General features: G+C 40.7%; 58 protein-coding genes, 1 tRNA gene and 1 pseudogene (1 of these 60 running past the window's edge). 25 read left to right on the forward strand and 35 right to left on the reverse strand.

The features are described 5' to 3' along the window. A pseudogene (locus C511_RS0108750) lies at positions 1–184 on the reverse strand (IS5/IS1182 family transposase); the annotation flags it as partial. A gap of 73 nt (positions 185–257) precedes the next feature. Here C511_RS0108750 and C511_RS18425 point away from each other — a divergent pair. After that, positions 258–482: a DUF1016 N-terminal domain-containing protein gene (locus tag C511_RS18425; protein WP_262482331.1), complete on the forward strand. Its 225-nt coding sequence runs from the start codon at positions 258–260 to the stop codon at positions 480–482. Between the two features lie 133 nt (positions 483–615). On the opposite strand, the gene C511_RS18560 is transcribed toward C511_RS18425, so the two are convergent. From C511_RS18560 to C511_RS0108780, 7 genes are all read right to left on the reverse strand, one after another. Next, the gene (locus C511_RS18560) at positions 616–882 is read right to left on the reverse strand and encodes a phage integrase SAM-like domain-containing protein (protein ID WP_158332563.1); all 267 of its coding nucleotides are present in this window, start codon (positions 880–882) and stop codon (positions 616–618) included. Positions 883–978: 96 nt separating this feature from the next. After that, positions 979–3,468, reverse strand: a complete 2,490-nt coding sequence (locus C511_RS0108755; RefSeq protein ID WP_027318066.1) for a glycoside hydrolase family 3 N-terminal domain-containing protein — start codon at positions 3,466–3,468, stop codon at positions 979–981. Between the two features lie 88 nt (positions 3,469–3,556). After that, positions 3,557–5,893 (reverse strand): beta-glucosidase, encoded by a 2,337-nt coding sequence (locus tag C511_RS0108760; protein ID WP_027318067.1) that lies wholly within the window; start codon positions 5,891–5,893, stop codon positions 3,557–3,559. 10 nt (positions 5,894–5,903) lie between these two features. Next, positions 5,904–7,094: an esterase gene (locus C511_RS0108765; protein ID WP_024997154.1), complete on the reverse strand. Its 1,191-nt coding sequence runs from the start codon at positions 7,092–7,094 to the stop codon at positions 5,904–5,906. Positions 7,095–7,129: 35 nt separating this feature from the next. After that, a complete protein-coding gene (locus C511_RS0108770; protein ID WP_024997153.1) occupies positions 7,130–8,695 on the reverse strand; it encodes a RagB/SusD family nutrient uptake outer membrane protein in 1,566 nt (521 codons plus the stop codon). Between the two features lie 22 nt (positions 8,696–8,717). After that, entirely contained in the window at positions 8,718–11,798 is a 3,081-nt protein-coding gene (locus C511_RS0108775; protein WP_024997152.1) for a SusC/RagA family TonB-linked outer membrane protein, read from the reverse strand. A gap of 56 nt (positions 11,799–11,854) precedes the next feature. Continuing rightward, entirely contained in the window at positions 11,855–13,504 is a 1,650-nt protein-coding gene (locus C511_RS0108780; RefSeq protein ID WP_024997151.1) for a carboxylesterase/lipase family protein, read from the reverse strand. A 223-nt stretch (positions 13,505–13,727) separates the two neighbouring features. On the opposite strand from C511_RS0108780, the gene C511_RS0108785 reads away from it, so the two are divergent. Next, positions 13,728–17,780 carry a two-component regulator propeller domain-containing protein gene (locus C511_RS0108785; RefSeq protein ID WP_027318069.1) on the forward strand — a complete coding sequence of 1,351 codons (4,053 nt, stop codon included), beginning with the start codon at positions 13,728–13,730 and terminating at the stop codon, positions 17,778–17,780. 33 nt (positions 17,781–17,813) lie between these two features. On the opposite strand, the gene ispF is transcribed toward C511_RS0108785, so the two are convergent. The 4 genes from ispF to C511_RS0108805 form a co-directional block, all read right to left on the reverse strand. After that, positions 17,814–18,290, reverse strand: a complete 477-nt coding sequence (ispF, locus tag C511_RS0108790; RefSeq protein ID WP_024997149.1) for a 2-C-methyl-D-erythritol 2,4-cyclodiphosphate synthase — start codon at positions 18,288–18,290, stop codon at positions 17,814–17,816. Between the two features lie 23 nt (positions 18,291–18,313). Then, on the reverse strand, positions 18,314–18,928 hold the full coding sequence (locus tag C511_RS0108795; protein WP_027318070.1) for a fumarylacetoacetate hydrolase family protein: 615 nt from the start codon (positions 18,926–18,928) through the stop codon (positions 18,314–18,316). 2 nt (positions 18,929–18,930) lie between these two features. Next, positions 18,931–19,584 carry a redox-sensing transcriptional repressor Rex gene (locus C511_RS0108800; RefSeq protein WP_024997148.1) on the reverse strand — a complete coding sequence of 218 codons (654 nt, stop codon included), beginning with the start codon at positions 19,582–19,584 and terminating at the stop codon, positions 18,931–18,933. A 123-nt stretch (positions 19,585–19,707) separates the two neighbouring features. Continuing rightward, positions 19,708–22,341: a DUF5686 and carboxypeptidase regulatory-like domain-containing protein gene (locus C511_RS0108805; protein WP_024997147.1), complete on the reverse strand. Its 2,634-nt coding sequence runs from the start codon at positions 22,339–22,341 to the stop codon at positions 19,708–19,710. 116 nt (positions 22,342–22,457) lie between these two features. Between C511_RS0108805 and C511_RS0108810 the strand changes: the two genes are divergently transcribed. Beyond that, positions 22,458–22,805 carry a translation initiation factor gene (locus C511_RS0108810; RefSeq protein WP_024997146.1) on the forward strand — a complete coding sequence of 116 codons (348 nt, stop codon included), beginning with the start codon at positions 22,458–22,460 and terminating at the stop codon, positions 22,803–22,805. A gap of 58 nt (positions 22,806–22,863) precedes the next feature. Here the strand turns inward: C511_RS0108810 and tsf are convergent, their stop codons facing one another. The 12 genes from tsf to C511_RS0108875 form a co-directional block, all read right to left on the reverse strand. Continuing rightward, a complete protein-coding gene (tsf, locus tag C511_RS0108815) occupies positions 22,864–23,688 on the reverse strand; it encodes a translation elongation factor Ts (protein ID WP_024997145.1) in 825 nt (274 codons plus the stop codon). A gap of 87 nt (positions 23,689–23,775) precedes the next feature. Continuing rightward, entirely contained in the window at positions 23,776–24,612 is an 837-nt protein-coding gene (gene rpsB / locus C511_RS0108820; RefSeq protein ID WP_024997144.1) for a 30S ribosomal protein S2, read from the reverse strand. A 118-nt stretch (positions 24,613–24,730) separates the two neighbouring features. Beyond that, the gene (gene rpsI / locus C511_RS0108825; RefSeq protein ID WP_024997143.1) at positions 24,731–25,117 is read right to left on the reverse strand and encodes a 30S ribosomal protein S9; all 387 of its coding nucleotides are present in this window, start codon (positions 25,115–25,117) and stop codon (positions 24,731–24,733) included. Between the two features lie 6 nt (positions 25,118–25,123). Further along, positions 25,124–25,585, reverse strand: a complete 462-nt coding sequence (gene rplM, locus C511_RS0108830) for a 50S ribosomal protein L13 (protein WP_024997142.1) — start codon at positions 25,583–25,585, stop codon at positions 25,124–25,126. A 352-nt stretch (positions 25,586–25,937) separates the two neighbouring features. After that, on the reverse strand, positions 25,938–27,341 hold the full coding sequence (gene asnS / locus C511_RS0108835) for an asparagine--tRNA ligase (protein ID WP_024997141.1): 1,404 nt from the start codon (positions 27,339–27,341) through the stop codon (positions 25,938–25,940). Positions 27,342–27,413: 72 nt separating this feature from the next. Continuing rightward, positions 27,414–28,874, reverse strand: a complete 1,461-nt coding sequence (locus tag C511_RS0108840; protein ID WP_024997140.1) for a pseudouridine synthase — start codon at positions 28,872–28,874, stop codon at positions 27,414–27,416. Positions 28,875–28,955: 81 nt separating this feature from the next. Continuing rightward, positions 28,956–30,302: an adenylosuccinate lyase gene (gene purB, locus C511_RS0108845; protein ID WP_024997139.1), complete on the reverse strand. Its 1,347-nt coding sequence runs from the start codon at positions 30,300–30,302 to the stop codon at positions 28,956–28,958. Between the two features lie 242 nt (positions 30,303–30,544). After that, positions 30,545–30,700, reverse strand: coding sequence for a hypothetical protein (locus tag C511_RS18140; protein WP_154657492.1), 156 nt, complete (start codon positions 30,698–30,700; stop codon positions 30,545–30,547). Between the two features lie 35 nt (positions 30,701–30,735). Next, entirely contained in the window at positions 30,736–31,296 is a 561-nt protein-coding gene (locus C511_RS0108860; protein ID WP_024997138.1) for a hypothetical protein, read from the reverse strand. 172 nt (positions 31,297–31,468) lie between these two features. Beyond that, complete coding sequence (locus C511_RS16550; protein WP_024997137.1) at positions 31,469–31,882, reverse strand: lipoprotein; 414 nt, start codon at positions 31,880–31,882, stop codon at positions 31,469–31,471. A 49-nt stretch (positions 31,883–31,931) separates the two neighbouring features. Next, positions 31,932–32,990, reverse strand: a complete 1,059-nt coding sequence (locus C511_RS0108870; RefSeq protein WP_024997136.1) for a TerB N-terminal domain-containing protein — start codon at positions 32,988–32,990, stop codon at positions 31,932–31,934. A 39-nt stretch (positions 32,991–33,029) separates the two neighbouring features. Next, positions 33,030–33,416 carry a helix-turn-helix domain-containing protein gene (locus tag C511_RS0108875; RefSeq protein ID WP_024997135.1) on the reverse strand — a complete coding sequence of 129 codons (387 nt, stop codon included), beginning with the start codon at positions 33,414–33,416 and terminating at the stop codon, positions 33,030–33,032. A 180-nt stretch (positions 33,417–33,596) separates the two neighbouring features. On the opposite strand from C511_RS0108875, the gene C511_RS0108880 reads away from it, so the two are divergent. From C511_RS0108880 to C511_RS0108935, 12 genes are all read left to right on the forward strand, one after another. Continuing rightward, a complete protein-coding gene (locus C511_RS0108880) occupies positions 33,597–33,827 on the forward strand; it encodes a hypothetical protein (protein WP_024997134.1) in 231 nt (76 codons plus the stop codon). A gap of 2 nt (positions 33,828–33,829) precedes the next feature. Next, entirely contained in the window at positions 33,830–34,192 is a 363-nt protein-coding gene (locus C511_RS0108885; RefSeq protein WP_024997133.1) for a helix-turn-helix transcriptional regulator, read from the forward strand. 103 nt (positions 34,193–34,295) lie between these two features. Beyond that, positions 34,296–34,595 (forward strand): hypothetical protein, encoded by a 300-nt coding sequence (locus C511_RS0108890; RefSeq protein ID WP_148297752.1) that lies wholly within the window; start codon positions 34,296–34,298, stop codon positions 34,593–34,595. 43 nt (positions 34,596–34,638) lie between these two features. Continuing rightward, positions 34,639–34,788, forward strand: coding sequence for a hypothetical protein (locus tag C511_RS0108895; RefSeq protein WP_154657493.1), 150 nt, complete (start codon positions 34,639–34,641; stop codon positions 34,786–34,788). 23 nt (positions 34,789–34,811) lie between these two features. Next, positions 34,812–35,759: a recombinase RecT gene (locus tag C511_RS0108900; protein ID WP_024997130.1), complete on the forward strand. Its 948-nt coding sequence runs from the start codon at positions 34,812–34,814 to the stop codon at positions 35,757–35,759. Between the two features lie 22 nt (positions 35,760–35,781). Beyond that, the gene (locus C511_RS0108905; RefSeq protein WP_024997129.1) at positions 35,782–36,984 is read left to right on the forward strand and encodes a hypothetical protein; all 1,203 of its coding nucleotides are present in this window, start codon (positions 35,782–35,784) and stop codon (positions 36,982–36,984) included. Position 36,985: 1 nt separating this feature from the next. Beyond that, on the forward strand, positions 36,986–37,642 hold the full coding sequence (locus C511_RS0108910) for a hypothetical protein (RefSeq protein ID WP_024997128.1): 657 nt from the start codon (positions 36,986–36,988) through the stop codon (positions 37,640–37,642). Between the two features lie 14 nt (positions 37,643–37,656). After that, a complete protein-coding gene (locus tag C511_RS0108915) occupies positions 37,657–38,088 on the forward strand; it encodes a hypothetical protein (protein ID WP_024997127.1) in 432 nt (143 codons plus the stop codon). Positions 38,089–38,261: 173 nt separating this feature from the next. After that, positions 38,262–38,406: transfer RNA gene (locus tag C511_RS17890), tRNA-OTHER, on the forward strand. Between the two features lie 39 nt (positions 38,407–38,445). After that, positions 38,446–39,069, forward strand: a complete 624-nt coding sequence (locus tag C511_RS16555; protein WP_024997126.1) for a hypothetical protein — start codon at positions 38,446–38,448, stop codon at positions 39,067–39,069. 52 nt (positions 39,070–39,121) lie between these two features. Then, the gene (locus C511_RS18565; protein WP_193352427.1) at positions 39,122–41,866 is read left to right on the forward strand and encodes an SNF2-related protein; all 2,745 of its coding nucleotides are present in this window, start codon (positions 39,122–39,124) and stop codon (positions 41,864–41,866) included. Between the two features lie 441 nt (positions 41,867–42,307). Continuing rightward, the gene (locus C511_RS0108935) at positions 42,308–42,703 is read left to right on the forward strand and encodes a hypothetical protein (RefSeq protein ID WP_024997124.1); all 396 of its coding nucleotides are present in this window, start codon (positions 42,308–42,310) and stop codon (positions 42,701–42,703) included. A gap of 159 nt (positions 42,704–42,862) precedes the next feature. Here the strand turns inward: C511_RS0108935 and C511_RS0108940 are convergent, their stop codons facing one another. Then, a complete protein-coding gene (locus tag C511_RS0108940; protein WP_024997123.1) occupies positions 42,863–43,141 on the reverse strand; it encodes a hypothetical protein in 279 nt (92 codons plus the stop codon). A gap of 139 nt (positions 43,142–43,280) precedes the next feature. On the opposite strand from C511_RS0108940, the gene C511_RS0108945 reads away from it, so the two are divergent. The 9 genes from C511_RS0108945 to C511_RS0108985 all read left to right on the forward strand — a co-directional run bounded on the left by C511_RS0108945 (position 43,281) and on the right by C511_RS0108985 (position 47,627). Then, the gene (locus C511_RS0108945) at positions 43,281–43,895 is read left to right on the forward strand and encodes an ASCH domain-containing protein (protein ID WP_024997122.1); all 615 of its coding nucleotides are present in this window, start codon (positions 43,281–43,283) and stop codon (positions 43,893–43,895) included. Positions 43,896–43,914: 19 nt separating this feature from the next. Continuing rightward, the gene (locus C511_RS0108950) at positions 43,915–44,205 is read left to right on the forward strand and encodes a hypothetical protein (RefSeq protein ID WP_024997121.1); all 291 of its coding nucleotides are present in this window, start codon (positions 43,915–43,917) and stop codon (positions 44,203–44,205) included. Next, complete coding sequence (locus C511_RS0108955; protein ID WP_024997120.1) at positions 44,202–44,690, forward strand: hypothetical protein; 489 nt, start codon at positions 44,202–44,204, stop codon at positions 44,688–44,690. The genes C511_RS0108950 and C511_RS0108955 overlap by 4 nt, the downstream gene beginning before the upstream one ends. Continuing rightward, the gene (locus tag C511_RS16565; protein WP_024997119.1) at positions 44,687–45,112 is read left to right on the forward strand and encodes a YopX family protein; all 426 of its coding nucleotides are present in this window, start codon (positions 44,687–44,689) and stop codon (positions 45,110–45,112) included. Before C511_RS0108955 ends, C511_RS16565 begins: the two co-directional genes overlap by 4 nt. Further along, positions 45,109–45,957, forward strand: coding sequence for a hypothetical protein (locus C511_RS0108965; protein WP_024997118.1), 849 nt, complete (start codon positions 45,109–45,111; stop codon positions 45,955–45,957). The genes C511_RS16565 and C511_RS0108965 overlap by 4 nt, the downstream gene beginning before the upstream one ends. Before the next feature lie 33 nt (positions 45,958–45,990). Next, positions 45,991–46,200, forward strand: a complete 210-nt coding sequence (locus C511_RS0108970; RefSeq protein WP_024997117.1) for a hypothetical protein — start codon at positions 45,991–45,993, stop codon at positions 46,198–46,200. Positions 46,201–46,259: 59 nt separating this feature from the next. Further along, positions 46,260–46,703 (forward strand): hypothetical protein, encoded by a 444-nt coding sequence (locus C511_RS0108975; protein WP_024997116.1) that lies wholly within the window; start codon positions 46,260–46,262, stop codon positions 46,701–46,703. 74 nt (positions 46,704–46,777) lie between these two features. Next, positions 46,778–47,062, forward strand: coding sequence for a hypothetical protein (locus C511_RS0108980; RefSeq protein WP_024997115.1), 285 nt, complete (start codon positions 46,778–46,780; stop codon positions 47,060–47,062). 82 nt (positions 47,063–47,144) lie between these two features. Further along, a complete protein-coding gene (locus C511_RS0108985; protein ID WP_027318072.1) occupies positions 47,145–47,627 on the forward strand; it encodes a VRR-NUC domain-containing protein in 483 nt (160 codons plus the stop codon). Between the two features lie 75 nt (positions 47,628–47,702). Here C511_RS0108985 and C511_RS16570 read toward each other — a convergent pair whose 3' ends face one another. The 4 genes from C511_RS16570 to C511_RS0109005 all read right to left on the reverse strand — a co-directional run bounded on the left by C511_RS16570 (position 47,703) and on the right by C511_RS0109005 (position 49,909). Further along, positions 47,703–48,233 (reverse strand): hypothetical protein, encoded by a 531-nt coding sequence (locus C511_RS16570; RefSeq protein WP_024997113.1) that lies wholly within the window; start codon positions 48,231–48,233, stop codon positions 47,703–47,705. Continuing rightward, positions 48,230–48,649, reverse strand: a complete 420-nt coding sequence (locus tag C511_RS0108995; protein WP_226992556.1) for a DUF5675 family protein — start codon at positions 48,647–48,649, stop codon at positions 48,230–48,232. The genes C511_RS16570 and C511_RS0108995 overlap by 4 nt, the downstream gene beginning before the upstream one ends. After that, entirely contained in the window at positions 48,646–49,119 is a 474-nt protein-coding gene (locus tag C511_RS17265; RefSeq protein ID WP_024997111.1) for a phage holin family protein, read from the reverse strand. Before C511_RS17265 ends, C511_RS0108995 begins: the two co-directional genes overlap by 4 nt. 193 nt (positions 49,120–49,312) lie before the next feature. Then, positions 49,313–49,909, reverse strand: coding sequence for a master DNA invertase Mpi family serine-type recombinase (locus tag C511_RS0109005; RefSeq protein ID WP_024997110.1), 597 nt, complete (start codon positions 49,907–49,909; stop codon positions 49,313–49,315). 75 nt (positions 49,910–49,984) lie between these two features. Here C511_RS0109005 and C511_RS0109010 point away from each other — a divergent pair, with 75 nt between their 5' ends. After that, on the forward strand, positions 49,985–50,755 hold the full coding sequence (locus tag C511_RS0109010) for an Lcl domain-containing protein (protein ID WP_024997770.1): 771 nt from the start codon (positions 49,985–49,987) through the stop codon (positions 50,753–50,755). Between the two features lie 44 nt (positions 50,756–50,799). Here C511_RS0109010 and C511_RS0109015 read toward each other — a convergent pair whose 3' ends face one another. The 6 genes from C511_RS0109015 to C511_RS17270 all read right to left on the reverse strand — a co-directional run. Beyond that, on the reverse strand, positions 50,800–51,312 hold the full coding sequence (locus C511_RS0109015; RefSeq protein ID WP_024997769.1) for a hypothetical protein: 513 nt from the start codon (positions 51,310–51,312) through the stop codon (positions 50,800–50,802). Between the two features lie 154 nt (positions 51,313–51,466). Continuing rightward, the gene (locus C511_RS0109020; protein WP_148297769.1) at positions 51,467–52,522 is read right to left on the reverse strand and encodes a hypothetical protein; all 1,056 of its coding nucleotides are present in this window, start codon (positions 52,520–52,522) and stop codon (positions 51,467–51,469) included. A gap of 10 nt (positions 52,523–52,532) precedes the next feature. Continuing rightward, entirely contained in the window at positions 52,533–53,636 is a 1,104-nt protein-coding gene (locus tag C511_RS0109025) for a hypothetical protein (RefSeq protein ID WP_024997517.1), read from the reverse strand. A 20-nt stretch (positions 53,637–53,656) separates the two neighbouring features. Then, positions 53,657–54,031 carry a hypothetical protein gene (locus C511_RS0109030; RefSeq protein ID WP_024997516.1) on the reverse strand — a complete coding sequence of 125 codons (375 nt, stop codon included), beginning with the start codon at positions 54,029–54,031 and terminating at the stop codon, positions 53,657–53,659. Further along, positions 54,028–55,179 (reverse strand): hypothetical protein, encoded by a 1,152-nt coding sequence (locus C511_RS0109035; protein WP_024997515.1) that lies wholly within the window; start codon positions 55,177–55,179, stop codon positions 54,028–54,030. Before C511_RS0109035 ends, C511_RS0109030 begins: the two co-directional genes overlap by 4 nt. 4 nt (positions 55,180–55,183) lie before the next feature. Continuing rightward, positions 55,184–57,671, reverse strand: partial view of a hypothetical protein gene (locus C511_RS17270; RefSeq protein ID WP_024997514.1) — the 3' portion only. 368 nt of this gene lie beyond the right edge of the window; only the last 2,488 of its 2,856 coding nucleotides appear in the window; its start codon lies off the right edge, out of view — the gene reads right to left on this strand; it ends in the stop codon at positions 55,184–55,186.

Consider the following 57,671-nt stretch of genomic DNA (forward strand, 5'->3'; position numbering starts at 1 on the left):
TTTTGGGATGATAAGGGCAGCGACCCGTTTCCTTGTATAGTTTCTTGAAATTATCAAGGTTAAGACTATCGACAATCGCATTGACTATGCGAACAGGAGCATTATCAGCAATATCTTCATCGATTCTTTGCGGAAAAAGAACTGTTTGGTTGGGAGTGTAAGGACGAAAATGTAACTTTGCCATAACGAAAAACTTATGCCTAAAGTTACAAAGATTTTAGGAAATAACAAAGCCCGGGCTTGCGAAAGTCTGGGCTTTGCGCATAAAAAAAAGAGGATGTGCCTGTTTTGACACACCCTCATTACCTTGGGGACACAATCTGCTATTAATAAACAAGATAGATAGCAATGATGCTGTGAAATTCTATGCCCAAGAGTGCTTGCAAAAAGGTTGGTCGAGAGATATGTTAATCAATGCCATCAATATGAATACCTATGTAGCACAATCCACAAAATTCCATCTTCCTACCGTTGAAAATTAGAGTGTTCACGATACCGTAAATCGATACAATTAACACCTGTAAATGCACAGAAAATAAACATATCCCAAATAAAAGTCCATGTAGCATGTTTGCAGTGTACCTGCATTAAGCGTTCAACCTCATCCGTCGTGAGCTATGGACGTTTAGGCATTATTTTTTCAGAAACATAATCAAAGAATGAGTCTTGTCGAATAAGTCCCTTATGTTTTGCCTTTGTAATATAGGTTCGCAAGGGAATCAAATTGTATTTGACTGTTTTTGGAGTCATTCTTAGTTCAAGTTTTAAATAGAGAAAATAGGCTTCGATAAATATAATATCCACTTTTCCGAATGGAATATTCGTCACATTGTATTTAGTTGCTAGAAAATCTTTCAGATGCCTATAGGCATATCTACATATACTTTATGTCTTATATGAAATAAGACAACCTCTCAAACCACACCACCATACATGTCGGGCTTGAGAGGTTGTCTCTATAAATACTATAACAATCCGTTATCTGTTAGGAGTCTCCCATTTCTTGGTTTCTGAACAAGTAATATTAACCAACTGGTTACCGGCTTGAACACGGAAATCTCCTTTTTCCAATACCCATTTGCCATCGTACCCCACGAAAGCAAGGTCAGAAGCCTTCACCTTGAGCGTAACGGTTTTCGTTTCACCGGGTTGTAACTCTACTTTCTCGAAAGCGCGCAAACGTCTATTGTCGGGAGTCAGTGAAGCCACCAGGTCACTGCTGAATAATAAAACACTTTCTTTTCCCAACTTGCTGCCTGTGTTCTTTACATCAACCGTAAAAGTAAGCACGTCATCGGCAGTAAACTGAGACTTGTCAACGCGGAAGTTACTGTATGCAAACGTAGTGTAACTCAATCCGTATCCAAACGCCCACTGCACGTTAACCACTGCATCATAGTTGTAGGCACCCTCCATTTGTTTCCCTATATGTTCGCTGGGTTTGTAATCATAGGTAACCAATGAATTGATCTCTTTAGGATATGTATAAGGCAATTTCCCGCTAAAGTTGGCATCACCAGCAACCAGATTAGCCAATGCGTCACCGCCATAATTTCCCGGCAACATGATGTTTACCACTGCGCCCGAAAGGGGTTCGATATCGGCAATCAAGCGGGGGCGACCTTCGTTCAGAATCAACACAACGGGTTTACCTGTCTTCGCTAGAGCCTTAACCAGATTTCGCTGATTCTCAGTAAGGAATAAATTAGTAAGGTTACCCGGCGTTTCGCAGTATGAATTTTCACCAATACAAGCAACAATATAATCCACACCGGCAGCAGCGGCTACGGCCTTCTCTATTTCGGGCTGGTTTTCTTCCCACCAGTTGCCTTTGTCATTATAAGTAACTCCCGGCTCGTAAACAACATTCTCTTGACCAAATTTATTTGTAAAGGCTTCTAAAATAGTGTTGTAACTGTCGGACAAGGCCTCAGCATTGCTACCTTGCCAAGTGTATGACCAACCTCCGTTAAGGGTACGCATGGAGTTTGCGTTGGGACCCGTCAATAAGATTTTCTTACCCTTACTCAAAGGAAGCAAGTTATTGGTATTCTTCAAAAGCACTAACGATTCTTCCGCTGCTTGTAAGGCAGCTGCAGCATGCTCTTTGCTGCCGAAAAGTGGATAATCTTTTAAGTCATAGTAGGGTTTATCAAACAATCCCAGCCGATACTTCAGACGCAGAACTCGGCGCACGGCGTCATCAATGCGACTCGTGGGAACTTCACCTTCCTGAACAAGCTCTTTTAAAAGTGTGCAAAAATGCCAGTCGTACGGGTCCATCGACATATCGATACCTGCATTGATAGCAAGTTTTATCGCCTCTTTTTTGTTGGCTGCAATGTGGTCGCGACTGTATAGGTTATTAATATCCGCCCAGTCGGTCACAATCATTCCATCCCAGTTCAGGTCTTCTTTCAGCCATTTAGTAAGTAGTTCATAGTTGGCATGGAAAGGCAGCCCGTTGTTCATGGCAGAGTTTACCATAACCGAAAGGGCACCCGCTTTTACCGCTTCAAGAAATGGAGCAAAATGCTTCTCGCGCATATCCTGCACTGTAATGGACGAAGGAGTACGGTCTTTACCGCTCACCGGCACGCCGTATCCCATGTAATGTTTCAGACAAGCAGCCACATGATTAGAACCAATCTGGTTAGGGTTTTCACCTTGGAAACCAAGAACAGACTCGCGTCCCATTTCGGCATTCAGGTAGGCATCTTCACCGTAGTTCTCCCACTGGCGAGCCCAACGAGGGTCGCGCCCCAAGTCAACCACCGGTGCGTAAGTCCACGGAATACTACCTGACTTTGTTTCATAGGCCGATATGCGAGAACCTTCACGAGTAAGCTGACGGTTGAACGCTGCTCCCATGTTAATACCTTGTGGAAAGAAGGTTCCGCCTGCCGTATAAGTTGTTCCATGTATTTGGTCAACCCCGTAAATACAAGGAATACCTATCTCTTTCATGGATTTGTCCTGAATACGCTTAATGATTTCTTGCCATTTGGCGGTGCTTTGTGCCACTCCCCCGGGCACATTCAAAATTGAGCCTACTTTATATTTCGTAATGGCACTATCCAGCTTGGCCTCGTCAATCTGGAAGCCTTTTTTCCCTTCAATATCCTGAATGCGCATGTATATTTGCATGATTACTTCCTGCGAAGGCATGCCTTTTGAAAGGTCGTATTCTTTTTCAAGCTTATATTTTTGGAGGATTTTACGTAAATCTTTTACGGTAAACTCAGCGGGGTTGATGTTGCCGAAAGGGTTGACCCGCTTGCTGATCACGTCAATAGAAAGCTCGCACATCTGTCCCACTTTCTCATCAAGACTCATTTTGCCAAGCAGCGCTTCCACCTGCTGCTCTATCTTCTCGTCTCTGGGGATAGCTGGTTTAGCAGATTTTTGCGCCATTGCCGTACATAAGGTACCAGACAAGGCCAGAAATAATAACAACTTCTTGTTCATAGTATTCACTTTAATTTATTCGGATATAAAGATAAATACATCTTGCTATATCTGCAAAATATAACAAGATGTATTTTAAAATAAATAATTATCTCTTCAAGAGATCAATCGGTTCTTTAAGCTTTAAAATATCAGTTGCCTTTGCCGAAGTTGAAGCAACATTTGCGTCAAGTACCATCTTGATGTCACGAGATGAAGAGGCTATTTGAAATTGATACACCCCGGGAGTTACTATCCAGGACGATGATTGCTCATCGAAAGAGGCCAATTCTGAAGTGCCGACAGTTAAAACCACCGTAGCAGATTCACCCGGTTTCAGATTCTTGGTTTTCATAAAAGCCTTCAATTCTTTCTCGGGTTTATTGGCATGCACGCGGTCGGGAGCTGAAGCATACAGTTGAACAACTTCTTTCCCCGAATACTTTCCTGTGTTTTTAACTGTAACAGTAATAACATATTTGTCTTTATCTTCTTTGATACGTGGATTTTCATAAGAAAAAGAGGTATACGAAAGTCCGTAACCAAACGGATACGACACCTGCTTTCCAAAAGTATCAAAATAACGGTAACCCACATAGATGTCTTCTTCGTAATTGGTATAGTCCCACAATGGTTTATTGGTTTTCTTTTTAGGGCTCATAAAGTCCATATCTCCCATGGCACCTTCTGTGGGGAAGTTTTTGGATGACGCAGCATCTTCAAACTTTACGGGGAAAGTCATGGTTAATTTACCACTTGGAGAAACCTTGCCGCTCAGCACATCGACCACGCTGTTACCACCTTCCTGACCTGCCTGCCAGGCGCATAAAATGGCATCCGGCAGATTTTTCCAGGTAGAAGTTTCAATAACTCCGCCAATGTTGAGCACCACGACAACCTTTTTCCCAGCTGAGTGAAACTCGTTGGTTATGCTTTGTATCAAAGAGAATTCTTCTTTTGTTAAATTAAAGTCCGCCACGGTGCGATCCAAGAATTCACCGGAAGTGCGTCCTATTGTAATCAGGGCTACATCTGATCCGACCGCCATTTCTTTCAACAAAGCTTTTGAAGGAACCATTTCAGTGGGACGAGGTTTAGGAAGGAAAGCACTCATCTGATTTTTTTCTTTTGGTTCATTCCTCTTATTTTCAGAAATGATGTGCTGTTCGTACTGACTCTTCAAATTTTCATTTACCTGATAGCCTGCACGGGTAAGCCCATCTAATAAAGAAACAGTATAGGCACGATTCACGTTACCGGAGCCTGTTCCGCCGGCAATAAAATCATACGAAGTACAACCAAACAGGGCAATGTTCTTTACCTGAGAAGTGAAAGGCAAAGCTTCTTTCTCATTCTTGAGTAAAACCATTCCTTCTGTAGCCGACTGGCGGGTTATGGCTGCATGGGCTTTCAAATCGGGTTTATTTGAAAATTCGTATCCTTTAAATCGGGGAGTACGTAAAATCATCTCAAGAATGCGCTTCACATTTCTGTTTAAAACAGCTTCATCTAGTTTGCCTTCTTTCACACCTTTCACAATAGCCTCATATTGCTTGTCTTGCCCCGGTTGTAGCATGTCATTTCCCGCAATCATCTGTGCCACAGCATCCTTGCCGCCAAACCAGTCGGTCATAACCATTCCCTTGAAGCCCCATTCGTCACGCAAAAGAGTGCTGAGCAGTTCTTTGCTTTCAGACGTATAAGTTCCATTTAAGTAATTATAGGAAGACATAACCGTCCACGGTTGTGATTCTTTGACTGCTATTTCGAACCCTTTCAAATAGATTTCTCTTAATGCACGAGGAGAAACGCGGGCATCATTTGCCATGCGATTTGTTTCCTGATTATTAACAGCAAAATGCTTGATAGAAGTTCCCACTCCATTACTCTGCACTCCATTCACGTAGGCGGCTGCAATTTTGCCACTTACAACAGGATCTTCTGAATAATACTCAAAGTTTCGACCACAAAGCGGGTTTCGATGCGTGTTCAGAGCAGGTGCCAACAGCACGTCCGCTCCATATTCTAACACTTCATTTCCGATAGCTTTGCCTACGCTTTCAACCAACTCCTGATTCCAAGTTGAAGCCAGCAGCGTTCCGATGGGAAAATGTGTGCAATAGTAGGTTGCAGAATCTCCCTCACGTTTGGGATTAATACGCAATCCGGCCGGACCGTCGGCCAAAACGACTGCCGGAATACCGAGACGTTCAATGGGATATGTAGTCCCTGCTGCTCCCGGAACCAAGGCTTTTGTCTCACCGATTACGGCACTATCGCCCGTGAAACCGGCCATGCCGGTTCCTATCACTAAATGCGCTTTTTCCTCTAAAGTCATGGCCGCTATTACATCTTTCAATGATGATTTACCGAGTTTTGGCTCGCGAGGAGCACAAGAAACAATCATCAATGATAGCAGGCAGACTGGTAGATACTGTTTTTTCATGGTATACTCTTTATTTAAACAATAAAGGAGAGAATTCGGTCAGATAAATCCGCCAATTTTTCCAAATATGTCCTTCATCTGTCTCATAGTACATGTATTTATAGCCTTTATCGTCCATCAACTTACGAAAATCTTCATTGGCTTTGTATAAGAAGTCAGTCTTTCCGATAGCAATCCAATAGAGAGCGGGGTTTTGAGCAAATTGAGCCTTAAGTTTACCCTCAAGATCTGCGTACACAGGAGACTTCACATTATTATCGGGCATAATGGCAGCAGAAAAAAGACCTACGTAGTTAAACATATCGGGAAATTGCTTGGATATGTGCATGGAGTGAAAGCCTCCCATTGACAAACCTGCAATGGCACGTGCCTGTTTTCTTTTAATGGTACGATAGTTCTTGTCTATAAACTTCACAACATCGGGGAAAGCCATTTCAAAAGAGCCTTCCATGGTCTTGGGTAATTGCATATTGGGGGAAACAAACCCTAAAGAAGATTCCCCGGGAGCCGCTTCCTGAGAAGCGTTTCCGTTCGTCATTACCACAATCATTGGTTTTGCTTTACCTTGGGCAATTAAATTATCGAGAATCTGAGCGGTACGTCCCAATGCAATCCAGGCTTCTTCATCTCCACCCATGCCGTGCAACAGATAAAAAACGGGGTAATTCTTTCCACTTGTTTCATAACCGGCAGGAGTGTAAACCGTGAGACGGCGATCCATTCCCAACGTGGGACTGTTATACCATACCCTGCTTACCGTACCGTGAGGAACTTTGTTCACTTTATACAAATCGGCCCGTCCGCCACCAATGATAAAAACGTTGGTCACACTCACTACGTCACGAATCATATACACATTATTCGGATCATTCATTTTTAAGCCGTCTACCAAGAAAGTATAACTATATAGTTCAGGTTTCAACGGTTGTGGGGTAGTATATTCCCATGTGCCATCCTTTTCAATCAGGTCGGCTGCTCCGGGCCCGTCGAAATCACCAAAGGGAGTCTTTATTTTTTGCGTAGGCAAGAAATCACCCGTAACTTGAACTTTGACGGCCTTAGGCGCTTTTAATCGAAAGGTAACCGTATTATTTTCATGAATTTCGGGTGAAACAATGGATGTTCCTCCCCAGAGAGCTTGTTGTGCAAAAGTAAAAGTACACACAAACAAGGCAAATGCTAAGCCAAAAGATCTTTTCATACAACTTTAATTTATTAATATAATATACAATAGAATTACCAATTTTCATTCTGAACCATATTGGGATTCAGCTCAATCTCTTTACGCGGAATGGGTAATAATTTATGTTTAGTCTTGAAACCATACGTTGAGTTTTTAAACTGGAATTCAACGCCTGAGTTAGAGAAAGTCGGAATCTCTTTTCCCTGATCTTTCATTATGGTTTCAGCATCTCCCCAGCGAACAAGATCCTGATAACGAACGCTTTCCAGACAAAGTTCCAAACGTTTTTCTTTCTTCACATCATCCAATGTTACAGAAGACAAACCCTGCAAACGGGCACGAGTACGCACTTCATTAATATATTTCAAAGCTTTATCCATACTGCCGCCCATAACATGTGCTTCTGCTGCCAGCAAGAGTACCTCCGCATAACGCATCACACGCAGATTGATGTATTGCAACGCCTGAAAATAAGAGGCATCGTATATGCAATCTTCTTTTAACGCACGATTCTTCCACATAAAGTAGCCTTCGTGTCCCACCATGTAAGCACCCGACTGCACAGATACGCCAATCTCCTTCATCTGTTGAGACGTACGCATCGTTCCTTTCAAGCGATAACCATCCGTGCCTTCTTCCTCAACAAAGGCATTATACAAAGATGCGCGGGGATTCATAAATCCATAAGTTCCTGTTGCAATGTAAGTGGAAGCAGGTGCGCTCATTGTCAGTTTATCGGTACGCCAACCTTGCATAATAAAAGTCATTGTCATCTGATTCCAGGCCTGTTCTGTATCATTTCGTTTCTGCACCTCCAGCATTGATTCGCTGCATCCATTGGCTGCAACATGGAGTAACATATCGTATTCGCCACTGTAAAGTGCATATTTTCCCGATTCGATTACTTTATCGAGTATAGCAACCGCCTCACTATATTTGCCTTGGAAGAGATAAGCCTTACCGAGCATAGCTTGCGCAACTTCTTTGGTAACGCGAATGCCCGTCTCACTATCATTCACATTGGCTTTTGAAGGCAATGCTCCGGAATTGATGGCATCATTTAAATCTTTTTCAATAAAAGTCCAGGTATCTTCGGGGCTACTATTAGCCAAACGGTATTCACTAGGTTGGAGCAAATGGTCAACGATAGGAGCTGTTCCATAGAGTGTTACCAATTCAAAATGTGACCATGCTCTGAAAAATCGGGCTTCTGCGATAGCTCGTTTCTTTGCATCGGTATCTGAATCCAGTAAATCAATGATAAGATTGGCTTTGTAAATAACGCCGTACATACCCGAATACAGGCTTTGAACCATTCCATGATCCGTATCAAAAGTATATTCGTTAAGCTGTTCCATACTTGAATTATCACCACGTGATCCGCCTCCGCACCAAACATCATCGGCTAACAGATTTTTCGTATAAAACCAATTATAATAGTTGCTACCCCAACTGGTATACAACGAAGCCAGAGCCTGAGAAGCATCTTCATCTGTTTTATAAAACTCGTCCTGACCTCCCAAATTACCGTGTTTCGCTATATCCAAGCGATCTTCACATGCCGTATTAAATAGCGACAAGAAACCTGCTACCAACAGGGAAATATATTTTGTTTTCATTATCTGTATCTTTTTATATTAATTAAAATTCAATATTAAAGCCCAATACGACCTTTTTGGAACTTGGATAAGAGCCTTTGTCAATACCCATACCTGAAGTAGAGTTGGCTGCCGCTTCAGGATCAAATCCAGGATATTTGGTAAAAGTGAAGAAGTCATCGAGAGAAGCATAAATGCGGAAATTGTTCATGAAAGCTTTCTTCATCCAATTTTTAGGGAATGTATAGCCTAATTGAATTTGCTTGATTTTAAAGAATGAACCGTCGTACACTAAGGCATCCGATATTTGGTATTTATCCATATTTTCGGCACCGGCACGAGGTACAGTTCCGGTCTTATTATCTGCCGTCCATCTGTTATCATAGAATACTTCTTTTAGTTTGTTAGAGGCTGCATAATCCGGTCGGTTAATACAATTGAAAATGTCATTTCCCTGTGAACCGGTTCCGAAAATGGTAAGATCAAAGCCTTTCCATGCAGCAGTTAAGGTAATACCATAGGTAAAATCAGGAATCGCATCGCCTATATAATCCAAATCACCATCATTCAAGTCACCACTTTCGTCCAGGTCATAGAATGTAGGATTACCCGTTTCGGGGTCAACTCCTTTGAACTTATATCCTCTGAAGTAATACACCGGATAGCCTTCTTCAAAATAAGTGATGGTACTCGTATGGAAATTAACTCCCGAGAGGCGGGTGATAGAAGGATCTATGTAGGTCACTTTATTTTTCAGAGTGGCTAAGTTACCACGAATTCCGTAACTAAAATCGCCGATCCGATCTCTCCATCCCAACTCTAATTCCCATCCTTTATTACTTACATCTCCAGCATTCATAGGAGAAGTTGTACCACCAATAATTAAAGAAGGAGTAGTTCCGGAAACCAATAAGTCTTTGGTCTTTTTATCAAAGTAGTCCAAGCTGAATGTCAACCGGTCTTTCAGAAAGCGGGCATCAAAACCTATGTTTATTTGTTCTGAGGTTTCCCATTTTAAGTCATCATTTCCCATGGTTGAAGGTGCAGCTCCTCTCACATACGTATTGCCTAATACAAAAGGATATATGGAGCCGGACGCCATATCCGTACTGTAGGGATACCCGCTTAACGCAGCCAAACTACCATTTTGCCCCCAACTGAGACGAACTTTCAGGTTGTTCACATAACTTTTCAAGGGAGTAAAGAATGGTTCTTCAGACATGGTCCATCCTACAGAAGCAGCAGGGAAGTATCCCCATCTGTTAGTTGAAGGAAGTTGTGAAAGGTCAGCAGCATCTGCACGAAGAGAAGCCTGAAGCATATACCTGCCTGCAAATTCATAACCTGCACGGGCAAAATATGACAGCTTAGCTTTACGCGTTTTTTCCCCTTCAACACTTTTAATCGCTGATGCCGAGGCATAATTCAAATAATAAAACAACGGATCATTTTTCTGCAAAGCATCTTCTTCATTGGCAGAGAGTCCGCCCGTAACGTAATCATAAGTCGATTCCTGATAAGACAGACCTACCATACCGGTTACCGTATGCTGGCCAAAACTTTTCATGTAGTTGGCAAAATTTTCCCACTGATAATAAATGCTGGTAGAAGATGTAGAACTCTGACTCACATAATCCCTGCTTTGCACGGAATTGCCGTAAAAAGGAAGAGAAGTAGTAGAACTACGGGTACCTGACAAGCGGTAACCCAGACGGGAAGTAAAAGTAAGACCTTTAAACGGTTTGAAATCGGCATAAACCGATCCGGTCACATTGAAGCCACTGTTTTTAGATATATTATTGTCGCGCATAATCATGGGGTGATATTGTTCACCCGAATAAAACTTGGACACAGCATAGTAGTTGCCGTTTTCATCTTGCAACAAATGCTTACCGCTGTTGAGAGCGTTCAACATGTGTGAAGGAAGGTCTTCATACGTATATGTATCCGGGGTAAGCGGATCGAGCTGAAGGATAGAAGTCAATAAGCTACCATATTCGTTGTTGGTGGATACATTACGTACGTTGTATTTTTCTATTTGGTTGGTTGTTCCCACTTTCAGCCACGATTTAATGTCGTATTCGGAATTAATGGTGGCAGTTAGTCGCTTATAAACATCCGCATCGCCTTTTACAATACCGTCATTATCAAGGTAAGTAAGAGAGAGATAATAGTTTCCTTTGTCACCGCCATTGGTAAACGAAACATTGTGTTTCTGCATCTGACTGTTCTCAAATGCTACATCTGTCCAAGACGTATTAGTCACTCCATCCCAATTATTGAGCAAATAGCTTTCCGTGAACGTGTTCGATTCAACCATATAATCGATGTACTGCTCAGCGTTCAGCATTTTAGGAACACGCGCTAAAGACTGCGTGGACCATTGAAAATCATAAGTAATCTTTCCCTGGCCGGCTTTTCCTTTCTTTGTAGTAATCAATATGACGCCATTTCCTGCTTCGGCACCATAAATAGCAGCAGATGCCGCATCCTTCAATACTTCCATCGAAGCGATGTCATTAGGATCTAAACCACTGATATCAGACAAACGAATACCATCGACTACATATAAAGGGTCAGAAGAAACGTTAGATGAATAACCGCGCACACGAACCGTAGGTGATGCTCCCGGTGCAGCTGAGGTTTGAATAACTTGAACACCTGCTGTTTTTCCCTGCAAAGCTGCCGGAGCGTTACTGATGGTACGATTCTGCATGTCTTCTGCTTTCACTTGGGAGATAGCACCGGTTACTGAGCTTTTCTTTTGAACGCCATAACCTACTACCACTACTTCTTCCAACGTTTTGGAATCTTCTTTCAAGCTAATATTCATTACAGGCGTTACTGCTTTTTTCTCCTGAGTAACGTAGCCAATATATGAATAAACAATAACGGTTCCTTCTTTAACGGATAATACATAGCTACCGTCAAGATCGGTGATGGTACCATTTGAGGTGCCTTTTTCGAATACGCTTACGCCAATGATCGGCTCATTAAGCTCGTCAACTACTTTTCCGGAAATCTTAACCAGATTCTGTGCCAATGCGAAATGCATAGTCAGAATGGTGAAAAGGACTAAAGATGTTAGTCTTCTCAATGAATTGTGCTTCATAACTTTTTTCATTCTTTTTACTAGATTAATAAGTATAACTTAAGGTATAATATAAATTGTGCTTTTGCTTAAAAACCGCGAGTTGGAAAGGTTCTCACCAGTTCTATCAGTTCTTTATCGTGATTGCATTTTATCTCTGAATTATCTTTAAACAACATGGTAGCACCCTGATCTACCGTATAAGGATTCCATTGGGGCAGGCCTTTCGCATTTGGATTTCCCGTTTTAGCAAAGTTTAGCCATGCATCGCTCATCTTTTCACCCAGTTGGCAAGCAGCTGTTCCGCCGCCGGTCATATTGGCGTGACGTGTTACGTTGTTAAAAACAAAAGGAATTTCCATGCAATGTGTACTGCGTAACATTCCATCTAAAACCGGAGACTCCCAAGCAAACAAATACATGTACACAGGGGCTCCTTTTTGAAGGGATTTTAGTTTGGCCTGTTCTATGGCACCCGGACGAAAAGTAAAATCAACATCAACCAAATCTTTAGGTTGATAAACGGGATAAGCTTTCTCAAAAGCCTTTAAAAATTCATCCGTACGGTTGCCATATTTATTTCGTAAGAAATCGACAGCCATTTCTTTTGTGGCCGAACGAAAAGCCGGTACATACGTACTCATTGTGAATTCATGCAAAGTCGTTCCTATAATTAAGGGTATATCTTTTGATAGTTCAAGGGAAGAGGGCTCAAAAGGTTGGGCAGGCAAAACATGGCCATCTACAGTTGGTGCCCAGCCAAATATAAAGGAAGACACTCCGTCTTTATCGGCCTCAGCACGGGCTTTCACAATTGCTTTTTCTCCCGCTGCAAGCAGTCGCTCATAAGGAATCTTTTTCAGCTCGTCAACTTGAGAAGCGGTTAAGCCCAACTCTTCAACTGTGATTTGAGCTATGCGACGAGAATATTGAGACTCCATTGTACGCAACATGGAGCCGCTTTGCACAATGGCCTTATGAAACAAACCCTTTGCCGATGGGGTTGCCAAAAGTGTAGAAACCTTTCCTCCCCCACCCGATTGGCCAAAGATTGTAACATTAGATGCATCTCCTCCAAAAGCTGCGATATTTTTATGAATCCATTGAAGTGCTGCTACGATATCAAGCAAACCGGCATTGCCGGATTGTGCATACTTATCTCCAAAAGAAGAAAGATCTAGAAAACCCAGTACATTCAAACGATGATTCAGTGTAACAACAACTACATCACCTTTTTGAGCTAAATTCGTTCCATCATAAGAAGGTAACTCTTGCCCCGAACCGGCCGAATATCCACCACCGTGTAACCAGACCATTACCGGCCGTTTGCAACCGTCATTCACACCGCAAGTCCAAATGTTCACTCTCAAACAATTTTCGTCAGGAAAACCGTCGTCCCAATGAAAAGCAAATGCATGTTCGTCACTATACCAACCCGTGCGTTTTCCTTGTGGACAGGTAGGACCATAGGCACGCGAACTACGAATTCCCTCCCATTTGTCGGGAGCAGTGGGCGGCATAAAACGTTCGGCTTTAGCATAAGGAATTCCCTTGTATATATACACGCCGTCTTTTACATATCCGGCCACTTGACCGAATTCGGTCTGCGCTACGGCTCTGTCTGAAGAAGCTATAATTTCTCCCGACTGAGGAATTTTCTTTTCGGGAGCAGCCGCTGCAGCGTGCAGGAATACACAAAAAGAAACAATCAGTACAACTGATAAAAATAGGTTTTTCATAAACGTATTAGTTTTATAATTAACTCGGCTACAATATTAGTCTTCTTTTAGTTGAAGCATTTCTTCATTTATCCGAAAGATTTGTCTATTGGTTCAAAGAGGCTGTTCTGTATGTTCAAATGTTTGTCTATAAGTTCAAATCGCCTTTAATGATAGTATAAAAGACAATTTTTCTTTTTATTTTAGCACCGAAAACAAGAAAAACACTTTATACTCTTTTGGCATGAAAGCACCTTGGTTCATTCTGTTATTATATATATTGGTATCTTGTCACGCTGTTGATAAGAGCAAAGAACAAGAATCCGAACTACAGAGTTTGGTTATTGCAAGTGACCTTTCAAATCAACAGATAAAATCCATTGCCGAAGATGCGCAAGGCCATATATGGATAGGAACATTTCGGGGGCTGAACAAATTCAATGCAAATGAGTATCACCAGTATTTTTGCGCAGATGACTCACTCGGATTACCAGACAATCAGATTCAAGACATCTTGCTCGACTCAAAAAAACAATTATGGATAGCTACGGTAAACGGTGTATGCCAATATACCGACCAAGATAATTTTGTGCATATTCCGATAAACGCCAGCAATAAAAACATGGTTCAACTGATCGAGAACAAAGAAGGGCGAATGTTTTTCAACGCTGTATTACAACTTTATGCTTATAATCCGCTAACAAAAAGCATTGATTGTGTAATTCCCAATCTGGATCCAAACCACACTTTTAACGTTAGGTGTTATGTAGATGATAATGATAAACTATGGGTTGTAAGTCCCCGTGCATTGGTGTGTTATGATTCATCAACCTTGGTATTAAAAGATTCTATTTCATTAAAAGGGACTCCTTCTTATTCTTTTATGCACAATAAAAAGGAGTTGTGGCTTACAGGTAATCATACAATTGCAATCTTTGACACACAGACTCATCAATTCAAGGAACTGCCTCAGGCGATTAAGCAGCATCCGTTACTTTCAAATGCAAATATAGAATACATACACCCGTATGGCGATAATAGCTTACTGATAAATACCTCCAAGCACGGAATGTTTTATTATAATTTCATTGATAATACGGTAACACATCAGGAAGAGGACGGATTCCCATTTGAGGTTCCTCATTTTAAAATTAGTAAGATTTTTACGGATTCACAAAAGAACCTTTGGTTTGGTTCGCTCGACCAAGGAATTAGTGTCTCTTATCACTATAAAGAGCGCTTTAACAACAACAACTACCTACGCTCTGCTTTAGAAAATAAATCAGTTGTCTCTATAGCGGCTGAAAAGAATCACAATATATGGATCTCCACACTAATGAACGGATTATATGTATATGACATTCAGAATCAAAAAATGGAGAATATAACTATTGAAAAACTATTTCCTCAGGAAAAACAAAGAGCTATTTATGTAAATCAGATTTTTGTAGATAACGCAAACGATATTTGGATGACCGCAACTAATAACACCGTTTTAAAATGTAGCTATATCAATGGAAGTCTAAAAATAAAGGCTCAATATAACGTTTTTTATCCCATGTCAATTACACAAGACCATTACGGAACCATGTGGATAGGAACGGCCAGCGTGTATCTTTATGCATTGAAACAAGGTGATACTGAATTTCGTCCTATTAAAATGTATGATACGCGGTTTACTTTTATTCCCAGTTTACTTCCGTTAAAAAGCGGAAGTGTACTAATAGCAGCATTCAATCAGCCGATGAAATTAATTGATTCAAAAAGTTTGCAGATAAAAGAGCTGGCTGTATCCCCTCAAGATATGAAAACAAGCATCCGTCGATCCGTATTTATTCCAACAGCCATTTATGAAGACACGCAGGGTGAAATATGGATAGGAACTGTAAGTAACGGCTTGTTATGTTATTCTCCTCAAACAGGTAAAATAAGACCGGTGCCGGGCACTGCATGTCTAGATATCTCGGGCATTGAGGAAGACAAACAAGGCCTTTTATGGGTAAGCACTCAATATGGGTTGAGTAAATATGACAGAATAGCTGATAAATTCTCAAATTATTATGCTGCTGATGGAATTGGCGGCAATCAGTTCTATGACCGTTCGTCGTGCCCTTTACCGGACGGAACCTTATTATTTGGGGGAACTCACGGACTTACATTCTTCAATCCGGCAGATATTCCCGTTAAACGAAACATTCCGATTTTGTTTCAAGACCTTAAAATTGATAACCGCCTAATACGTCCTGCTAAAGGAGAATGTATCGACAAACATTTATCTTATAAACCAAACATACAGCTAAAACACTATCAAAACAGTTTCAGCATTTCATTTGCAGCACCCGATTATTGCGAGCATGGGCGTGTGCACTACCATTACATGCTAGAAAACTTTGACAAAGACTGGATTGACGCCGGAAATAATCACGAAGCCTATTATGCTAATCTGCCATCAGGGAAATATTCTTTCAAGGTTAAAATCACAAACAACGATAAGAGTATTATTGAAGCCGAAGATGCTATTCAAGTAACGGTGAAACCGGCCCCATGGGCAACTTGGTGGGCATATTCCATCTACTTTATAATTGCTGCAGGCATCATCGGTTCATTTATTAGCATTTATTTACGCATTCGCTCTGAAAAAAAACTCGCACAAAAAGCGGAACTGGAAAAAGAGCAAGAACGACGCGTCAATAAGATGAATATGAGTTTCTTTGCTAATGTTTCTCACGAATTTCGTACTCCGCTGACAATGATAGCCGGTCCTGTTACCCAACTGTGTAATAATCCCGAGATTTCAGGCGATAACAAAGCATTACTCTTCATCGTACAACGCAGCGTAGAACGCATGCTCAGACTCGTAAATCAACTGATGGATTTCCACAAACTGGAAAATGATACGATCAAACTGAAAGTTAGCAAAATTGACATTATCTCTTTCTTGCAACAATTAGTTGACGTATACCGAACAAACGCAAAAGAAAAAGGTATCACTCTGAACACATTCGGACTGGAGGATTCTTTATTAGCATGGGTGGATGAAGATAAAATGGATAAAATATTTGGTAACTTAATGTCGAATGCACTCAAGTTTACTCCTATAGGAGGATGCATTGAAGTGCATTTGGATCTCGTAAACAGAGAAGAAGCCGGTCTTTGTTTTGCACTAACAGAAAAAGATAAGGATGTGCAATTCATTCAAATCTCGGTAAGCAACACCGGTCAAACAATACCTGACAACAAACTAGATAAAATATTTGAACGGTACTACCAAATGACTAATCAGAATGAAGGTATATACAATTGGGGAACCGGCATTGGTTTATACTATGCCCGTAGCCTCACTCAAATCCATCACGGATATATAAAAGCCGGAAAATCTGATAATGGACAAGGAGTCGTATTCACTTTTATACTTCCTATCAATGACATTTCTTATGAAGAAAACGAACGAAGCAAGAGACAAAAATCTCAAACGGATGCTTTTCCGTTGATTCAGGAAAAAACTGTTTATATGAAGAATGAAGATAGCGAAAATACTGAAAAACAAAATAGCATATTAGTCATTGATGACGACACGGAAGTGGTTCATTATTTAAAAACGCTATTATCTCCTTATTACAAGATTATCTACCGATTTGATGCCAACAGCGCACTGCAGGCATTGAAAGAGGATGCACCCGATTTAATTTTAAGTGATGTAGTAATGCCAGGCAAAAATGGATATGAATTTTGCAGGGAGATCAAAGAAGACTTGCAACTTTGCCACATTCCGGTAATTCTGGTCACCGCAAAAGCTACGGTACAGAACCAGGTAGAAGGTCTAAATACAGGAGCCGATGCATACGTAACCAAACCGTTTGACCCCAGTTACTTGTTGGCTCTGATCAGTTCTTTGCTCAGAAATCGAGAAAAAGTACGCAACTTACTAGGTAGAGCTACACAAACAGACAAACTTGATGATAACATTCTTTCTCCTCAAGATAAGTCTTTTATGACCAACCTTTATCAATTAATGGAAAACGAATTGTCGAATCCGGAACTGGATGTTGCTCGAATGACGGAAATGCTCAAGATTTCACGAACCAAATTTTATTATAAGGTTAAAGGACTTACCGGTGAGAATCCGAGTTTCTTCTTTAAAACTTATAAATTAAACCGTGCAGCTGAGCTATTAGTAGAAGGGAAATATACGGTTTCTGAAATTGCTGATCTTACAGGATTCAGCACACTTTCACATTTCTCCAAAAGCTTCAAGAAACAATTTGGAATAACCCCTAGCGAGTACAACAAAACCTAGATACTTTATCTTTGAAAGAGAAAAAGCCAATTATCAATCCGTAATAAGTACTGTGACATAAGCCGAAATACCTTCTTCACGGCCGGTGAATCCTAGTTTTTCAGTTGTAGTGGCTTTGATCGAAACATCATCCGTATCAATACCCATGACACGAGCCAACGTTTCCTGCATAGCCGGAATATGTGCTTTAAGCTTGGGACGCTCAGCACAGATCGTGGCATCAATATTGCCTACCTTATATCCTTTAGTGGCAATAATTTCAATGGTTTGGGCAAGAAGTAATTTGCTGTCAACGTCCTTGTATTCTCCGGCTGTATCAGGGAAATGATAACCGATATCGCGCATATTTGCCGCCCCTAATAAAGCATCGCAAATGGCGTGAACCAGCACGTCGGCATCCGAATGGCCCAACAATCCTTTTTCATGTTCCAGGCGTATGCCCCCTAGCCACAGGTCCCGTCCAGCAACCAGTTGGTGAACGTCAAAGCCAAATCCTACTCTTATTTTCATGATAACGAATGTTTATTGATTGTTTACCGAATGTGGAAATCGAGTAACTTCTCTCCTTCCAGAAAACCTTGAAGGTGCTGACCAACGCTAACCGGACCAACGCCCGAAGGAGTGCCGGTAAACAGCAGGTCGCCTATCTTCAGGGTAACAAATTTGCTTACGTAGGCAATGATTTCATCAATCCCGAAAAGCATGTTAGCCGTACAGCCCTGTTGAACGGTCTGACCGTCAATTTGCAAACTGAACTGAAGTTGTTGCACATCGGCAAACTGTGTTACCGGAACAAAAGTACCGATAGCAGCCGAATTATCAAAACCTTTGCAGAGCTCCCACGGATTACCTGCTTCGCGAAACTTTCGCTGCAAATCACGCGCAGTAAAGTCGATTCCTACTGTTAGCGCATCATAATAACGATGAGCGAAACGAGAAGCTATGTTTTTACCCAAACGATTGATGCGTACAACCACTTCGGTTTCATAATGTATCTCTTCTGAAAAATCGGGTATAAAAAAAGGCTTACCGTCTTTTAGTATAGCCGAATCTGGTTTCATGAAGATAACAGGGTCTGTATTAACACGCGTATGCCGCATCTCTTCATTATGAGCGGCATAATTCATTCCAATAGCTATAATCTTCATGCTTAGTGTTCATTAAAATTCAAACGGTTGAACATAACCGCCAAATGTGCGTAAAGAGAGGTGTTTTGTACCACAATATTTTCGGGAACACGGATACGAAACGGCGTGAAGTTCCACACAGCCTTAATACCACCGGCAATCATGGTGTCTGTTATCTGTTGCGCAATCTCGATGGGGACAGTCAGCACACCTATATGAACATCATACTCTTTCATCTTATTCACAAACTCGGAAGAGTGAAAGATGGGAATACCGTTAATATGGGTTCCAATCAGATTGGGGTTGACATCAAATGCGGCCACAATTTCCAAGCCGAAATGTTTCAAACCTGAGTCGCGTAATAGCGCTCCTCCCAAGCTACCCACCCCAAAAAGAAAAGCTTTATGCATGTCGGTAAAGCCCAGAAAATCTTCGAGAACCTCAATTAACGCGTCCACTTCGTAGCCCACACGGGTACGACCCGAGATATTGACATACGACAAATCTTTCGCAATTTGCGAAGCATCAACATTTATCTCTTTGGATATTTGTGTAGACGAAACGTATTGTTCTCCTTTCTGCTTTAGCAATTTGACATTAGAAAGATACCACGGAAGCCTGCGTAATGTAGGTTCCGGCACTTTAGCGATATCTTTTTTCTGTGGCTGATTGCTCATAGTAACTTCTTGCTTTATCATTATGGAAATACAAAAGTACATTTTTTTTCGATAACGCAAATTCAATCCGGCAAAAGCTTAACATTATTTCTAAATATTAGCTAATGAACAATGCACAGTGTTTCATTTGGGAAAGGGCAAACTCACCGAAACGCTTGTTGTAGAATATTTCAACCTGTTTAAACCGGCAAAAACTCCCACACGGGCCACATTACGAAATCCGACTGAATAGCCCAGTTCCGAGTAGGGACTGTTTTTGTAGGTTACTAACGTATGCAAATGTAAAGCCTCATCGAATGATTTTTTACGCAAGAAAGGCAATTGTTTAACTAATAAATACGGCATGTGCCAGCTCATGTGTGCCTGCGCCCAACGATCTGCCGTGGCGTAACGATAATTATCAATCAAGAAAAAGCCGGTATCAAAGCTCCTTTCCGTTAAAGGCATGCGCGTACTTACAAAATGTTTTAAGTCAGGGAACTGAAGTTGCTTTGCATTTCGGAACATACCCGCATTAACATTCCACGAAAAGCGATTGAACATGCCGAAGTCAACAGTCTGCCAAGCAGCAAACTCCAGTCGGTGGTAAGAAGTTACATATTTTTCACTACTCATTGGAAAAGCTCTTTCGTACCGCAGGCTAAACGTAGGAAAAAGCGGTTCTTCATAAGCCTTGCGACCTTTAACAATGCGGTAATACTGCGCCGGAGTATAGTTTAGCTCAAAGGATGATTTCAATAGATTATTGACCGGCATAAACTGATAGTTGGCATTCTCGGGAACATTGGGTTCTACATGCCCACCCAGTGGTGCTTTGCTTACAAAGTTTTGCAAAGAGTTTCGTCTCTGCCACTCGAGCGAAGCAGAGAACTGCAAGCCATTGGCTATTTCCATGCGATTACCAAGAGCCAAATAGCTTTTCTCATAGAACTTCACATCACTCCTCGAGAAAAGAAAAGTTGCTGCTGAGTTATAGAGACGCGACTCACCACTTTCGCCGTTGTAATCATCGGTCAGTCGGCCACCCTTCAGCCACAGGTTTCCGGCTCTTCGAGGAGCATAATTCAGTGTCAGTGAGAAATCAGAGATCAGTTTCTTACGCGCTGTAGCATAATACAAGCGAGGAGTAAAGTTCAAATCGGCCTTTTCGGAAAGCTTCAAACCTCCGGTAAGCTTAGCACCTACCCAAAGGCCGTCAACAAAATTATACTCGGGCACATAAGCAGTCAAATCATAAAGTTTAAGCCAGACATCTTTGTCTTTCGTAGTAAAGGTTTGACCTGTCAGCCAAGTATTTAAAACCTTGCCGGCTATCGTTTTTTTCTTAGCATGAAGCGAATCACCACTCTTATTCAGAGAATCTTTTTGCATAAGCCTCTGCTGCTTACGCGCATAACTCTCCAATTCTTCGGGACGAAGAGGTACACTGCGCACATCGGCCCAATATAAAGAGTCTTTCTTTCCGGCCAGTGAGTCGGTCTTTACATCATTCTGCAATTCCCGATTGGGTCTTTCATATTTACGCAGTGATTTGAGCGTATCTGCCAGCTCAATGGATTTAGCAGTCAACTTATATAACTTATAGGCTTCTGCGTTCGTCAGATCAGGCTTATCGGTCAGCTTCCTGATCTGCTCTTCAATCTTACGCTGCTTCTTCGCTTGCGCCTTTGAAACAGCGAGTTGAGAATGATTTGTTTCTATAGGAAATACTTGTCCATTTGCAGGAAGCTTTTTCGCCTGAACACGGGCATAATGCGTTGCACACAAATACGACGCTTCAGCCTCTATGCCCATCACATCGATCACGCAGCCCATACTGGTAGAAGTGGGAAGAAAGGCACCTACACTTACTTCACTACACACCACCCTGATGTTTGCTTTCAAGCCACCTTCTTCAACTACCAATTCAGCAGAAGAAAGGCACGAAAGATCATCCACCACATACAGATAGCCCGACAAAAGGCGCGGGTTCTTATTGCGCGGAATAATGCGAATCTTATCTATAACATGATCACCTTCGGCATAACTACCCTCTAATTGATAGCGATAGTAGGAAAAAGCACCGGCAGATAAAGGAGATACCTTATCGAATAAATTGGGAGTGTATAAGTTGACTGTGGTTATTCCAATATCAACTCTCATGTTTTCGGGAAATGAATTGGCATAAGCTTTCACCCTATTAGTCCATTTATTGGGTGCGGCATACGTCACCTCCCGCTGCTCTTCGAGCACAAAAAGTTTACCCAACATTTCTTTGGATTGCTTGCGTACTTCCTTGGATAGTTTAAGAATGGCAGGAATCGATTTTAATTTACCGGTTCCTTTCAGGTAAGTACCGGCATGAAAGCTAACCAGCTGATTTCTATAAAAGGGGGCTTTGGCTATTACTTGCCGCATAATGGAATAAGCAGGATCTTCTGTGTTACGTCCAATCACCACTTCTCCTAATTGGTAAATACGTTCATGCAACACGATGTTTCGTTCTTGCGCATCACCAACCACATCGACCTGTAGCCTCTCTTTTGAATAACCGATAGAAGAAACCTCCAACGTGTAGCGTCCTTTTTTAAGTGTGGTTTGGAAATGACCATTATCATCTGTGGTTACGCCTGTTTGCAATTCTACCAAGTAAAGAGAAGCGTATGGAATGGGAAAACCTTTTTCATCCGTCACTCTACCTTTCAGCGACTGGCCAAATAAGAATGCAGGCAGTATACAAAAATAGGCAAATAGGCATACTAGTTTAGAATATATCATATTACAAAGAATCATTAAACTTAAAACATATATACCATTAGACGATAAAAAGAACAAAAGATTGCAAGGTACTGAACTAAATATTATTTTTGATGCATAAATGTAATTGCAGCAATATGAAAAGTAATGACTGGAAAGAGCGGTTGAATGTAGTCTATTCAACCAACCCCGATTATAGGTACGAAACAGATGATGATGAGCATGCTGAAACAATAGAACCAGCCAAACAGAATTTGAGAGTGCAGTTAGACAAGAAAAACCGGGGTGGTAAAGTTGTGACACTCGTCACCGGATTTATCGGTACGGAAGATGAGTTGAAAGAACTGGGTAAACTCCTGAAAACGAAATGCGGTGTAGGAGGCTCCGCCAAAGATGGGGAGATTATTGTACAGGGCGACTTTAAGCAAAAAGTGCTCGAACTATTGAAGAAAGAGGGTTATACCAAAACCAAACCCGTAGGATAAAAAAAAAGCTGCATAGCGAGCCTATGCAGCTTTTTATATAAGCGACTAATTGATTGATTTAATCAGCGTTTAATGTAAAGCGTTTGAATTCAGTCACTGTCAGACCTTTGCTTGCACCGTCAAGGAATTGAGCGATAGTAAGCTTAGGATCTTTTACAAATTCTTGTTCCAGTAAACATACTTCTTTGTAGAACTTACCGATACGACCCGCAGCGATCCTCTCAATCATGTTCTCAGGTTTACCTTCTTCACGAGCTTTGTCAGCAGCAATATCTTTTTCACGTTGAAGAACTTCAGCAGGTACGCTGTCAGCATCAACTGAGATAGGGTTCATTGCAGCGATCTGCATAGCTACTTCGTGAGCAACCTGTGCATCGAAACCAGCTTGGTTGAAAGCAACAATAGTAGCCAGTTTATTTCCCGGGTGAATGTAAACTGAAGTTGTAGCTCCGCTAACGATGCCATAACCATCAAGTTCCATCTTTTCACCGGTAATACCGCTACGGTCAACAATAGCATCAGCTACTGTTCCGTTACCCATAGGAAGAGCTTTAACAGCCTCAACATCTGCACACTTGTTCGCAATTGCCAAATCAAGAATCTGAGTTGTAAGAGCTACGAAATCAGCATTTTTAGCAACGAAGTCAGTTTCGCATTTCAAAGCGATCATCACTGCGTAGTCACCTGCTGATTTTGCTAAAACACAACCTTCAGATGCATCGCGATCAGAACGTTTTGCAGCAACTGCCTGTCCTTTCTTACGAATAATCTCTACTGCTTTGTCGAAATCGTTTTCAGCCTCAGTCAAAGCATTCTTGCAATCCATCATACCGGCACCTGTCATTTTACGAAGGTGGGTAATATCTGCCATTGTTACAGCCATACTATTAAATTTTGGTAGTTAGTAGTTTGAATTGAAAAACAGAACTTAGTAAAACCATCGAAAGGTACTTACTAAGTTCTGATTATATTAAGCTTCTTCGTCTTCTTTAAGGAAAGCAGCAGCTTTAGCAGCGTTGATTGCTTCTTCGTCAGACTTATCTAGTCTTGCTTTAGCTGTTCTCTTCTTGCCTTTAGCAGCAGCAGTTTCACCCGCAGCTTCCATGTCAACTTTCTCAGCTTTTCTTTCTTCAAGACCTTCCTGAATTGCAGCGCAACACGCATCAATAATTATTTCTACAGATTTTGTTGCATCATCATTTGCAGGAATAACGAAATCGATGTCAGAAGGATCAGAGTTTGTATCAACAATAGCAAATACAGGAATACCCAAACGGTTAGCCTCACGTACTGCAATGTTTTCTTTCATCACATCAACAATGAAAAGTGCTGAAGGAAGACGAGTCAGGTCAGCGATTGAACCTAAAGTCTTGTCAAGTTTAGCACGTTGACGTGAAATCTGAAGAATTTCTCTTTTAGAAAGGTTTGAATAAGTACCATCGTTAGTTAGCTTATCGATAGTAGCCATCTTCTTAACCGCCTTACGGATTGTAGGGAAGTTAGTAAGCATACCACCCGGCCAGCGTTCGATAACGTATGGCATATTAACAGATAATGCTTTCTCAGCAACAACCTGTTTAGCTTGTTTTTTAGTAGCAACAAAAAGGATTTTCTTGCCTGATTTTGCAATTTGCTTCAAAGCTTCAGCAGCTTCGTCAACCTTTGCAACGGTTTTGTGGAGGTCAATGATATGAATACCATTGCGTTCCATGAAAATATAAGGAGCCATTGATGGATTCCACTTTCTTTTAAGGTGTCCGAAGTGGCAACCAGCTTCCAATAATGTATCAAAATTTGTTCTTGACATTGTTTTATTCTTTAAATCGTTTACTTTCTTTTTTGTTTTTTTCTAAACCAACCGCCGGGTAGTCAAAAAGAGTCCCGGTAGTTTAGATACTAAACGGATTATAACCCGACAGATTCCATTAACGTTTACTGAACTGGAATCTTCTACGAGCTTTAGGACGACCCGGTTTCTTACGCTCAACAGAACGAGGATCACGAGTCATAAAGCCTTCTGCGCGAAGAGCTGATTTATCTTCCGGATTAATCTTCACCAATGCGCGAGCGATAGCCAAACGCAAAGCTTGAGACTGACCAGTGAAACCGCCACCGCCAAGATTAACTTTAATATCATATTTTTCAGCAGCACCTAGTTTGTTCAACGGCTGTTTCACAACGTACTGAAGAATAGTTGATGGAAAGTACTGTGCAAGGTCTCTCTTGTTAATAGTAATCTTTCCTGTACCTTCGCTTACGAATATACGTGCAATTGCGCGCTTACGTCTGCCTAATGCATTTACTACTTCCATTATCTATTATTTAAGTGAGTTTATATCAATTAATTTGGGGCTCTGTGCCGCATGTTTGTGCTCACTACCAGAGTAAACATACATATTTCCAAGTAGTTTAGCACCTAGTTTATTCTTAGGAAGCATTCCTTTTACGACTTTTCTAAGCAATTTGTCATCGCCATTAGGTCTTGCTTTCAAACGGGCAGGAGTAATTTCTCTCTGACCACCGGGATAGCCAGTATATGACAAATAAACTCTGTCATTCCATTTATTTCCGGTTAAATTAACTTTGTCTGCATTGATGATGATAACGTTATCACCGCAGTCTACGTGAGGAGTAAAGTTTGGTTTATACTTACCTCTCAACAGTTTCGCAACTTTCGCTCCCAGACGTCCAAGAGACTGATCTGTAGCATCAACAATAACCCATTCTTTAGTTACTGTTGCTTTGTTTGCAGAAATGGTCTTGTAACTTAAAGTATCCACTCTTAATTTGTTTTTTAATTGTTACTACTAAAAAAATATTCATCGCGCGGTAGTTTTCCCCGGACAAAGGATGGCTAACCCGCTCTAAATGAATCTCTTATCCTTTTTGTGATAATAATCGGCTTGCAAAATTACTGCTTTTCTTTTAATTGGCAAACTATTTCTGTTATTTTTTGGTTTTTAAGCCCTTGCCAGACAAGCCCTTAACAAGCTATAATAAAGCAATAAAGAACAGAAGAAGCAATCATAAGACAATATTTTTCAGAATCAAAGGCAAAAAAGAACGTCCGGCCGGCATCTGCAACATAGCAGCAGTACCAACCGAACGTTCATTTAATATCTTATCAGCGACCTAGAAATCAGCATTTCGCGGAGTTCTGGGGAACGGAATTACGTCACGGATGTTCGACATACCCGTTACAAAGAGCAAAAGACGCTCAAAGCCAAGTCCGAAACCAGCGTGCGGTGCCGTACCAAACCTTCGTGTATCTAAATACCACCAAATATCTTTTTCAGGTACTCCCATCTCTTTGGCACGACGAGTCAGCTTCTCGTAATCTTCCTCGCGCTGTGAACCTCCAATAATTTCTCCGATTTTGGGGAAAAGAACATCCATCGCTCTCACCGTTTTACCGTCTTCGTTCTGTTTCATATAGAAAGACTTGATCTCTTTGGGATAGTCAGTCAATATAACAGGAGATTTGAAATGTTCTTCAACCAAATAGCGTTCATGCTCGGAAGCAAGGTCGGCACCCCAGTAAACAGGGAATTCAAACTTACGACCGTTGGCTACTGCCTCCTCGAGTATCTTTACACCTTCAGTATAAGGAAGTCTGACGAAACCATTAGACAAAACGAACTTAAGTCTTTCAATCAATTCCTTATCAAACATATCGTTCAGGAATTTAATGTCATCCATGCAATTGTCCAACGCCCATTGAATGCAGTATTTGATGAAATCTTCCGCCAGCTGCATATTATCTTCAATTTCATTGAAGGCCACTTCGGGTTCAATCATCCAGAATTCTGCCAGGTGACGAGGAGTATTTGAATTTTCTGCACGGAAAGTAGGTCCGAAGGTATAGATAGAACCTAGAGACATGGCAGCAAGCTCACCTTCCAGCTGACCGGATACAGTCAAACTTGCCTGTTTTCCAAAGAAATCATTATCATAATCAATGGATCCGTTCTCATCTTTCTTCAGATCATACAGATTCATGGTGGTGACCTGGAACATCTGTCCGGCTCCTTCACAGTCCGAAGCCGTAATTATGGGAGTATGGAAATAGAAAAATCCTCTGTCGTGAAAGAACTGGTGAATGGCAATCGCCATGTGATGGCGGATGCGGAACACAGCTCCAAAAGTATTGGTACGCGGACGCAAATGAGCCACCTCACGCAAAAACTCCAACGAATGTCCTTTTTTCTGTAAAGGATACGTATTGTCACACGCTCCGAGAACTTCAATACCCGTTGCCAAAACCTCAACAGCTTGCCCGGAACCTACAGATTCGGCCAAGTTTCCATTAACGCTCAGACACGCTCCCGTAGTAATCAGCTTGAGCATCTCTTCGTCGAAGTTAGCCAAGTCAACAACTATCTGAACATTATTAATCGTAGAACCGTCATTTAACGCAATGAAATTAACCTGTTTGCTGCCTCTGCGGGTGCGAACCCATCCTTTCACGTTGACAGTCGCTCCAAAATCTGTTCTTTTGAGCAAATCAACAATCTTTGTTCTACTAATCTTCTCCATAAACGATCTTATAATTCATTATTATATAACAATGAAGAGTGATTTGACTCACTCTTCATTGTCTATTTATTTTTATTCGAATGATCCCATTCTAAGGAACGAAACCTCCTGTTCAGTGAGGTAACGCCATTCACCACGGCGAAGTCCTTTCTTGGTCAATCCGGCAAAGAGTACTCTATCCAGTTTAATCACCTTATAGCCTAAAGACTCAAATATACGGCGAACGATGCGATTCTTACCCGAATGGATTTCAATACCAACTAGGTTTCTTTTTACCTCATCTGTATATTCAATTGAATCTGCGTGAATTTCACCATCTTCCAACTGAATCCCTGAAGCTATCTGATCCATATCATTTTTAGTAACATTCTTATCTGTCTGTACATAATAGATCTTTTTCTTCAGGAACTTAGGATGAGTTAGTTTAGAAGCCAAATCACCGTCATTTGTAAACAACAGAACGCCGGTGGTATTGCGGTCCAGACGACCAACCGGATAAATGCGTTCGTTACATGCATTCTTTACCAAATCCATCACAGTTCTTCTAGCCTGAGGATCATCTACTGTCGTTACAAAATCTTTGGGCTTATTCAGCAAAACATAAACTTTACGTTCAATATTAACCGGTTCTTCGTGAAATTTCACGAGATCGTTGCGTTTTACTTTTGTTCCCAATTCAGTTACCACTTCTCCGTTTACAGAAACAACACCTGCTGTGATGAACTCATCAGCTTCACGGCGAGAGCAAACTCCTGCATTAGCCAGAAATTTATTCAAACGAATCGGTTCGTTGGGATCAACAAACTGATCTCTGTATTCAATTTGTTTTTTATGGCTGTACTTAGCATTGGGATCATAATCGGCCGAACGACGGATGGGTCTGTTCATTCCTCCTTGCGGACGTCCGTATGAAGAACCTCCAGAAGAAATCCGGGGACGACGTTGACGGTCATCACTTCCATAAGGCGATTGCCCGTAAGAAGGACGATTACCCTGCCAAGGTCTGCGAGACTCAGAGTCTCCTCCTCTCCAAGAACCTTCTTCTCTATTATTATAAGGACGTTGCGGGCGATTATACGCCGGACGATCACCTCCCTCACGATTGATGCGTGGACGGTAAGGACGATCACCGCCTTCTTCACGATTGTACGACGGACGATAAGGACGATCACCACCATCTTCGCGGTTATAAGACGGGCGCGCAGGACGATCCGAGTTATCACGGTTGTAAGATGGACGATAAGGACGGTCCGAACTGTCACGATTGTACGACGGACGATAAGGACGATCATCACCTTCGCGGTTATATGAAGGGCGTGAAGGACGATCCGAGTTATCACGATTGTAAGATGGACGATAAGGACGATTTGATTGGCCGTCACGATTATTATTGTATCCTACTCTATTAAAAGATGAACGATTGTCATCCCGACGGTTATATCCGTCTCTCTCATACGTGTTTTCACCATCCCGGCCGGTATTGTTACCCTCTGCGTAAGAATCATCACGCCAATTTTCATTTTCTGTGCTCATTTTCTCTTCAAAATAAAATTAAACTTTTACTGGCCATCACGGCCTAATCTCTAACACTTATTGTTCTTTGGTTATTAATAATTAAATCCCCGTATATGTATGAGGAGTTATTTTTCTTAATTCTTCTTTTATGACTTCACTGACCTCTAACTCTTCAATAAAAGTTTTAATTGAGCTTTCAGTAATTGCTTGATTTGTTCTGGTCAAAGCCTTTAATGCTTCGTACGGATTAGGGTAAGCTTCCCTTCTTAATATAGTTTGTATTGCTTCGGCAACTACGCTCCAACAGTTGTCTAAATCATTATATAATGCCTTCTCATTGAGTAACAACTTACGAAGACCTTTCAAGGAACTCTGTATAGCGATGACCGTATGTCCAAAAGGCACGCCCACATTACGCAATACCGTTGAGTCTGTCAAATCTCTTTGCAAACGTGAGATAGGCAGCTTAACAGCCAGATGTTCCAAGATAGCATTTGCCATACCCAAGTTTCCTTCAGCATTTTCAAAATCAATGGGGTTCACCTTGTGCGGCATGGCACTTGAGCCCACTTCACCAGCTTTGATCTTTTGCTTGAAGTACTCCATCGATATGTATTGCCAGAAATCACGATTCATATCAATCATGATTGTATTCATTCTCTTCATGGCATCGAATACAGCAGCCAAATTATCATAATTTGAAATTTGAGTGGTATATTCTTCTCTCTCCAAACCTAGTTTCTCGGCAACAAACTTATTGCCGAAAGCCTTCCAATCATAAGAAGGATATGCAACACAATGTGCATTATAATTACCTGTAGCGCCACCAAACTTAGCTGTTATGCTGCATGCCTTCAGGGTGCTCAGCTGACGTTCCAAGCGATATACAAACACCATTATCTCCTTTCCTAAACGCGTAGGAGAAGCCGGCTGTCCATGAGTTTTGGCCAACATCGGAATAGCTGCCCACTCCTCAGCATACGTTTTGAGCTGTGCTATCAACTCTTCAACAAGTGGAAAATAGATTTGTTCTAGCGATTCTTTAATTGATAAAGGAATCGATGTATTATTAATATCTTGTGAAGTCAGTCCGAAATGGATAAATTCCTTGTACGCTTCCAATCCGCCCAGCTGGTCAAATTTCTCTTTAATAAAATACTCTACAGCCTTCACATCGTGATTTGTAACACTCTCTATATCTTTAATACGTTGAGCATCTTGTTCTGAGAAATCAAGGTAGATGCTGCGCAAAGAATCAAAAACAACAGGATCAATTCCTTTGAGTTGCGGGAGAGGCAATTCACAAAGTGCTATAAAATATTCCACTTCAACCTGAACCCTATACTTTATCAACGCATATTCCGAGAAAAAATCAGCTAAAGCCTCAGCTTTACCCCTATAGCGACCATCAATAGGAGAGATGGCCGTAAGCAAATCAAGTTTCATAAATTTCCAGATAATTATCAGACCGCAAAAATAGTTCTTTTTCGGAGTATTATAAAAAAAGTAATCAGAAAGTTTGTGAATATGTGAAAATAAAAAAAGGCCTCATAAAAATGAGACCTTTGATGTGGGCGTTGACGGGTTCGAACCGCCGACCCTCTGCTTGTAAGGCAGGTCCATCTTTTTCTAGATCAGGCTTACAATCGCACTTTCAGAGACTTGAGCTTTTGAGTTATAAAATAGTTCTAATTCACCTTCTTTTTTGGTTGCTTTTTCAAGTTCTCCAGCTCATTATTCAGAAGAGCATTTTCTTGTTCCAGCGCACTACATTTTCGCATCGTTTGCCGCAATTGCTGTCGAAGCGAAGTAATCAATTTGTCTTTTTCTAGAATTGTATCCATCTTTTTTAACTTTTAAGATCAAAAGAAAACTATATTCATTCTCTAGATTTACTGATAAAGCGCCCTATCTTATCCTCTTTAATAGCATTTATCATTTTCTTATTAAGAATAAAAATATGTGCGCCAATCTGTGCAAGAATATTCTCGATTCTATTTATATTATCTACCGGTTTAGATAATATCAAGTTCCCACTCAATGCAAAACGTGGTTGAATATTACGCATAAAATAATCACTGCATTCCTTTCCAAAATAGCCATCAACCAAGGCATGTAGTCTATCTTTTTGAGCGCCCCACATCTCCAATTGCAAACATAAAGATTCCCTATTAGCTCGTATTTTCAAGCTATCTCCCTGCTTATAGGAAGAAAGCAACTTTATAGTCTTATACTGTCGATCTCCCATTAAAGTACTGAGTTCAGAAAAAATTTCTTCTGCCTTTTTTCTATCAGTTTCCAATTTTGAAAGTTCGTTCTGCTCACGCCAATTCTGATTTTGAAAATACGCCCCTAGAATACTTCCAATAAATCCCAAAATAAGAGCATAGATTGTTTTTCTTACATAAATCCAAAATAGATGTCTTCTTATACCATTCATGAAACTTATTTTTATAATATACAATATGATCACTACATCTCGTCAGACCAGCTGTGCATTTTATACAATTTATTATGTCCGATAATACACCGTTCCCTCTTCTCCTGTTCCTCAGTTTGACATGAAAGATTAGTCATTCTTTTACACATATTCCCAAGAGTGCAATTATTGACTATTTCATCTCAACTGCAAGACCAGAGGCAGACCAAGTCCCATTTTTAGAATTATACGATGTTTGAAAGTTTATCAAACCATTTGCACCCATTGCCTTAGCCTCAGATACAATTTTATCCATCATTCTTTTTCCCGTGGGAGCATACTTATTTGAAACACCTTTATAGCCTTTATAGGGAACGATCTTTTCAAGATTATCACCACTTTCACCCTTAGGTAATTCACCAGAAGAAAATACAACCTCAATATTAGATATTGGTTGGTAATTAAAACCTGTTACAGTAGGGCTAATTATAAAGCCCTCTTTAATATATTCCCTGTAGTCAACCACATACACAGATTCCTTATACATTACCTTATTACAGCTGGCTAATAATGCAATTGCAAAAAATGCTAGAACAAGTTTTTTCATATCATTTTAAATTTTATAATTAATATCACAACCGTTGAAATGAGAGAATTTAATAATCATCTCCGTTTTTAAACTTTTGCAATAAAAGGAACTCTTCTTGAGTTATCTTTTTATCATTCAATAGCCTCTTATATCTAGCTACGTCTTTTTTTATTTGTAACAAATGAACTTCTTCATCACTTATATTAAGTTTTTGCTTTTTCTTTTCAATTGCTCGGTTTTTTTTATACAACTCATAGGATAACTTAAATAACTTTTCTAAGTCTGCCATTAAAGGTTTGCATTGATAAAAATCCGTTATCTCAACCCTTTGTATCTCGGTAGGAAAAGAATAATTAGCAAATCTTATCTCTGTTTTAGTTTTGACTTTACTAATATCATAGTCACAAAGGGCAAATGTTTCTTTCCCATACTCTAGTTTAAGGCTATCCATAATACTATTAACAAACATCTGTCGATCTTCTAAGACTGCTTTCCTCGATAATGTAAAAGCTTTATAAAACACGCTGAGAAGATTTTCAATACCTAAATCCATCTTCCCATTGTAAGCAAGTAGAAATTGAGCATTAGAGAAGCCTGATACATCGGTCTTTTCATGAATCCCTAACAACATATCAATACGTCCCATCATTATGCAAGAATGAATAAGAGCATGCTCTGTATAGCTTTGAAATGACTTGTTTTTATGTACATTACGTAATCTTATGATTTGGTTAAATGCTTTTTCGAAATTATCAGTAAGCAAATGACGTTCAAGACCATAATAATAAAGAAAAACATATCCTATATCAATAGGCTGTTCAACGTTACGAAGCCAATTTAAATATTTAAATCTCTGCCCTGGGGTCAATTCTATATAATGAGGCCAATATGGTAAAGGAGAAACATCGTACTCTTCAACTATTGGAAGATGAATGTGTATGGTACTGGGGTCAACAGCCGTCCTCTCATTAGAATCACATCTAATCCGTCCATTTTCATCAATATGCAATGAGAACATAACCCCTCCCCTATAGTTAGACGGAATATCATTATCATAAGAAATAAAGAGGAGATCTCTATTCTCTATTTCTTTAACTACAGATATAGAATTAGTATTGTCTTTCATTGTACTTATTTTATAAGATTATATTTGACAAACAAAATACTATTTTTTCATCAAAACATTAATCAATCTTTCTTTTTCTTCCAATAATTTATCCCGGCCTTCTATCTCTGCCTTTAGATGACGAATTTCGATTAATGCATCTTCCAATTCATCTTGGCATTTTGCAACTTTTATATTTCCATTATTATCTCTCCCAACCACAACATTCGAATCGCCATTGAAAGTTTGGTTTACATCTAAAGAATCGAAAAGATAGCCTACTGGTATATTAAAAAACTTAGCAAGGTTTTCTATTGTACTTATCTTAGCATCAGATCCATTAAGAACATTATCCAATGTAGGCCTTGAAATAAGGCATTTATCAGCTATGGCTTGCTTACTAAGCCCACTCATCTCTATTAATTTTTTTAGCTTTGACACGTCCATCTCGAAAGTTTATTTCTTTTTATTGAAAGTTTATTTTCATTTTATTGCAATTTTATTTGCATATAAAGAAAATGTAGTTTACATTTGCACTATAAAGTTAACGAAAACGATTTGTAACCAACAAATATTTTGAATATAAAATCAATAAAATAGAATACTTACTCTAATTAATCAACAATTATGGAAGCAAATTATGAAGAAATTAAAAAGAATCTGCCAATGGGATGGCAAAAGAAAATAGCCGATACAGTCGGGTGCTCTCCCATAACAGTGACAAACGTTTTGGGCCGACGAAGTGACAAAAACATGAAGTCACGGTATGCTATCGACGTACTAAGCTGTGCAATTAAGATGGCAGAAGAACACAAGAAAGCCATTGATAAAATCTCTAATCAAGCAAAATCTCTATAACAATGGAATTAGCAAATACTACACTAACCAAAAGAGAAAACCAGATTGCCGGCTTGGCCGCATGCGGTTTAGCTAAAAAAGAGATGGCCGACAGACTGGGCACTGCCTACGGTACCATCAATGTGCTCTTGGATAAAGCATATAAAAAGACAGGAACAAGCAAACTGAATGAGCTTGGCTCTTGGTGGCTTAATAGAGCATTTGCTCTAAACATAGACTTCGCACAATTGCAGAAAACAATCATTGCGATGTCACTATTAGCACTCATCGTTTTCCAACTCACATTCGACATCAACGTAAACGCTCGCGCAATGCGGAGATCACGAATCAAGGAAAACGGAATTGAAGAGATATACGAATTCTAAATCATAAACCACAGGCAACATAGCATAGCGATGTGAATGCGTTTCGGATAGTTAACAAGCTCAAGACCCTTTATATACATAAAAAAAGAAACAGCCTAAGATTATGGATAGATACATTGAAAATATCATTGCAAGTAGCATCAAGATTGGAACAATTCAAACTTTGAAGTCACTTGGTTTACTCTCCGAAGTGATAACAATAACACAGGCAGAGAGAATATATGGAAAACGCCTAATAAAAGAATGGCGCGAAAAAAGCTGGATAAAACTTTATCCGGCAAGGAATAAGGAAAGGGGAAGATATTACGTAAAGAGGTCCGAAGTTGAAACGGCCAGTTCGATGATGGACATTTACAATAAATTACCTGATAATATCATTAGCCAAATTATAAAGAATGAATAACAAAGTCTCCTCATCCCCTACCCTAGCCAAGCTCCAGGAAGAAATGGGGCGAAGACTAAAAGAGCAGGAAGATCAGAGAAATAACTCTGTAAAGACTGAAATCAAATTCACTCCGGGAGGACCAAGGCCGACTACCGAAATAGACCTTGCCATAATGAAGGAATACAGAGAAGGCCGTTACTCCGGTGATTAATAACTATTTAAAACCAAAAGATTATGTCAAACGCTATTCAAGTCAAATTAGAAGATTTAAACTCTCTTCCGGCAACAAAGATTGTCGAGAATGAAAATGTAGAGAAGAAGTTCATCCAAATGTATAACGCAATTTGGGGCTCTCAGATGGGAGAACAAGTATATCACAAAGAAGTATTCAACTTCCAAAAGTTATTGCGTGAAAGCCCGGCTGTTGCAGAATGCAGCAAGATGTCTCTATACGGTTGCTTCCTTGACATGGCCGTAAATGGACTATCACTTGATAATACAAGCCATCCTCATTGTTACTTAATTCCTCGCAACGTAAAGACGGGACACAAAGATGAAAGCGGCAGAGATGTATATGAAAAACGCGCATCTGTATCTGTAACAGGTTACGGCGAATTAATGATGCGCATGCGTGCCGGGCAAATACGATATGCAGACAATCCGGTGATTGTGTATGAAGGTGATATCTTTTCAATTAGCCTAGACAACGGAGTTAAAAAAATAACCTATTCAGCTGCTATTCCACGTAAATCTAATAAAGTAATAGGTGCCTTTATTCGCATCGTTCGCTGTGATGGCTCTGAAGATTACCAATGGCTTCTTGAAGGCGACATCCAACGCCTAGCCAAATTCTCGGCCAAAAATAACTCCTATTACAAGAATGGCCAACGTGTGGAAGGTAAAGCCAATGACCTTTACTATTCACAAGACGGAGGCATTGACCCGGGATTTCTTGAAAACAAAATGATTAAGCATGCCTTTGATGCCTATCCCAAGGTACGTACCGGACAATATACAATCATGCAAAGTCAAGAAGAGGAAGCAGTTATTGACTACGGAATTGAAACAGGTGAAGGAACTGACGATTATTCAAAAACGCCATTTGGAGAAGACAAACAGCTAGAAGCTCCGGTTCCCGTTCAAGTGGAAGTCACCGAAGCAGACGAAAACGAAGGATTTTAATAACTATTTAAAACCAATCATTATGTCTACAGAATTAATAAAAGTAGAAGAATTTTCATCTATTATGAAGACAGCTCCTGGTATGTTGCAACGCAATCAACAATCAGTAGAAGGAGCTAACAATGCAGGTCAAACGCTTCTTGATACAATAGAGGCCAATGGAGGTATGAACGACGCTCTTGATGCACAAATTGCATCCTATCTTAATAAGATCAAGGTGACGAAAGATAATATGGAGACCAGACGTAAGCCATTAACCCAGCTGTTTGATCAGATGCGTAAAGTATTCACATCACTTGAAAGCGAAGTAGACACAAAGAATATGGCTACTATTCCCGGTAGGCTTGTTGACATGCGTAATAAGTACGCTGCACAGAAAATAGCTGAAGAGAAAAAGCGCCAAGCCGAGGCATTAAGAATGCAGAATTTTAATAATGAAAAAGCATCGTATAAGAGTTCCTTGGAATTGGCTTTGAGTCACCACTACAATGACTTCTTCAATAATAAAAGCGCTCTCATTTCACAGGTCTGGAGCAATATCAATTTCGCAAATTTTTCAGAAAAAGCAAAAATGATTCAAGAATGGCCTTTGATATATCCTCAGGAACATTTCAACATGTTCCGCGATACATTCTGCTCTATCTATCTGGACCCGGAAACCAAAGCAGCCATCAAGACAGAAGTGATGAGAGGAAAGTATGATTCATTTGCCAAACAATATCGATTCGACATGGAAGATTTAAGGCAGTCATACATCGATCGCCTGCCATCCCTTCAAAAAGAGCTAGAGGAAACCGAAAGAATCCGAAGAGTTAACGCAGAAGAAGCTAAACGCATCGAAGCTGAACGCAAGCAGAAAGAGCTGGAAGAGCAAACCAAACGCGATCTCGAGGCTAGGCAACAACAAGAGCGTGCCAAAGCAGAGGCAGAAGCATCCGCACAGGCAAGCCAAATGAATTCACTCTTTGACTCTGCAGCAGCTGCCACCATTGCGCCAACTCCTGTGAAAGCTAAAATCACAGAAAAGATACAAGTGCTACATCCGGCCGGCATCATTGAGATATACCAAATGTGGTGGATTAATGAAGGGCAAAACCTTCCTATTGATGAGCTTGAAAAGATTCATAAGAAGATGATAACCTTCTGTGAAAAGAAGGCAAATAAGGATGATGAGCGCATCAAATCACAGTACGTGCAATATATCGAGGACGTAAAAGCAAAGTAAGATGAGCAATCCTGATACATACTTTCTCCGCAAAGAAGTGAGCAACTCAGACCTGACAGAATTAAAGAACTTCCTTTATCCTCGTACACAATACGGGGATAAGGAGAAGGCCTTTAAGTTCGGGACTCTTATTGATGCAATGATTACTGAGCAGGATCGTGTCAATTACTACAAATTAACCGTGGATGATGTCGTGTATACAAAGGAAGATTTTGAGTTAGCTACAGAGATGAAAAAAGCGCTCCGGATGGAAGCAAGAAAAGATCAGTTTCTGGCACAAGTACTTGAAAAGTCAGACACACAAAAGTTCATGATCAACAAGAATCAAGAGTTTGAGTACGGGAATTTCAAATACACTCTTGACACGCGTTGTAAATGGGATTGGTGGCTTGCACAATTCGGTTTTGGCGGAGATCTAAAGTCAACATTTGCCGAATCACAGAAGCAATTCAATGAGGCAATTGATTTCTTCGATTGGGATCGTTCACGCGCTTGGTACATGGATATCGCCGGAAGTAATCAAGATTTTATCTATGCTATCTCCAAGAAGAACCTAAAAATATTCAAAGCCTTCATCAAAAGAGGGGACCCGATATATTTGAAAGGAAAGGAGAAGTACGATGAACTAGCCTTCAAGTACTGGATGCTACTAACTTAATAATAGAATAAACAATGAACCTCAACATCACACCAAAAGATCGGATATTCTCCGAGCTAACCGACATAGACGGTTTCCTGAATATCACCATGAGCGAAAACCCGGAAGAAGCACTGCAAAGAGGCAATGATCTAACCGCCTATATTGCACGCACAGGTAAGCTACTTGCAGATGCCAAATACCATCTTAATGAGTCGAAAAACTCCGAAGTAATGGAAACATTAAGGGATACCGCTAAAAATGCCAAAGCAACAGCTAAGGCCGTCAACGCTCTAGTTGATTCTATCTGTCGGGAAGAACAATATCTGGTTGATTGGTGCGAGAGAGCAAATCGAGCTGCTACCCATCAGCTTTCATGGTGTGTAACTGTAATCAGCAAGGCCAAAGAAGAAATGAAAATGGCCGGATTTAATAATAACAACGTAAAACGAAATTTCAATGAATAAACGAGATTCCATCAAATGCATTTTCTGGTTTGTCATAGCGATCCTACTGATTGGTACCGGAAATGCGCAACCACTTAAAAGCGGCATTGCTGCCTTAGGGTGTCTAATAATAATCAGCCTTGCAATATACTCTATCGTCAAGGCAAAAGACGAAAACTTCTAATAACAGAGATGGAGAAGTGGCGGAATTGGTAGACGCTAACGACAATACTAAGCCAGTCAAGCGGTTCGGAGGCTGCAAGCAACCCAAAGACCGAGGTTGCAATGCCCGAAGAAATATCCGATACTGGTTTACCGGTTCGAATCCGGTCTTCTCCACAATATCAATTTTGATAGAATATAAAAGCAATAATCAGCATGGAAAATCCTAAAAATGTAATCGAAAAGGCTTCTTTGAGAGCCGATCGATGCGAGGTAACTTACAAAGAGAAGTATACCGAAGCAAACTACACGAATGAAGTAAGCAAGAAATGTGATCAAATCATTCATAGCGATTTGAAAGCAGCTTTTGCAGCTCTCGTTCCTTTCCTGGTAACTGTTACAGAACAGCCGGAAGCAAAATTATTTAATCGCTCAAATATCGACAGCGTTCCCACAGAAGCAATTCAAAAGGAAATTGATAAATACGTTGTCACCGGTTACTCCCATGGAGGAAGTGATGAATCTGCAGGCGTGACAATCATTGGCCAAAAGATTCTCAAGTCCGGGCAAGTGCTCAATCTCATTGCTCCATTTACCAAATTTTCTTCTGATGATGCCGTAGATGGTTATTCTTATGGTTCAGAACTTGATTTAGCTATTCAACGTTGCGACTGGGAAGTATCTGAGTATTTATTCTCTGAAAAATACGGTGTCAAACAAGAGCAGCTGGATTTCGAATCCGATGCACCCGTTGATGCCAATATTGAGCCAAAGAAGAAAGGCAAGGGAAGAAAGAAGATGAACATAGAGGAAGCAAAAGTATTTGACGAAACGGCGTAATTAGTAACAAATGGAGTGTCGACAAGGCACTCCATACAATAAACCAAAGGCGATGAATATTATTCTAAAAGACAACATGTTTGAGCTACAATTCAAGTACAGACCTATCATCGTTGATAGAATCAAACAGATAGAGGGTCGCAAATACGATGCAATCAGGAAGATATGGAAAGTTCCTGCATCCAAAAGAGTCGAGCTCGAACGTTTAGCATACCAAATAAGACAAATAGAACCGGTTACATGGGGAGGCGATCAATCAGCACATTCGCGTGAAGAAGAAAAAACGTATGATCTTCCCGTTCTCCGTCCTCTTGACCGTCCTCACGGTTTAAAAATAACTCCTTACCCTTATCAGCTAGAAGGAATACAGCGTGGGCTAGAGTTTAAACGATTCATGAACACGGACGAACCGGGTCTGGGCAAAGCTAATCCGCTTTATTCTTTGATTTCAAGCCCTTCAGGATGGATAAAGATGGGAGATATAAAAGTTGGTGATACGATATTCGCAAAAGACGGAAGCATTCAAACCGTAGATGCAATATATCCTCAAGGTTTCCAAAAGACTTATCGCGTTGAAATGAGCGATGGATCATATTCAGATTGTAATCTTGAGCATTTATGGTGTGTTCGTGACCAAAATAGAAGGAGACGTGGAAAAGGCTGGACTGTTAAGACTTTGCAAGAATTGATTAATCAGGGATTAACAAATGAGACAAATGAAAAACGCGCAAATTCAGGTAGGAAACCTTCACTAAAGTGGGAAATACCTGTTTGTGAGCCGGTACAATACAGACGAACAGACTTCTTTATTGATCCATATATTATGGGGTCACTTATTGGGGATGGTTCATTGACAGGAACATCAATCAGTATGTCCTTGCCGGAAGAAAAATATGGGATAGTGAAATATATTCGTTCAATACTACCAGAAGATTATCAAATAAAAAAAGCAATACGGAAGGGTGACTTGCGGTTTGGGATTTCCAGAATTAGCAAAAGAAACGATAATGAATATCATCAAGAGATATCGCGTTATGGATTAAACATTTCTAGTCCAACAAAATTTATTCCATCCGATTATCTGCAGGGAGATATTGAACAGAGAAGAATGCTTTTGGCTGGTTTGATGGACACTGACGGCAGTTGTATTAAAAACAGAACCACATTTCATACAACATCTTTAAGATTGGCAAACGACGTCAAAGAGCTCGTTCAATCATTAGGTGGAATATCAATTGTTAGAGCATACAACAGAACAATCGAAGAAAAGGGGATTGAATATCAAGTAAATATTCGTACTAATTTTAATCCTTTTTTTGCGGTTCCGTATAAATATAACGCGTGGAAGCTAAACAAGGCATTTAGAGTCACACGGTATATAAAATCAGTAAACTTTATCGGGATTTACGAACAGCAATGTATTAAAGTGTCTGCACCTGATAGTCTTTATTTAACTAATGATTTTATTGTTACTCACAATACATTGCAGTCAATTGCAACGATTAACATAGCAAACGCTTTTCCTTGCTTGGTCATTTGCCCTTCATCTTTAAAAATCAATTGGGAACGTGAATGGCACAAGTTTACCGACAAAAAAGCAATGGTATTATCTGATAAGGTACGCGATACATGGCCGTTCTTTTGGCAAACAGGTATGTACCAAGTATTCATTGTCAATTATGAATCACTGAAGAAATACTTTGTGCAGCGAATTAAAAAATCAGAGGGTTGGACCCTTCGCGATGTTGAGTTCAGACAATCAATCGGTCTTTTTAAATCAGTTATCATTGATGAAAGCCATCGCTGTAAATCATCCTCTACCCAACAGGCCAAGTTCTGCAAAGGTATTTGCAAGGGTAAAGAATACATCATTGAATTAACCGGAACACCCGTTGTAAACAAGCCAAAGGATTTAGTACCTCAACTGTCTATACTTGATCGCATGGATGATTTCGGCGGTTATAAAAATTTCGTTGACCGTTTTTGTTCCGGACCAAACGAAGCAAGTAATCTCAAAGAGCTCAATTACTTGCTCTGGACTCATTGCATGTTTCGGCGTGAGAAATCGCTTGTATTGAAAGATCTTCCTGATAAAGTACGTCAGGTTCTCACATGCGAAATAACCAACCGGAAAGAATACAAGGATGCAGAAAGCGATCTTATAAGTTATCTACAGAAGTATAAGAATGCGGATGATGAGAAGATTGCGCGTGCAATGCGTGGAGAAGTGATGGTACGCATCAACATACTTCGTCAGGTAGCGGCCAGAGGAAAAGTAAAAGAAGTTATTGAGTTTGTAAAGGACTTCCGGGAGAACGGTCAGAAGATTATTCTTTTCTGCTCGCTTCATGAAGTTGTAGACCAGCTTAAGAAACATTTCCCTACGGCTGTATCAGTTACCGGGAGAGATTCAGCGGAAGAAAAGCAGGCGGCTGTAGACTCCTTTCAAAAGAACCCAAAAACAGATATTATAATCTGTTCAATCAAAGCTGCCGGAGTCGGGCTTACGCTTACATCATCCTCGAACGTGGCCTTTGTTGAGTTCCCATGGACGTATGCAGACTGTTGCCAATGCGAAGATCGCGCCCATCGTATCGGACAAAAGAATTCGGTTACAGTTTACTATTTCCTGGGAAAAGGGACAATAGATGGAAAAATATATCGAATCATCCAAACCAAGAAGAGTATTGCCAATGCAGTGACCGGTTCCACTGAGGCCATTGAAGAGAATATTGTAGATATGATTGCAAACATCTTTAATTCAAATGACAATGAAGAAGACGAAGAGGCTTTTTAAAGCGATTAATCAGATTCCGCTTGAATCAATCGCTTATATAATATGTATAGCATTTATCGCTATAGCTTCCTACCTGGTTTATTACGCAGCGAATCTTTTATTTTACTGCTCATGAAATACGTAATCACTCAGGTGAAATACTGTACTGAGGAAGGTATTCTGATGGTTGAATGTGATTCTTATCGGGTCCTATACACTACAGACAACCTTTCTCATTTAAGAGGAAAGCTTCACGCTGCTTTTCCGTGTAGAAATATCTATTTCATTTATTACGAAATACATGAAAAAAGAAACTAACAATTTTAAATAGAGCATTATGAAAAGAATGATTAACCCCGTGAGACTATGCATGAACCTAGTGCTAGTCTGTTGGACGCTCTTTGTAGCGCTAGTTGCCAGTATAGTCTTTATAGTTTATTTATTAACTAATAATTAGATAATATGGATAAAATTAATCGCTTAAACATGCTCATTTCAGATGCAGATGAAGCTTACAAAAAGTCAGTTGAAAATATACTTGATGAAATTCTGCCATGCATAGATATGGACTTTAGGCATGAAGTGGCTGAGAAAATTTGTAGGGACAAACATAAAAGTCCAGATGAAATAATTCTTATGCACGACGGAAGGGCTTTTGACAATCCGGCTTTAGTTGATCTCTTAACAGAGAGGATACAAAACACAAGAAAAGAGAACGAAGGACTAAAGCCGTGCATTGATACTCGCTACTGGTGCGAAACGTGTGGATCTCATTCGCACGAAGAGAATCCTAAAAATGGATATTGCTTTGTCTGCAATACAGACAATTGGGAACCTGAGAATTACAGGAATATTTAATTCAAAACCAAAAAATAACTCATCAAACTTGAACCTAATGCTGTATAGGTGAAGCGTATTGAAAGATGAAAATAAAAACAAAGAAAGCCACTCCCAAGAAAGGAATGGCTAATCAAAAAACATTCTTTAGAAAGGCAGAGCAAGATGTTGCTAAAGAAGCTATTTTTCTCCGGCAATATTCTTCTCCAGTCTAACAAGATTGAAAAACGAAATGTGCGCACAGTGAGGACAGGTTGCTGCTACTACTCTAAGGAAGGTTGATTGCCCCCCAAATGATAAACCTGTTCCATTGCTGTCTCTTTCGCCTGCTAAGACGTGAAATTCAGTAGGAGCAAAGTTGTAACCTGCATTCTGTCCGCATACTGGACATTTGAATAAGCCAGCCTTCTTTATTATTTCAGAAGAAATGGCATTGAATTGTTCATCGTTTAATTCCATGACTAATAATTTTTTAAATGTGACATAACAAAAGTAATAATAATTAGGGCACGTTCTCCTATCTTGACGATAAAGTTTTAAATGTGACAGTTTATACTTCTCTTCAGAGACGTGCCCTTTTAATCAAAACTAACCAAAGATGATAACAATAAGCGTAAAGCAGCCGTGGGCATACTTGTTATGTGCCGGCATTAAAGGTATTGAGAACCGAACTTGGAAATTGCCAGAGAAGTACAAAGGGCAAAAGGTTTTGATTCATGCAAGTGCTAAAACGGATAAAGAACCGTATATGCTGTTTGATGATGCACAAATAGATGCAATTGGAAATGATATAATGGATGTAGTCGCTTCTTATCATAATACTTCTGCCATTATCGGGAGTATCGTATTCAGTGACTGCGTGATAAATCACCCATCCATTTGGGCAGAGAAAACTGAAGTAGATTGCACTAATCCCATTAAGTGCGGTTCTTGGAATACTGATAGTTGTCAGGATGGCTGTATCAATCATTATGGATTGAAGAAACCAATATATAACTGGGTATGCGAAGATTCTATTCTATTTGATAAACCTGTTCTAAATGTTAAAGGTAAGTTATCCTTTTGGGATTATCCGAATATCGGATGTGAGCAGGATGAAGACGGCAAGGATGTATGTTGTTGCCATCTAGGTATTCACGAAAAAGATCAAGTCCTATCGTATGGTGGCGGTGATTATCGCTGCAAATATTGCGGTGGAAAATGGCATAAATAATAACTAATAAATAAAAAATATGAAAACAAGATTAGCAAAGAAGATCATTAATACTACAGCTGTATTTGGTAATTGGGATAGCAACTATCAGCCATATTCTGTTTCACAGCAACAAAAAGCGTTGAAAACCATGAAGATTCCAATGTCTGTCAGGAAGACTATATTAGAATATGGGGTGTATGGTAAGTTGCCAAAAGAGTATAGAAAATACAATTCATGTGCTATTGCTAGATCTATGGAATCAAATGGTATGTACCCTAGTAATATGAAGGAATATAGAATGTGTATGAGAAAACTGCTACAGCAATGAAAAGTATATATCAAAGAGTTATAGATCATCGCAAGGGCGACTGCATGCAAGCCGCTATTGCTTCTTTGTTTGATGATGAATATGAGAATGTACCTGCATTTATAGAGAATGATAATATGGGAGAACTATTTGATAAGTATCTAGAATCTAAAGGTTACGTATGCGAAAACGGCCTGTATAATAAAACATGGGGCATCTTACTACATCCAACCGAGGAATGCAAGCGAAAAACTAGATTTTATGAACCGCAGGTGTTGAAGCCCGAAAACATGGGTGAAGGCGTTAATGGGCTATTTTATTGTTCCGTTTTGTCTCCAAAGTATTTTTCTTGGAACGATATGAATATGCATGCTGTAATATGTGATAAGAACTTCAATATTGTGCATGACCCTAATCTAGAATACAGAGGAATAAGAAGTTATCCGTTGGCTTCTGTAATAGGATTTAATGGAATAACAGGAGTTTATAATATTGTGAAGAAATGAAAAGAGAAATATTATTCAGAGGCAAAAGAGCCGATAACGGAGAATGGATATATGGTTATCTAATAGGTAACAATGTAATTGTAGGTGAGGTTGTCGATTTTGATGATGATTACTTCAACACTCAATTTTGGTACAAAGTTGATCCTGAAACAGTTTGTCAGTTTACAGGCTTATCCGACAAAAACGGCACTAAAGTTTTTGAAGGCGATATTATAAAAGCACCTAGCGGGCGTTTGTATGTCGTAATTTGGTCTACATGGATTCATGATGAAAAAAGAAATAAGTTTTTAACTGATCGGTACGAATTTACCGGATGGTGTATTTCAAAAGATGGCATCAACCCTCGCGATACATTAGATTGTGAAACATTAAAAGGTGAAGTCATTGGCAACATATACGACAATCCAGAATTAATAAAATGAAAACCGTAAACAGTTTATCGGGTGGCAAAACATCATCATACATTGCAGTTCATTATCCGGCAGATATTGAAGTGTTTGCGCTTTGCTGTATTGACTGCCATAATGCCGGTGCAGGAATAGACAAGAAGCTAAAGCAGATGGCGAATGATAAACTACAGAAATACTGTAGCCACATGCCGGAGTTTGTGGCCACGTCTGAAGATCCTAAAATTCTTAAGGTGATGTTTGACCTTGAGCAAATGATAGGCCGTGAAATCATTTGGTTGCGAGGAATGGGATGGGAGCAGATGATAAAAACTTATCGCTGCATACCCAATAGGCAAAAACGCATCTGCACCAGCGTGCTAAAGATGCAACCCATCTTTGAATTCCTGTACAAGTATCACGAAATACCGGTTAAAATGCGTATCGGCTACAGGTATGACGAACTAGAACGTGCCGGAAGGTTAAACAATACGTTCAAGTTTGCATATAAAACCGAATGGCAGGATAAGTCAGTACGATGGATAAACAGATGGAAAGAAGTAGAATGGAGAATTGGCGAGTTCCCGCTTATTGATGATAAAATAACTCACTTTCAGATTAAACAGTTTTGGGATGGGTATAATATTGACTTTCCGGAAGATTCAAATTGCCTAAACTGCTTCTGGAAAAATGAAGCTCAACTTCGCAAGAACTTTGATACATCACCGCCAATCATGTGGTGGGCTACGATAGCCGAAGACTTAAATGGGCATACATTCAAAGATAAGTATTCATTAAGACAGATACAGACCATGCCAATTCAAACGGATTTTGTGTTCGGCACAGGATCAGGATGCCAAGCAGGTTTCTGTACGGATTAAAACAATAAGTAATAAATAATTAAAAACAAATCCATGAATGAACTGACAACGAAGGGAACCTACAAAAAAGTAGACCTTACAGTAAACGGAGACAAGACAAGTCAGGCAGTAGCCGCACAGAAAAAGCGTGAAGAGAAATTATTCCCGCTTCGGCTGAACTCAAAGACTGTCATATATGTGAAAAAGGAAAATCAAAATACGCATTACGCTGAAAAAGCGAAAAAGAAAATTGGGATTGAATAGTATGAGAATTATAAATGAAACAATATGCCTTGGGAGGGCTTTGTAAAACCCTGTACGTTATGAGAAAATTTGATTTGTATGACAAAGTAGTCATTATCAAAAAAGGTGAAGAGAATAGAAATGGCTGTATCGTAGGATTCACCACTATGGAAGAAGACGGCTGCATCGTTGATAAACCATCCGGTGTATCTGTAGAGCCGGAAGAACATGCTTACAACGTGTTAATTGGTGAAGTTGAATTTGATTCGCACAATGCCAAAATTGAAATCGAAGAATGCATGGAATCTGAGTTGCAATATAAGAATGATATCGACTATGAAGGAACACCTGAAAACCCTTTTGCCGGTACTAATAAAGCCATATTGGATTTTATGAATAAGAATAGGCTAGAAGGGATGCACATTCAAATGTTTGTAGAGCAGGAATATGATAGGGTGTGCATTTATCGCGATTATTATGAAACGCTAGCCGAAACGGATGAAACCGGAGATTTGAAGCCATAAAAATAGATCCATTATCAGGGAATAGCAATGCTATATATGGGAGCGATGTTGCTTCCATATATAACTTTATAGATATGATAGAAATAATGGATGCGTGTAACGCTTTAATTGATGGCAAAATTGTCATTGCTTATTTTGGAGATAATGATGATTATAAATTTAATCATTTGGCTGCACCTGTGGAAATTCGACTGTTGGGCGATTATTTCAGCACTTATACTTCCCATGGGGGGAACTGTACGAAATTAAGAGAGGGAGACGTGCTCGACGTCCTTCGAGAGAAATTCAATCATTTGAATATCCACCCAGTATGCCTATTGGATATTAGACCAATAAATGAACCAAGCATAAGTCGTTAACTTTCACTATTTTTAAGTACCGGGTATCTCTATATTTGACTATCCGGTACTTGTTTTTTATATTTTATGAGAAACCATTCTCATGAAATCCTATTCAACCGAAAAATGTATTACCTGTGGACGTGAAACCGTTTCTGTAGTCAAAACAGATGATGGATATATATGTTATAACTGTTATGCAGAAAAGCGCAATCCATCAAAGAAGAAGCGTGTAGTCAAGCATGTAGAAGCAGACATGCAAACAGAGTTCTTCGATAAGGTTTTCAAAATATTCCCCACCCTTCCCCGGAAACTTCTTTTTGCAGTACCCAATGGTGGCAGCCGGAACAAAATAGAAGCAGCCAATATGAAGCGCCAAGGCGTTACTTCCGGAGTAGCTGATGTTATTCTACTTATCCCTAAAAAGGGCTATTGTTCGCTATGCTTAGAATTCAAGACTTCAATAGGCCGACAGTCTGATGAACAAAAGGAGTTTCAACGACAAGCAGAAGCATGTCGGAGCAAGTATGTTATTGTTCGATCAGCGATGGAAGCTATTGAGATGATAAAGGAGTATTTGGAATGAATTATTAGGAAAGCCCCGCTTATTTTTTAGCGAGGCTTATCACATTTGTTAATTACCGTGACGCCTTCTACCATGCTACAGTTTCTTTATCAGATTAAACAATATACCTATCCAATTGGTTCGTTTATTAACCCAAACAACCAGGGCAACAATTCCTACTATCCAAGCAATACATCCCGTCCAGATAAACAACTTTTGCCACCAAGATAATTTCCTCTCAACCTCTCTGGTTACAATAGACTGTGTCATAGTCTTCTTTCCCACCGTTGTTTCTTTAACAGGCAAATAAACCGTATCACGTGCTGTTTCAAAGTTGGCTAATAGATTTCCTAGACTATCCAACTTAAACTGTAATTTCACTCTTTTAGTGTGTTCCTCATCGAACCATTTGAGTACAACCTTCCCGTTCTCGTCACACTCCAAGAGCGCTCTTATCCTCGCTGTATCTTCCGGCAAAGGATAGGGCACTAACTTCTCAATAAAAACAGAGTCATACTCCGTGACCGTCGTTACTGACGGCTTTGGAGTACGACATGATGAACAAACAATGCTCATCGCAAGCATGATTGTCACGAAAAGCAATATAACATAAACCCTGTCTCTCATACAATTTCTATTGAAATGTTATCTGCATGTTTAAGCATATCAACGAGGCGTTCCTCGTAGTAAGTAGAGTTAAGAACCTTGCCTACCTGTTTATTCTCACCAACCAATATACAACCGGCTGTATCGGCTGCCGTGTTGCCTCTGTGTATTAGCACACCCTCATAGCCAGGAACGTTAACCAAGCGAGGCAATAACCGTTTAAACTTAGGAGATGTGTTAACAATCACCTTGTACGTTCCTTCAGGAATAGCGGTTTGCCCGGGTATCTTTTTAGTGGCTATTTCAGTAGCACTCATGCCTTTATCCAGTCGGTCAGTATCCTCCAATGTATCACAAAAATAAACTCCATCAACAAACAGTTTTCCAATAGTATAACTGGGCTTGCGAGCTATACGTTTGAGCTGCAACTTTATCATTTCGATTCCTCCTTTCTAACTCCTTCTTCAATAGCATCACCGATATCTTTCTGCTTTGACTTTACCAAGGCAATGATAACTTTCCAAAGACTAAATGAATACTTCACACCCTTATACTCGCAGATGTTTTGAAGAATACTATCCACTTCAAACAGGCAAGCGACACCCATACAAACAGCAGCAACAAGCGTAGGGTTAACACCCAAAGGCTCACCGATAGCTTTGCCAATCAATCCACCGAGCACAAGGTAACAGATATAATCAATCAGCTTGTTTGCAGTTCTTCGTCCAGCTTTACTGTTTCGAATCTTTTCTCCCCTTGCCTGTGCCGCTTTAATTCCGAATCTAAAGTCAACGGCCACTAAAATAACCGCTAACATGATCATCCATCTCAAATCCCAAAACAGGCTCAACATCTCACCTCCGAAGATGATAACCGATGTGCCTTTAATTACATTGCTCTCTTCCATTACTTTTTAATTTAAAATATAATTCGATGAACAAACTTACCTATATCGAGACAGAAGAGCGGCGTTGAGAAGTTGGAAAGCGGTCGCAATACGTGCGAGTAAAAAACAAAACCGCCCCAGCCTAAAAAAAGACTGAGGCGGCACCTACTATAAATAACCAGTAAGTAAGCTTCTACATCACAAATGTAGTCAATTATTCTTTCATCCGTTCCAAATGATTATTAAGAGTTGCTAAATGACATTTTAGCCGCCTGCAGATAGCGGCTTTACTTTTACGTTCAGCAAGCATTTGTTTGATGATATTCTCCTTGCCTGATAACCGGTAAGAAGAATTCTTGCCACCTCCCTTTCGCCCAAGCTTTACCCCCTCGGCCACACGCCTGGCTAAGCCTTCCTTTGTTCGCTGAGAGATAAGATCACGCTCGATCTGTGCCGACAGTCCGAATGCAAAAGCTAATATCTGACTATTGATGTTATTACCTAGCTCATAGCGCTCTTTCACTGTTAACACCGCTGTATCTTTCGTCATGCACTGATTCAGGATGCTCATGATCTGCATGAGGTTCCTACCTAGCCGGCTGATCTCTGATATAATGAGCGTATCTCCTTTCTTCATTTTACGTAGTAATGGCCCGAGCTTACGATCTTTAGCCGCCTTTGTGCCTGAAACAGTTTCAGCAACCCATTTGTCAATCACTAGCCCTTTCTCACGTGCGAAATTATTGATCTCAAATCGTTGATTCTCTACTGTCTGTTTGTCGGTTGATACTCTAATGTATGCGTATGTCATTTTTCGGCAAAGGTACTCTTATATTCCGCAATGCCGATTAACACGGTATTTTTTGCCCGAAAAATATATCGTATTATGGATAAGAAACTACCCTCACAAATATCCGTTGTATCAGCTACGGCAAGTGGTGATTACATTGTTATCACGTTAGCGAACGGGACATTCGCTAAAATCTCAGTACCTAATTTGCGCACAGCTTTGTTGCAAGGTATAGCGTTAGAATGCATGACAGACGGTGTGTTCATCATGTGTCATAAGAAATCTGATAATTCGTCAGTAATGTTTAGACCAGAGTCTTGGAAAGCACAGCAAGCATCTGGTGAGGTGGCCGATGGCGTAGTAGTAGTGGAAGGAGGCAGACTGTTAGTTGTTGCTCCTACTGAATCACCTACCAAACTTTTTTGGAGTAGTGCAGCCATATCTGGAGGTGGATTTACTACCACAGATCGTGTAGCTGCCTACAATGATTGGACGGGTAAAACGAGTACAGCCGCACAGATAGCGGCTAGCACTGCTGGGGCAGTAACTAATACCGCAAGCTATGCGCCAGGATTCTGTAACCTATATAGTCGCACCAATGCTAACGGACAAGGTTTAACTGCCGGCAAATGGTGGCTGCCGTCAATAGGTGAACTACTTATGATGTCTGCTAACTTCAACAAGATAAATTATGCACTATCGCTAATTACGGGTGCAGAATTCCTTAAGCTAGACGCATACTGGAGCTCTTCCGAGAATAGTAGCCCGAATGCATGGTTTATGAATTTCAGCCAAGGTTTCATGGGATACAACACTAAGACGACGGGTCAGTATTGCGTTAGACCTGTTTCAGCATTTATTGCATAGTGGAATAAGATTCCCCTAGCCTATAAACAAGCTAGGGGAAAATATTAACCTATAGGTACTACTGTTGCATCAGTAATATCATCTGCAGTAGATTCGCACAATACTGTAGATTCATTTGTTCCTGTCTCTTTATGTACAGTAACGTACAAAGGACTACTGTTATTCGGCTTCACATATAAAAAACCATCTTTTTTATAAAAAACAAAAGATTCAACTCCCGAACTAATCGATATCCGCTTAATTATAAACGCATTGGAGCTTTGAATAGTGGATACAAAATACAATCCAAAGATTGAATAATGATAGACTGCAATCAAATATGAGGAGACCGAGCTGATAGAGCCTAAGCTAATAGCCTTGACTACTCCTGGATGAATAACAGAGCATTTAGTGCCTGGCGATACCATCCCGTAGGCAACCTTAGAATTTACTGGATATAACTGACTTTTCAATACTCTAGCCTTGGTACCATTTGCTAAAGTAAGGTCAATGTAATCAGTGTCCGCAACAGAGGTAACTGCAGTGACTTGTAATGGCGTTCTTACTTCTTGTGACATATACTACATATTTTTCGGGCGATTAATCTATAGTATTTTTCGCCCTGGTTTATAAAATTGTTTTTGTAAAATATAAATCTTAAACACTAGTCTCTTAAAGAGTAGCGTTTATGGTGGTGAATTGTTTCTATTCATGTTGGTATATTTAATTTAGTTATGATACAATAGAAAAACCGCTATCAGCAACCCACGTCCACACGTTATTCACCTTTTGTGAGATGATGTGCGCCCGTGAGCTACCAGTTATATACGATATAACTCTGCTGCAGGTGACGTAATCGCTTGTTGTGCTATTCCATCCCATCATTGCAAAACCTGCACTTTTGAAAGTTGGCCAATCTCGAGGTACCCTTGTGGTTGCAATAGGGCCTCTAAACTCAAGCTCAAGACCTTGGTGCAATGAAGGGTCAGGAAGATTGATAATCGCTTTTGTCCAGCCGCTGAAATCGAAGTATGTACCCTTTTTAAGGTTGACATTATGTTCAGTCTCCAATGCTCCAAACTCATCTAGTATGCTTCGCCATACAATGATGTCCTTTGATTTGCGATACGTACGCCCGTATTCATCCCAGCTGAAATTGCCGGCAGACAGATGCCCGGCGCCCGTCAGAAAATTCAGCAGAATGTTCGGAATAAAGGTGCCCGCTGCAAAGTTCTGGTACTCATTGGTATCTGCTCCGGACGGGGTTACTCCATACTGAGACATCATGTAATCATTGAAGAATACCGCCTTGCCCAAGCGAGCAAATTCAGCCATCACGATTTCAAAGAATGCTGCCTGAAAGTTATCGTACGGCCTCCAGGTCGCGTTAACCCCGTTGGCGGCGTAATCGTCTGCAGGATTAATGCCCGTAAACGTGCCCGTCTTAGCCAGGTAATAATAAAGGCTGTTGTGAGCCACGTATGGAGCTGTCAGCGATGTACGTGTGTATGATTTATCTAGCGAGAATATACCAGCCGGATAGATTAGCGGCCCTGCTGAGCCGGCATCGCCTTTGATTCTGATAACATCACTCCATTCTCCTTGAGAAATAGACATAGCCGACTTTTCGCACATCCAGATCGCGCCATCGGCACCGGCCGACCAGCCGTTATCATCACCTTCAGGCGTGATTGGCTTAGTCGGCTTGACGAGCGACTTGTTGTAAGTGCGAAAGGTCTTATATATCTTCGCACGTCGAACGGCTGTAAATAGTCTTATTTCTGTCATATCCATCAGCTTAGTAAGTATCATCGCCCACGATCTCGATAACAAGATCGCCAGGAGCTGCTTTATCCGCATCATTGGCTGTAATCGTTTGACTCGCTGAAGGCGTTGCACTGTTATCGTAATCCGCTACAATCTGCTGTCCGGCTTCGTTTGAGAGGAAGAATTTGAATTTAGATGCAAACTCCGGTCGCACATTACCAGCCGAATCAACAACCTGAGGAGTGTATACTACCGTGTCCGTGTCCGATTCAATCACTTCGTCCGCCGGCACAGCGTTCTTGACAACCCTAAGAGGATCAGATACGTCCTGTACCGTACCGACATCAGTAGTAAGTTCTGCCCCTGTCGTTGCATCTTTGAAGATAGCATAGACATTGAGGAATGAGTTCACCATATCAGCAGTAATGTCAACCGTATGGGTTGCATTATCCAATACCGTATTATTGCCGGCACTATCGGTGATATTAACGAATGCGCCATTCACCTGCTTCTTAAACAGCACAACGTACTTGCCATTCTCTACAGCTTCGCCACCGTATAAGAGCTTAGCGAATATCTTGCAACTCCCACCATTCTCTGCGATTACCAGGTTCTTGTTATCCGCTCCCATAATCACTCCCTTATAGACGGATTCTGATTTGGGAACAATGGTGATAGGAACGGTTTTTTGTACCCTGTCGTCAACTGTACCGACTTTAATAGCGCCATCAAACTTCAATGTATCGCTGTCTTGGTTGGTCTCTGATGCCAGATTCTTCATAGCCTTAAGAGATGGAATACCGTCTACCGTCACCCGCTTAAATGTACCTACAAGTCCGGCGTTGGTAGACAGTCCGGATCCATCAAATGTCAGCAACGTCGTGTTGTAAGTCCATTTGTCGTCGGTCGGTATAATCTGAATGTTGGACTTGTTCACAGCTGCTCCGATGATCGGAGTCCACACCGGCCGCAAACCGTCGTTTGCAGCCCAATCCGGCTTAACGATGTCATTGCCGTTGCTATCCTTGCCACGGTACTCCTGGTATGCATCGCCTTGATTGCAGGCCAGGTAAACAGTCACCGTTCCGGCATTACGTAGTCGTCTGACAGACGTAACTTCTCTAATTTCGCTCATATATTAATTGTATTAAAGGGTTAAACATTATCTTCTTCTGTGATCTCTTCAGTTGGTTCTTCTACCGGGTTCTCCGGCATCTCTGTATCAACTACAGCATCGGTATCACCGTCTTCATCAGGAATGACGACTTCTTCTGGATCAGTTATCTCAATCGTTTTTTCAAGGGATTTAACCGACGTCTTGAGCAGTTCTTTTGCCTCTGCATTAGTCAGTACAACACCCTGCACAGTAGTGATCTTATCGACAAATGTCTCACCTGGCAAAGGCTGTGCCTCCGTCTGATTAATGATGATACATCCGTCTGATAATCGGCGACGGTAACCGAGTGAAAGAGTCACGGCCACTTCTGCCGGAACCTTTGCATACTGGAATACGTAAGGAGTTAAATTCATGATACTAATATTGCGCCATCAGAGTCAACCAGTATCGCGCCATCCTTATCGGCAAGCGCTTTACGGTGCTCAAGCTCGTTAATAATAATGCGTACATCTGTCTCGTTATTGGCTGCATCAACCGGCAATACAACATCTTGGCCGTAAGCAGCATCCTGATAAGTAGTGCCGGCAGCTGATTTTTTAGTCTGCCAGGTAATGAAATGCGTTTTAGATAAATCGACAACACGTCCGTTGCCATCCATACCAATTACTTTGCCGAATGTCTTTGTCGCCTTGGCCGAGAGTTGACCGCCCCCTCCGATGTAGTGTTGAAAAGTCAAATTCTTGGGAAATCGACGGATATAACGCACTTCGTTCACGTTAGCGTTGGCCGGTGGCAGAGCCGGAATATTGCCATCAGGGAAATAGCCTGAGTATAGTCGTAGCAATAGATCACCGACATACTCTTTGTTTACGGTCAATGTTCCATCGGATGCAGTAGAAACGAACGCTAATGAATTATCTGCATTGAAATCCTCTTCAACTCCGGCAACAACCTGCTTCCACCACCAGCCAACCTTTGTCAGGTCACTGATAATGTCTTTGCCTAGGTGATAAGTCGGTTTGATGACTGATAACACATCCGTTGCATCCATGGGGTTGCATATCTCCGATGAAGCCTTATCGATCTGCGTAACGAGCAATAGGTTGGCAACCGAACTGGTACGAAGGAGAATCTTATCAATAAACTTAAGAGTCGTTTTAGTTCTCGTGTCGTAGTACTCTGCATAGAACTTAAGCACGTAAGGAGTCAGATAAGGAACATTCTTCTTGACGATGATTGCTCCTTTGAGCAGACCGTCACGCGCAGCTGTTATTACCTCAAAATAATTCTCATCGACCGGTGACTCCACTCCGTTGACTACCTGAGTCCACTGGATCTGAATCATGTCATTGTTCTTATTGCCGTTGGCTAACACCTTATCGGGGTCGACAATGCTCAACGACGGCTGGATCATCAGCTCAGTGATGGAGCGATCAGGATAATAGATGTTATTATCCGCATCGTGCAACTGAACAGTAGAGCCGCCTACGACATACATGCTGAATGCCGTTTTTAGCGGTTGAAAAATTCTCCGGACTTTGTCCTCTAATAATATACCCATAACATTAAGGATTAATTGTAAATGATTTAGTTGCGTAATTATCGACGTTGCCGTCGTTATCTCTCACATAGGCAGTAACGGTGAAGATACACTCACCGTCTGTCTCAAAGAAACTACCCATGTCAGCATCACTCAGGTGAAGGACTTTGCCCGTGTCGGCATGAGCCATTGCCCAGCGATTATCATCTACCGAATCACGGGTGGTTCTTGTCCACTCAATATCTGCATCCAACACATCGTCACTGATATCGTTAACTCCCCGGTAGATATACAGCGTCAGTACGGTATCTACCGGACCGCCAAATTCGGTACCGTTGGAGCTGGATATCTTGGCCGACAATGTTGCGTCTCCGGATATCTCACTCCAATCGGTTGCATTCCAACGAGGTTCTTGAGTCGTGCCGGAACGAAGACATCTATAACGGCAGCTCTTATGCCATACATCGTGTGTCTCATGATTGCCTGTTGAAGGATTTAGCGCCTCAAAAAGATATGGGTTGTTAGTGGCTTCTGTGATTGACCACAACCCCCTGTCGGTAATTGCAATCACCGGTTTGCCCTGGTAATCAATACGAAGTAAATCTTGTATGATAGCTCCGCGAGCATAGATATACGGATGCTTATAATTAATCGGCAATCCGTTGAATAGTGCCAGATTCTTAGGTCGGCCTAGGATAAGCGAGTAATTGTAATCCTCCAATACGGGTTTAGTCACACCGGTTAAATACATGATCGCCCCTTCTGTTGTAGATACATACCAACATGACTGACGATCTTCGTTCGTCGCGTTGCCCCTACGAGCCACTACCATGCCGGCAATAGGAGCATAATTAACTCCTCCCGGCACTTCAGTACCCGGATAAAGAGAAACCAGTAATGTATTAGCCGATAAATCTCTCTGTAAAACTCTAAACCAAACGGTGTAATACTCCCCTGAATCCGATAAACGGTTAACGATGCCATATACCACGTCGTCTACATCAAACGAGGTGAAATCAGTCTCCCACCTTCTGCGCATCTGCAGCTTGTAAGTTAGCTCTGCAACCTGAGTAACTGATTCGATTGTGCCCGACTCGGAAAATGAGGTATCGCCCTCCATTGCCGACAATCGATTTAAAATTAGCTCCATGAAAACAGCCTGTCCGCGAACCTCAAGCCGTGGTGTTTGTATTTTATCGGGCGTAATCAGGGTACCACGGCCGGCGAGCATAGAATCAATAACATCTCCAACCTCGATAGGGGATAGCGATTTTAAGCCCTTTAGAAAAGTGATCAATTCAGCGGCTTTATCGGGGTTTGTCCGGCTTATTGCTCTTTCAGCTATTTCCTTAAAGGTACGTAAAGCCGACATCACATTGCTATCAGACGGCTCCCGCTCGTCATTTTTCTCCAATATGGTAACACTCGTTGCACCACCATAACCACCGTTCACGGTCGCCGTAGAAGATTTAATTTCTCCGATCTGTTCTTCTATCTTATCACGCCATTTTTCATCGAGGTAATTAGATACCGTACAAGTCAATTTACCTGTATGAAGGTTCTTTTCAATAGAAGTAATACGAATAAGCTTGCTAATGTTATGTAGAGGGACATTAATCGTTATCAGGTCCCCGCAGTGTAGTTCTACATTATTCTGACGTATATACCGATAATCAACGGTTAACTCAAATTTGACACGCTTACGACAATAATAAGCCAGCCATTCAGTTGCTTTCTGGCGTAATTTGGTTATTGCGTTTGTTTTGTATGTTCCGGAAAGTTTTAATCCGGTGAAGTTAAATAGCTCGCCACCACGAAGATATTTTGAAGCTGAAGGAATATTTGGACGACTCCCTGTATTGGGATCAATTTCAGCCAAGTTATCTTCCTGGTAGATAAGAGTTATTTTCTTAAGGCTATTATCCCATTTAAATTCAAAGGATTTACCCATTAAATCACCCGTCAGGAAGTTTATTCGGCCTTCATCGCCTACGGCAACATCAGCGATATTGAAATCAATACCGGGGCAAAGGAATTCACGGTTGTTATCGCCGCTCACCGTTCCCACGGAGCCTTGAAAAGTAGGATGGATGCCATCAAAGACCACCACAGCCTCAACCCCTCTTTTACTTTCGGAAAAATTCTCAATATATCCTTCAGGGAGCATTAGGCGACCCTCAAAATCGCCCTCACCCGGAATAACATTCTCCGTTCCGCCCTTTGGATAGACACGCGTAACTAGGTCGCCATCATCCACGTTCTTTCTTTCAACCTCATACAAACCACCACCCTGACCTTGTGTAAACACTAGTCCGGTCTCATTCTCAATGCGTGAAACGTAATTGATCGTCTTATTGGTAGCATAATACTCAAGCCCGAATTTAGAAGCCAAAGTATCAAGTACATCGCGGCATTTAACCGAATCGAATGTAATATTCAAATAATCCGTATCAGGACAAAGGCCTACCATCCATCCCCCATCAACTCCAAGCGGATTGTTATCAACATTGATA

The organism is Bacteroides graminisolvens DSM 19988 = JCM 15093 (assembly GCF_000428125.1).
GTDB lineage: Bacteria > Bacteroidota > Bacteroidia > Bacteroidales > Bacteroidaceae > Bacteroides > Bacteroides graminisolvens.

Bases quoted from the DNA above. Each gene is read 5' to 3' on its own strand.
- C511_RS0108755 (WP_027318066.1), bottom strand. From the start codon at position 3,468: ATGAACAAGAAGTTGTTATTATTTCTGGCCTTGTCTGGTACCTTATGT.
- C511_RS18140 (WP_154657492.1), bottom strand. From the start codon at position 30,700: ATGGATACAATTCTAGAAAAAGACAAATTGATTACTTCGCTTCGACAG.
- ispF (WP_024997149.1), bottom strand. From the start codon at position 18,290: ATGAAAATAAGAGTAGGATTTGGCTTTGACGTTCACCAACTGGTTGCT.
- C511_RS0108840 (WP_024997140.1), bottom strand. From the start codon at position 28,874: ATGAGCACAGAAAATGAAAATTGGCGTGATGATTCTTACGCAGAGGGT.
- C511_RS16550 (WP_024997137.1), bottom strand. From the start codon at position 31,882: ATGAAAAAACTTGTTCTAGCATTTTTTGCAATTGCATTATTAGCCAGC.
- C511_RS0108885 (WP_024997133.1), top strand. From the start codon at position 33,830: ATGGAATTAGCAAATACTACACTAACCAAAAGAGAAAACCAGATTGCC.
- C511_RS0109015 (WP_024997769.1), bottom strand. From the start codon at position 51,312: ATGTCACAAGAAGTAAGAACGCCATTACAAGTCACTGCAGTTACCTCT.
- C511_RS0108895 (WP_154657493.1), top strand. From the start codon at position 34,639: ATGGGGCGAAGACTAAAAGAGCAGGAAGATCAGAGAAATAACTCTGTA.
- C511_RS0109020 (WP_148297769.1), bottom strand. From the start codon at position 52,522: ATGACAGAAATAAGACTATTTACAGCCGTTCGACGTGCGAAGATATAT.
- C511_RS0108900 (WP_024997130.1), top strand. From the start codon at position 34,812: ATGTCAAACGCTATTCAAGTCAAATTAGAAGATTTAAACTCTCTTCCG.
- C511_RS0109030 (WP_024997516.1), bottom strand. From the start codon at position 54,031: ATGAATTTAACTCCTTACGTATTCCAGTATGCAAAGGTTCCGGCAGAA.
- C511_RS18565 (WP_193352427.1), top strand. From the start codon at position 39,122: ATGAATATTATTCTAAAAGACAACATGTTTGAGCTACAATTCAAGTAC.
- C511_RS0109035 (WP_024997515.1), bottom strand. From the start codon at position 55,179: ATGGGTATATTATTAGAGGACAAAGTCCGGAGAATTTTTCAACCGCTA.
- C511_RS0108875 (WP_024997135.1), bottom strand. From the start codon at position 33,416: ATGGACGTGTCAAAGCTAAAAAAATTAATAGAGATGAGTGGGCTTAGT.
- C511_RS0108935 (WP_024997124.1), top strand. From the start codon at position 42,308: ATGGATAAAATTAATCGCTTAAACATGCTCATTTCAGATGCAGATGAA.
- rpsB (WP_024997144.1), bottom strand. From the start codon at position 24,612: ATGTCAAGAACAAATTTTGATACATTATTGGAAGCTGGTTGCCACTTC.
- C511_RS0108795 (WP_027318070.1), bottom strand. From the start codon at position 18,928: ATGAAGATTATAGCTATTGGAATGAATTATGCCGCTCATAATGAAGAG.
- C511_RS0108915 (WP_024997127.1), top strand. From the start codon at position 37,657: ATGAACCTCAACATCACACCAAAAGATCGGATATTCTCCGAGCTAACC.
- C511_RS0108980 (WP_024997115.1), top strand. From the start codon at position 46,778: ATGATAGAAATAATGGATGCGTGTAACGCTTTAATTGATGGCAAAATT.
- C511_RS0109005 (WP_024997110.1), bottom strand. From the start codon at position 49,909: ATGACATACGCATACATTAGAGTATCAACCGACAAACAGACAGTAGAG.
- C511_RS0108810 (WP_024997146.1), top strand. From the start codon at position 22,458: ATGAAAAGTAATGACTGGAAAGAGCGGTTGAATGTAGTCTATTCAACC.
- C511_RS0108760 (WP_027318067.1), bottom strand. From the start codon at position 5,893: ATGAAAAAACAGTATCTACCAGTCTGCCTGCTATCATTGATGATTGTT.
- C511_RS0108910 (WP_024997128.1), top strand. From the start codon at position 36,986: ATGAGCAATCCTGATACATACTTTCTCCGCAAAGAAGTGAGCAACTCA.
- C511_RS0108970 (WP_024997117.1), top strand. From the start codon at position 45,991: ATGAATGAACTGACAACGAAGGGAACCTACAAAAAAGTAGACCTTACA.
- C511_RS0108995 (WP_226992556.1), bottom strand. From the start codon at position 48,649: ATGATAAAGTTGCAGCTCAAACGTATAGCTCGCAAGCCCAGTTATACT.
- C511_RS17265 (WP_024997111.1), bottom strand. From the start codon at position 49,119: ATGGAAGAGAGCAATGTAATTAAAGGCACATCGGTTATCATCTTCGGA.
- C511_RS16570 (WP_024997113.1), bottom strand. From the start codon at position 48,233: ATGAGAGACAGGGTTTATGTTATATTGCTTTTCGTGACAATCATGCTT.
- C511_RS0108765 (WP_024997154.1), bottom strand. From the start codon at position 7,094: ATGAAAAGATCTTTTGGCTTAGCATTTGCCTTGTTTGTGTGTACTTTT.
- C511_RS0108965 (WP_024997118.1), top strand. From the start codon at position 45,109: ATGAAAACCGTAAACAGTTTATCGGGTGGCAAAACATCATCATACATT.
- tsf (WP_024997145.1), bottom strand. From the start codon at position 23,688: ATGGCTGTAACAATGGCAGATATTACCCACCTTCGTAAAATGACAGGT.
- C511_RS0108940 (WP_024997123.1), bottom strand. From the start codon at position 43,141: ATGGAATTAAACGATGAACAATTCAATGCCATTTCTTCTGAAATAATA.
- purB (WP_024997139.1), bottom strand. From the start codon at position 30,302: ATGAAACTTGATTTGCTTACGGCCATCTCTCCTATTGATGGTCGCTAT.
- C511_RS0109010 (WP_024997770.1), top strand. From the start codon at position 49,985: ATGGATAAGAAACTACCCTCACAAATATCCGTTGTATCAGCTACGGCA.
- C511_RS0108975 (WP_024997116.1), top strand. From the start codon at position 46,260: ATGAGAAAATTTGATTTGTATGACAAAGTAGTCATTATCAAAAAAGGT.
- C511_RS0108890 (WP_148297752.1), top strand. From the start codon at position 34,296: ATGGATAGATACATTGAAAATATCATTGCAAGTAGCATCAAGATTGGA.
- C511_RS0108870 (WP_024997136.1), bottom strand. From the start codon at position 32,990: ATGAAAGACAATACTAATTCTATATCTGTAGTTAAAGAAATAGAGAAT.
- rpsI (WP_024997143.1), bottom strand. From the start codon at position 25,117: ATGGAAGTAGTAAATGCATTAGGCAGACGTAAGCGCGCAATTGCACGT.
- C511_RS16555 (WP_024997126.1), top strand. From the start codon at position 38,446: ATGGAAAATCCTAAAAATGTAATCGAAAAGGCTTCTTTGAGAGCCGAT.
- C511_RS0109025 (WP_024997517.1), bottom strand. From the start codon at position 53,636: ATGAGCGAAATTAGAGAAGTTACGTCTGTCAGACGACTACGTAATGCC.
- C511_RS0108770 (WP_024997153.1), bottom strand. From the start codon at position 8,695: ATGAAAACAAAATATATTTCCCTGTTGGTAGCAGGTTTCTTGTCGCTA.
- C511_RS0108780 (WP_024997151.1), bottom strand. From the start codon at position 13,504: ATGAAAAACCTATTTTTATCAGTTGTACTGATTGTTTCTTTTTGTGTA.
- C511_RS0108805 (WP_024997147.1), bottom strand. From the start codon at position 22,341: ATGATATATTCTAAACTAGTATGCCTATTTGCCTATTTTTGTATACTG.
- C511_RS0108880 (WP_024997134.1), top strand. From the start codon at position 33,597: ATGGAAGCAAATTATGAAGAAATTAAAAAGAATCTGCCAATGGGATGG.
- C511_RS0108955 (WP_024997120.1), top strand. From the start codon at position 44,202: ATGAAAAGTATATATCAAAGAGTTATAGATCATCGCAAGGGCGACTGC.
- C511_RS0108950 (WP_024997121.1), top strand. From the start codon at position 43,915: ATGAAAACAAGATTAGCAAAGAAGATCATTAATACTACAGCTGTATTT.
- asnS (WP_024997141.1), bottom strand. From the start codon at position 27,341: ATGGAGAAGATTAGTAGAACAAAGATTGTTGATTTGCTCAAAAGAACA.
- C511_RS16565 (WP_024997119.1), top strand. From the start codon at position 44,687: ATGAAAAGAGAAATATTATTCAGAGGCAAAAGAGCCGATAACGGAGAA.
- C511_RS0108800 (WP_024997148.1), bottom strand. From the start codon at position 19,584: ATGAGCAATCAGCCACAGAAAAAAGATATCGCTAAAGTGCCGGAACCT.
- C511_RS0108775 (WP_024997152.1), bottom strand. From the start codon at position 11,798: ATGAAAAAAGTTATGAAGCACAATTCATTGAGAAGACTAACATCTTTA.
- C511_RS0108985 (WP_027318072.1), top strand. From the start codon at position 47,145: ATGAAATCCTATTCAACCGAAAAATGTATTACCTGTGGACGTGAAACC.
- C511_RS0108905 (WP_024997129.1), top strand. From the start codon at position 35,782: ATGTCTACAGAATTAATAAAAGTAGAAGAATTTTCATCTATTATGAAG.
- C511_RS0108945 (WP_024997122.1), top strand. From the start codon at position 43,281: ATGATAACAATAAGCGTAAAGCAGCCGTGGGCATACTTGTTATGTGCC.
- C511_RS0108785 (WP_027318069.1), top strand. From the start codon at position 13,728: ATGAAAGCACCTTGGTTCATTCTGTTATTATATATATTGGTATCTTGT.
- C511_RS0108860 (WP_024997138.1), bottom strand. From the start codon at position 31,296: ATGAATGGTATAAGAAGACATCTATTTTGGATTTATGTAAGAAAAACA.